The following is a 55712-nucleotide window of genomic DNA, read 5'->3' on the forward strand; positions in this document are numbered from 1 at the left end:
TCCGACAGGGCTTCCGCTACCCAGCGTCCCGGAACCCACTCCGGTCGTCCGCCGGTCTCGCGGAGGGATGGCCGGATCCGCACGCTCCGGATCTGCCGGCGGTCCCGTCAGGGGAGGCGGCCGCGGGTTATGGGGTGGGGCCGCGGGCGCGGCGGAAGACATCGGTGAAGGCGCTCGTGGAGGACCAGCCGCAGCGAAGGGCGACGGGGGTCGCTGGCGCGTCGCACCGCCGCTGCCCGCGCCCGTCCTGGCCGGTGCCGCGCCGGTGCGTCGCCGTGGCGCGAGGGCGGCGGAGGGACGCCCGGGCGCGGGGGCCGTCCACACGGTCAGGGGATCCGGCCGGGACGACGACTGGGCGTCGTTCGTGTTGCGGGTGCCCGGCGCGATCGTGTGCCGCCCGCTCGTCGTCGCCCGGCTGAGCGCGTTCATCGCGCGTATGCGGACGAGCGCGGTGGTGGCGGTATGCGGACGAGCGCGGTGGAGGCGCCGTGCCGGGCGCGCTCGCGACGTTCGTCCTCGCTGCCGGCCGCGGGGTCGGCACCGTGACGGGCGAGAAGCTCGCCGCCCGTTTCGGCCACCTCCCGGTGACGGGATGGTCCCACGCCCTGACGGTCCTCGCCGTGGCCGGCGTTGTGCCGGTCCCCGGCCCGCTCCTGGTGCTGTTCGCCGTCCTCGCGTCGGCGGGCCTGTACGTTCCGTTCTCCTGCACGTCACCCTGGGCCATGCCCCTCTGCCCCGGCGGGGCCGGACACGGCCGGGGGCACCCTGGGTCCGGCAGCATCGGCGGCATCGCCGTTCCGCCAGCGTGAGTTGCTCGAAAACGGGGCGCGACCACCTGCCGATAGGGCAGTGTGACAATGTGTCACCTCTTGCCCAACACCTGTGAGGGAGTCCCACGTGGCCCAGGAATCAGCCCCGATCGTTCTCGACCCCACCGGCGCCGACCGGCACGGCGAGCACCGGCTGCTGCGCGCCCGGGGCGCGGCGGCACGCGTTGACATACTCGGCGTGCAGGCCTGGTCGGTCACGGACCCCTTCCTGCTGAAGGAGTTGCTGACCAGCCCTGATGTGTCCAAGGACGCCCGGCGGCACTGGCCGGGGTTCGCAAGCGCCGTGGAGACGTGGCCGCTCGCGCTGTGGGTCGCGGTGACGAACATGTTCACCGCCTACGGCAGCGATCACCGCAGGCTGCGCCGGCTGGTCGCGCCCGCGTTCAGCGCCCGCCGTGTCGCCGCGCTGAAGACCACCGTCGAGGATCTGGTGGCCGGGCTGCTGGACGACCTGGAGGCGACACCCGCCGGCGAGCCCGCCGATGTGCGCGAGAAGCTCGCGACTCCGCTGCCCATCGCCGTCATCGGCCATCTGATGGGCCTTCCGGAGAGCCGTCGAGAGGGCTTCCGTACGCTCGTCGACAACGTCTTCGACACCACTTTGACGTCCGAGCAGGCGGCGGAGAACACCGAGCGGCTCTACGCCGTCCTGGACGGCCTCGTCGCTGAGAAGCGGGCGGAGCCGGGAGACGACATGACGTCCCTGCTCATCGCGGCGCGCGACGAGGACGGGGACGGCTCGGCGCTGACCGAGCCGGAGCTGCGCGACACCCTCCTGCTGATGATCAGCGCCGGGTACGAGACCACGGTGAACGTCATCGACCAGGCCATCACGGCGCTGCTCACCGACCGTGAGCAGCTCCACCACATCCGCGCCGGCCGCGCCGACTGGACCGCCGTGGTGGAGGAGACGCTGCGGCACGAACCGGCCGCCAAGCACTTGCCGCTGCGCTACGCCGTCGCGGACATCCCGCTGCCCGACGGGCAGCTCATCGCCAAGGGCGAGGCGATCCTCGCCTCGTACGCCGCCGCCAACCGCCACCCCGGCTGGCACGGAGCCGACGCCGACGTCTTCGACGTCACCCGTGTCTCGAAGGAGCATCTCGCCTTCGGTCACGGCGTCCACTTCTGTCTTGGAGCCCCCTTGGCGCGCCTGGAGGTCGCTGCCGCGCTGGAGGCCTTCTTCGACCGGTTCCCCGAGGCCGAACTGGCCGTCCCGGTCGACGAGCTGGAGCCGCTGCCCTCGCTGATCAGCAACGGCCACCGGGTACTGCCCGTACGGCTGCGCCCCGGCGTCTGACCGTGCGGTGCCCGTGAATGCCCGTGGGGCCGGCGTGCTGTCGCGCGCCGGCCCCACGGAACGGTGTCACCAGGTGTGCGCCACGTCCACGATCAGCTTGTCGCCGGACTGCGTCACCCGGAACGGCAGCTTGGCCCGGAGGCCCAGACCGACCTGGGTCTGGCCCTCGAAGCTGGCTCCGAACCGGGTGTCCTTGAACGTCTTGTACCCGGTGATGTTGACGCCCGGAAGCGGCTGGCCGGCCTTCCCCGCGTAGGTCGGCTTGCCGGTTGCCGGGTTGTAGCTGGGCGAGGACACGAAGATCTGCAGGATCGCGCCGCCCTTGACGGGGATCGGGTCGCCCGAACCGTCCTGGTGGAAGGCGTCGACGTAGCCGACGTGGTGGCCGAGCTTGCCCGTCACACCGCCGGTGTCGAACACCATGCGGTCGAAGCACCTGTCCTGCTTGGTCGTGATGTTGGTCAAGGGCTTGGCCTGCCCCTCGCCGCCCGACTTCGTGAGGCTGCCCCACGCGGTCGAGCAGGCCGCCTCGGCCCCGGCCGTCGAAACCTCCCGGGCCTCGGCCGTTCCGGCCGCACCCACCACCGCCGTGGCCGCGAGAACGAATGCCGCAGCGGTTCGTAGCCGTCGCACAATTCCTCCTGTAGAGCTGCTGATTGGGACGTGACCCATCCGACCAGGTGAGCGAGCCGCCCGCCAAAAGGAGGAGCGTCAATCGGCCATGGCGGTATCCGGCGTTCCGCAGAGGGGCGCATACCGAACGGGTCACCGGTGCGTGCTGGGCGGCCATCTGGGGCCGCAGCACGTCGTCGGCCGGCGGGCCGAGGGTCTCGCGGTGAGCGAGGAGATGGCCGAAGACGGGCCCTGGACCGCTCACCGCTTCACCGGCGCCGGGCCGCGGTCCGGCCGCCTCGAAGTGGTTCGTACGGTGCGGACGCGGCACAGCGCGTGGCCCGGTACCGGCCCCGCGGCCGTCCGCGGGGGCATGGGCGAGCGCGGGACGCGGCTGCCTCCTCAGGCGGCCTCCGCGGGCAGCCTTCCCGTGCCGACGGCGTCGACGAGGGCCTGGTGGTCCCGCTCGTTCTGGTCGGCGTAGCGCTCGGCGAACGTCACCAGCGCCCGGTCGAAGGCGTCGCCGCCGCCCAGGTAGGCGGCGATGGCGATACGGTCGCCGGACCTCGCGTGGGCGCGGGCCAGCGTCGCGCCGCACAGGGCACCGAACGTGCGCATGCCCCGCGGCACCATGTCCTCGGCCACGGCGACCCCCTTCCAGTCCCGCAACTGCCGTATGTAGAAGTCCCGCCGCCGGCCGTCGATCCCCTCGACCCGCTCCCAGCCCAGAAAGATGTCGCTGGTGGCCTGCATCAGCCGCTGCCCGGCGACGACCCGCTCGCCCTGCGTCGGGTACGCGGTTCCCCCGACATGGGGCGCCAGCACCGACTCGTCGGCCTCCTTGGCCTGGAGGAAGAGCGGATCCGTACCGTCCCGCCCCAACAGGAGGATGATCCAGCAGCGGGTGCCCACACTGCCGACGCCGACGACCTTGCGCGCCATGTCCGCCACCCTGTACTGCTCCAGCAGGAACCGCCGGTCCGACTGCAGGGTCTTGCCGTACCGCTCGATCAGCCGGCCGATCTGCCGCTCCAGCCGGCCGCGCCGGTCGTCCGGCAGCAGATCCTCGAGACGGGTGATGAGCGGCGGATCGGAGATGATGCGGCGCTCGCCGTCGACGACCTGGGTGAGTTTGTCGAAAGCCTGGAGGACGTCGTGCGACCGCGCCTTGGTGACGGCCTGCTCCCAGCGGTCGCGGCCCCGCGCGGACAGGTCCGCCCCGAAGCGCTCCCGTACCCAGTTCTCGTCGAACTGGGCGTACCAGACGGACAGGTTGCCGATACCGGCGAACGCGCGCATGTTCTCGCGGTAGGACCGCACGGTGGTCCGTACGATCGAGGCCCGCTCCTTGGTGCTGAAACCGTTCGACCGGCCGGCGATGACGAGGCTGGCGGCCAGGCGTTTGACGTCCCACTCCCAGGGCCCCGGCAGTGTCTCGTCGAAGTCGTTGATGTCGAACATCAGGCGGCGCTCGGGCGAGGCCAGCAGCCGGAAGTTCAGCATGTGGGCGTCCCCGCACAGTTGCGTCCTGAACCCCGTCCTCGGCGTCTCCGCGAGGTCCGACGCCATGATGGCGGCGGCCCCCCGGTAGAACCGGAAGGGCGACTCGGACATCCTTCCGTAGCGGATCGGCACGAGTTCCGGCAGCCGTGTCGCCGACTGCCGTTCGATGATCTCCAGCGGGTCCGGACGCTTGGGCCCCGGCGCGAAGTCGGCGTGGCTGGAGCGGGGTACGTCGGCCCGCGCCGCCTTGCCGAGCGCGGCTCGCTCCTGCGGGGTGCGGTGCCGCAACTCACGGCCGTCCAGGTGGTTCTCCGTCATGGCAGCGGCTCCAAGGTGGGTCGCCCGTGCGCAGGGCGACGGCGACGGGCCGTCGAGGGTGGACCACCGCTCCGGCGCGCGACAGAGTCGTCGGCCGTGTCCCGGCCGTCGCCGCGAGCGGGGCGTACCGAGCACTGTTCCCGGCGTATGCCCCGTCCCCGCCGGGTCTGCGGGGCTCGTGCCGACGGGACGGCGGGTCACGGGCTTTTCTCACTCAACGTATCCCCGCGGGGCGCTCCCGGCGAGCCGGGTCAGGGGGCGCCGGCGGCGGGGCCGGTGCCGGGGCCAGCGGCGGGGCCGGGGCCGGCGGACGGTGCCGAGCCGTCGTCGTCGAGGAATTCCCGGATGGCGAAGGCCGCCAGCGTGATCACCGCCGTCCACACCACGACCGCGGTGGTCGGGTAGCTCCATGTGAACAGGACGACCGCCGCGGCCACCAGGATGACCACCCCGATCCAGCGCTTGAAGCGGTGGACGAACCGCCCGACCGCGCCGAGACGAAGCCCCGCCGACGCCGCCACGTCGCGCAGACCGCCGATGCTCCTCCGGCAGCCGGTGCGCGTGAGAACGGCGATCCGGGACGGGCCGGCGAGGAAGGCGCCGGCGGCGGTGAAGAGGGCCACTGCGGCCAGCGCACGCACGCCGGCCCGCAGGAACTTCACCAGGGCGTCGTACACGGATCCGGCGGCCGCCTGGGACACCCCGGGGGGCAGACGGTCGAGGTAGACGTCACGGGCGACGGTGAGGCCGATCCCGAGAACCAGCATGGCGACGAACACGGCCAGTGCGGCCCCGATCAACGCGTGCCGGCGGTTGTAGGCCACGTACACTCCGGCGGCCGCGAACAGCAGTGCGATGACGGGCAGCCAGCCGCCGAGGATTTCCAGCACTCTCACATAGGTCTTGATCTCGCCGACGTCCTCCGACGCGAACACCACGAAGTTCGTGCGGACGGCCGGAATCCTCTTGGCGGGCCCGAAGCCGGCCTCGACCAACTGGTTCTTGACGTCGGCGACGATCGGCCCCAGGTCGACGACGACCTGGTTGTTCTCCAGCTTCACCGCGCTGTCGGACTGGCCCGTCAGGGCCTCGTCCAACGCCGTGTGCGCCCTGCGGTTGGCGTTCACCCACACCGTCTCGAAGGCGCTGCTGGTCACCACCCGCTCCACGGTGCCGCTGACCAGCTGCTTGAGACCGCTCTCGATCGGGCCGTCGAGCTCACCGAGCAGCTGGGTCACCCGCGGCGGGACACCCTGCTGCGCGGCCGCGTCCGTGAGCTGCTTGACCAGCGCGTCCACGTCGACCTGTGCCAGCACGGCGCCGGTGACCCGGTTGGTGACCGCCTTCTGCACATCGGGATCGCTCGCGAGCGGCCCGACCGTCTCGACGTAGCGGTCCGTGTCCTGCACGATGCTGTTCGCCCACACGGCGACGACGGACAGCAGTGACAGCAGTGCGGCGACAAGGATCAGCAGCACCGAGCCGAGTGTGCGAAACGGATGGTGCCGGGGGGCCCGCGACTCCTCGGTGCCCTCCAGGGCGATCACCCGCTGCCGCAGTTCGTCCAGCTCGCTGCGCTCTCTGCCGGAGAGCCGATCGTCACCGCTGTCGCTCATGCACACCAGAAGATCCGGGCGGTCCGGGGTCCGCGACCCGGGCGAGCCCAAGCGGGTGAGGAGGACTGCGGGCCGCGGGGAGGGAGCCGGTCAGGGGGTGGGACTGCGGGCGTCGTACCGGAGGAAGCGGCGGGAGCGCAGGGCGAGCAGTGTCACGGCGAGGACGCAGGCGACGCCCCCGCCGGTGATGGCGACGGCCGGGGAGGTGAGGCCGGCGACCGCCCCGGCGAGGAAGTCGCCGAGCCGCGGCCCGCCGGCCACCACGACGATGAAGACGCCCTGGAGCCGACCGCGCATCTCGTCGGGGGCGGCGGCCTGGAGCATGGTGTTGCGGAAGACCATGGAGACGGTGTCGGCGTACCCGGCGAGGGCGAGGAGCAGCACACCGAGCCAGAGGTTGCGGGTCAGCCCGAAGACGGCGATGGCGGTGCCCCACGACGCGACGGCGAGAACGATGGCGACGCCGTGCCGTCTGATCCGTCCCTGCCAGCCCGAGAGCACGCCGCCGAGCAGCGCGCCGGCCGCGGGGGCGGCGACGAGCAGTCCGGTGGTACGGGCGTCGCCGCCGTACCAGACGACGGCGACCACCGGGAACAGGGCGCGGGGGTGGGCCAGGATCATCGCGCAGAAGTCGGAGAAGAACGTCATGCGCAGATTGGGGCGGGTGGCCAGGAAGCGGAGCCCGTCGAGGACGGAGGCGCGTGTGGTGCCGGCGCGGTCCGGGAGCATGGCCGGCAGCCGCCACATGGCGTAGAGCCCGGCGCAGAACGCGACGGCGTCGACGAGGTACGCGGTCTGGTAGCCGCCGAAGCCGACGATCAGACCGCCGAGGGTCGGCCCCACGAGCGTCCCGAACGTCATCGTCATCGAGCCGAGCGCGTTGGCCGCGGGCAGCTGCTCGGGCGGCAACAGTCGGGGGATCATGGCGCTGCGCGCCGGTGCGTTGACCGCGGCGCACACCGACTGGAGGGCGACGATCGCGTAGAGGAAGCCCACCCGGTGGAATCCGGCGAACGCCGCCGCCGCGAGTACGACGGACAGTACGGCCGAGCCGCCTGCGCTGACGAGCCCGAGCTTGCGCCGGTCGACGGTGTCGGCGACGGCTCCGCCGTAGAGCCCGAAGACGACGAGTGGGACGAGCGAGAAGAGACCGACCAGCCCCACGGCGAACGGGGAGCGGGTGATGTCGTACACCTGCAGGGAGACGGCCAGGGCGGTCATGCCCTGACCGACCCAGGAGACCGTGTTGCCGAACCAGAGCCGCCGGTAGTGCGGTGACTCCTTCAGCGGGGTGAGATCGGCCAGCAGCCTGCGGCGGCGGGCCGGCGCGTCCGCGCCGTCGGCTGTGAGAGGCATGCGCAGGAGTCTAGGAGCGCATGCCTGACGCAGTCCTTACATTTTCTCTCCGGCGGATGTTCGGCCCGAGCGTGCCCAGGGACGTCAGTACGCGTTGCGGCGCCGCAGGCCGAACGGGCGGCCGTCCGGGTCCACCACGACCCGGTACAGCGGCATGGACAGGGTCCTGGCCGTACGGGACAGCGGCGGCGGACGGTACGCGCGCAGACGTCCGGGCGGCCTGTCACCGGAGCGGCCCCGGTCGTGCCAGGCGTCCAGGGCGGCGGCGCTCGCCGCGAAGGTCTCGAACGCCTGCTCGGGGACGCACAGGGGATCGGGCGCGCGCGGGTCGTCGGGAGGCGCGGTGTCGAGATGCTCGTGGGCGAGTCGCAGGCGCAGGTCCCGGGCATAGCGGCGGGCGCCCTCCCCCAGTCCCGCGGGGTCGGACGGCTCGCGCGGGTCGAGCGTGCGGTCCAGCACGACGCAGCTGAGCTCGGAGTCGTGGGTCCAGGAGCGGAGGTTGATGTTGTCGGAGCCGACCGAGGCCCACACGTCGTCGATCAGGCACACCTTGGCATGCACGTACACCGGGGTGGAGGCGTGGTTCTCCAGGCCGTACACCGCGACGCGGTCGCCGCCGGCCCTGCGCAGCCTGTCCAGGGCCGTGATCCGGCCGACGAGGTTCATCGGAAGGGTGATCCGGCCGGTCTGTTCCGGGAGGGAGGGCACGACCGCGATCAGGCGCAGCCGGGGGTTCGCGGCCAGGGCGCGGGCGAAGCACTCCACCACGTGCGGGGACCACAGGTACTGGTCCTCCAGGTAGATGAGGGATCTCGCGCGCCGCACGGCCTTGAGGTAACCGCGCGCGATGCTGCGCTCGCCGTCGGGGGCGAAGTCGTAGCCGCGCAGCAGCCGGTTCGGGTAGGTGCGCAGGACCTGGACGGTGTGGGTGCCGCAGGGCTCGGGGTCGGGCAGCTGGGGCGGCAGCGTGTCCGCCTGGATGTCCTCGTGGTGCAGCAGCTCCCGCAGGCGGGTGACCGGGCTGCGGCTGAGCGGGGCGGAGTCGTCCCAGCGTTCCCGGAAGGTTGCCTCGATGTCGCCGACGGCCGGTCCCCGGATGGCGAGCTGGACGTCGTGCCAGGGCGGGCGCGGTCCGTACGCGTCGGCGATGGGCAGGGCCTGCGGGTCGCCGCGGTGTTCGGCGTCGTCACGGCGGCTGTGGCACAGGTCGATCCCTCCGGCGTACGCGATGTCGAGCTCGGGTCGGCCGGGGTGGCGGAGCACGACGAGCTTCTGGTGGTGGGAGCCGCCGGGCCGGACCCGCATGTCGAGCAGGCACTCGCCGCCCGCCGCTTCGATCTCCGCGCCGAGGTGGCGGTTCTCGGTCTCGCTGAACTGGAACCGGTCCAGGTGGGAGCGCCAGACGAGGCCCTTGACGATGACGCCGCGCTCGGCGGCGCGGCTCAGGACGCGGCCCACTTCGCTGCCGGGGCCGTCGAGCCGTTCGTCCGGGTCGCCGCGCCAGTCGGTGAAGAGGACCAGGTCCCCCGACCGCAGGGCGCGGACGGCGGCGTAGAGCTCCTCGAAGTACGTCGCGCCGTGGACCAGAGGCCGGACGTGGTTGCCGTCCGACCAGGCCTTCCGGTCCGGTCGGCGGTCGTCCAGGCGGGTCGCGCGGTTGCCGCGTTCGCCGGGTGTCAGTAGCCAGTCGCCGATCTCCACAACTCCGGTCCTCCGGCAGTACGCGTACCCGGTTCACGCCCGCCGACTCACCGGGCGCCGGCCCACCCCGGGCGTTCCCGTCCACCGGGGCCCTCCGGCGGCCGGTGCACGCGGCGCCGGCCGCCGGAGGGCCCGGGCCCGAGCGGCTGGAAGAGGAGCTCGGGTCCGAGCCGTGTCCGGCCCCGTGGTCATACCGGCTTGATCCGGCCGCGCCAGCCTCCGGACTCGCCGCCCCGGGTCTCGATGTAGTCCTTGAACCGCCGCATGTCGCCCTTGACGCGCCGGTCGATGGTGCCGGTCATGGCTCCGGCCTTCTCGGCGGCTCCGGTCGTCTCGACGTCCATCACCAGCTCCACGCGGGTGTGCGTGTCGTCCAGGCGCTCGAACCTGACCATGCCCTTCTGGGCCGTGTCACCGCTGATCGTGCGCCAGGCGATCCGCTCGTCGGGGAACTGGTCGACGATCTCGGTGTCGAACTCACGGCGTATGCCACCGATCTTGGTGATCCAGTGGTTGTGCCGGTCGTCGATCTGCGTGACCCTCTCGACTCCCTCCATGAACTCCGGGAATTCCTCGAACTGCGTCCACTGGTTGTAGGCGGTGGAAACGGGGACCTCGACCTCTATGGTCTCCTTCACCGTGCTCATCCGTGACTCCTCGTGTCCGTCGGTTGCGGGTGCACGGCAGATCCTTGCCGTGCTGGGCACGCAGCGGCGGGTACCCGGTGGACGGCGACCTATCCCAGGAGCTCCGAGGTGATCGCCACGATTCGGTCGGGGTCGTCCAGCCAGGGGAAGTGTCCGGCTCCGGGCCGGACGACCAGCTCGGCGTCCGGGAAGCGCCCGGCGAGCGAGGCCGTCGCGGGCGGCGGCGCATTAAGATCGACCTCCCCGGCGAGCAACAGCACCGGCCCCCCGAACCGGGCGAGCGCCGCGCGCGTGGCCTCGGGGTCGAAGGCGCCCTCGGAGGCGTACACGGATGCGGCCCGCGCGTTCCGCTGCTCGTCCTCGGCAGCCCGGTGGGCCCGGGCCGTCGCGTCCCAGCGGCCGTAGAAGAACGGTGCGACGGCCCGTACGTCCTCGGCCGTCGCGCTGTCGGCGAAGAGGGCTTCGAGGGCCTCGGGGAACCACGGCTCGCCCCGCCGGAGCAGCGCGGTCTCGCGCCGGACGTCCGGGGTGACGGGTATCCCGGCGGCCAGCACACTGGGAGTGATCAGGGCCAGCCGGGCAACGCGGTCGGGGTGGCGGGCCGCGTACAGCAGCGCCAGATTAGTGCCCCCCGGAGTGTGCGAGCAGGTCCATGCGTTCCAGGCCGAGGTGTTCCCGGAGGGCCTCCACGTCGTCGACGAGGCGGTCACAACGGTAGGAGGCGGGGTCGTCCGGCGTCGCGGACCGGCCGGTGCCGCGCGGATCGAGCATGATCGACCGGCGGTGAGCGGAGAGGCCGCCGAGGTCGCCGAGGTACGCGGAGGCCTGCATCGGTCCGCCGGGGAGGCAGACCACGGGACGGCCCTCCCCGAACACGTGGTGGGCGAGCCGGGTTCCGTCGGGGGCGGGGATGTGCGCATGGCGCAGACCCTGTCAGCGGGGCCCACCGGCGGCAAGCGGGTTACCCCGGCGTACGGGAGGAGGCAGGTGATCCGGTCCCGTAGGCTCGGCGGATGGCAAAGTACTTCGACGTCCACCCCGACAACCCGCAGGCGCGCACGATCAGCGGCGTCGCGGAGCTCATCCGCGGCGGCGGGCTCGTCGCGTACCCGACGGACTCCTGTTTCGCGCTGGGCTGCCAGTTGGGGAACCGTGACGGGCTGGGCCGGATCCGGTCGATCCGGAACCTCGACGACCGTCACCACTTCACACTGGTGTGCCAGAACTTCGCGCAGCTGGGCCAGTTCGTGCACGTCGACAACGATGTGTTCCGGGCGGTCAAGGCGGCCACGCCCGGCAGCTACACCTTCATCCTCCCCGCCACCAGGGAAGTGCCGCGCCAGCTGCTGCACCCGAAGAAGAAGACGGTCGGGGTGCGGATCCCCGACCACACGGTCACTCAGGCGCTGCTCGCCGAGCTCGGTGAGCCGCTGCTCTCCAGCACACTGCTCCTGCCCGACGAGGACGAACCGCTGACGCAGGGCTGGGAGATCAAGGAACGGCTCGACCACGTGGTCGACGCCGTGGTCGACTCGGGCGACTGCGGAACCGAGCCGACGACCGTCATCGACTTCTCCGGCGGTGAGGCCGAGATCGTGCGCCGGGGCGCGGGCGATCCCGCCCGCTTCGAGTGACGGGCGCTGTGCCACCGCCGGGAGCCCGCTTGGGCGCGGCTTCCGGCGCGCCGGAACTGCGGGTGCGGCCCCGGAGCCTGGTGGTCGCAACACCAGGACCGGTTCACACTCGGTGCGGCCGCTCCCCGCTGCCAGGCTGAGGGCATGACACAGCGCACCACTTTGATCACCGGAGCCACCCAGGGCATGGGCCGAGGCCTGGCACTCGACCTCGCGGCGCGGGGCGGGAGGCTCCTGCTGCACGGCCGCGACCGGGAGCGCCTCGACCGCGTCGCCGCCGAGGTGCGGGCCGCCGCTCCGGGCACCACGGTCCGTACCTACCTCGCCGATCTGGGCGACCTCGACCAGGTACACGCGATGGCCGACCGGATCCGTGCGGCCGAGCCCCGGCTCGACGGGCTGATCAACAACGCCGTCGCCGGCGGCGGGGCAGAACCGCACAAACGGGAGGTCAGCGCCCAGGGCCACGAGTTGCGTTTCGCCGTGAACCACCTCGCCCCGTACGCCCTCACTCGCGGTCTGCTGCCGCTGCTCACCGCCTCGGTGCCGGCGCGGGTCGTCAACGTCGCCTCGATCGGCCAGGAGACCGTCGATTTCGACGACCTCATGCTGGAGCGGGACTACGAGGGGCTGCGCGCGTACTGCCGCAGCAAACTCGCCCTCATCATGGCGACGTTCCATCTGGCCGCCGAACTCGACGGCACCGGTGTCACGGTCAACACCCTCCACCCCGCCCACCTCATGGACACCGACGGGGTGCGCGAGTACGGCCTCGTTCCGGTGACGAGCGTCGAGGAGGGGGTGCGGCCGACCGTCAGGCTGCTGCTCGATCCGGGCCTCGCGTCCACCACGGGGCGCTACTTCGACCAGTTCACCGACACCCGGGCCCATGAGCAGGCGTACGACATCGCAGCCCGCGAGCGGCTGATGAGGCTGACCGACACCTTTGTGGGCCGTGTGCCGTCCCCGGCGTCCTCGGGCTGAACCGTACGGCCGGGCGCCACGTATGGGAGGAGGGCTGCTGTCGCACGGGGCCCCGTGACCAGGACGACGCACGAGACGGGTACGGGTGCGGGTACGGCATTGGGGGCCGGAGATGAGGCGGCATGGGCGGCGCGGCCTGCGGCGGATGGTTCAGCTGGGCGCTGTCGGAGGAGTGCTCTGCGGTGGGTTGATGGTCTCGAACGCCGTGGCGGGGCAGGCGCCGGCACGGCCCGCCGTGACGGCGGCCGAGTCCGCGCCCGACGGGCTCGGGACGCGGTTGGTCGCACAGCTGGGCCCGTCCCGTACCGCGGGAACCTGGATCGGTTCCGACGGGCGGCCGGTCGTCGCGGTGACCGACGAGGGCGCGGCCGACGAGGTACGGCGAGCCGGGGCCCGGGCCGAGGTCAAGCGGTACAGCATGCGGGACCTCCGATCGGCGACACGTGCCCTGGAGCAGGCTCCGCGTGTGCCGGGCACGGCGTGGGCGGTGGACTACTCCTCCAACCGCGTGCGGGTGTACGCGGACAGCACCGTCTCCGCCGGTGACTGGTCACGCATGTCACGCATGGCGGAACGGTCCGGGGGCGCCGTACACATGGAGCGGACGAAGGGCGCCTTCACCACCCGGGTGAACGGGGCCGCGCCCATCTTCAACGGTGGCGACCGCTGCTCCGCCGGCTTCAACGTGACCGACGGGAAGCAGAACTTCGTGCTGACCGCCGGTCACTGCGGTCCCGTCGGCACACCGTGGTTCGGGGACGTCGGGCGCGGCCGGCGGGTCGGCACCACGGTGGCGGGCAGCTTCCCGGGCGGCGACTTCTCCCTGGTGCGGTACGAGGGCGCCGACTCGTTCGACGGCACCAACGTCGTGGACATCGGGGAGGGCCGCGGGGTGCCGGTCATCGGTGCGGCCGATCCCGTGGTCGGCCAGCAGGTGTTCCGGAGCGGCAGCACCACGGGCCTGCGGTCCGGCAAGGTGACGGCGCTGAACGTGACGGTGAACTACCGCGAGGGGACGGTACGCGGCCTGATCGAGACCACGGTGTGCGCGGAGCCCGGTGACAGCGGCGGTCCGCTGCTCGCGCAGGGCCTGGCGCTCGGGGTGACCTCCGGCGGCAGCGGGGACTGCAACACCGGAGGAGTGACGTTCTTCCAGCCGGTCACGACGGCGATGGAGGCCCTCGGCGTACGCGTCATCGACGGCAACACCGCGATGAGGCGGCAGGGCGCCGCGCCGCCGCCTCCGCCGGCGCCCGCCGAGGCGGTGCCGGGCACCGCCACGGTGCCGGGGGCGGCACGGAGCGGCGTCACCGGGATCGTGGACTACCAGCTGTTCGTGCCAGGTGTCGGGGTCATCGCCGTCAGCGTCCTGGTGCTGCTGGGCGTGCGCCGGCTGTGGTCGGGGCGAGCGGACCGGGAGGACTTCCGGGCGCACTACGCCCAGAGCTGGGGCTGACCGGGGCGCGCCGCCCGGAGCCGGCCGCGGCGATACTGTCGGCATGCGTTTCGAGCAGGTGTTCATCTACGCGTGGCGGGACGACCCGGAGGCACGGGGCAGCTCGGCGCTGTCGGTGGCGTACGAGCCGTCGGAGACGGGCCGGCGGTGGCTACTGGTGGCCGCCCTGCCCGACTTCAGCGAGCTGCTGCCCTTCGACGACGCCTCACACGTGCGTGAGTTCGCCCAGGCGGTTCTGGAACTGCCGCCGAGGGCCGGGTTCTACGAGCGGGACCTCGAACTGTCGGAGACCACCACCCGGACCATGGTCTCGGGCCCCATGGAGGAGGTGCGTTTCGCCACCCTCTCCGTGGGGCGCGACCCGTCCGACGGGTTCCGGCCGTACCTGTCGTACCAGTCGTACTTCGCCTTCTCCGGCCGGCCCGACATGACCTCCCTCGGTCTGCAGGTCTACTGCGACGACGTCGACCTCGGCCGGTTGCGGGCCGAGGCCCTGCGGCTGCTCGGGGCGCTCGACGAGGCATGAGACGCGGCCCCGCCCGTCAGGCCCCCGGTCATGGGAGGGACGGGGAGTACAGGTCGATCCAGAGCGCGAGGTCGAGGGCGCGTTCCAGGCCGCGGCGCGACGCCTGTGTGGTGAGCGGGGCGTCGGACTCCGCGACGGCCCTGAGCCGGTCCCGGTCGACGAGGTCGAAGACCGGGTGCCCGGGGCGGGCGAGCAGCGCGCCGGCGTGGTCCCGCAGGGCGCTCGCGTACTTCGGGTCCTGCGTGGAGGGGTAGGGGCTCTTGACCCGGTCGTACACGGACCGGGGAATCACATCGGCGGTCGCCTCGCGGAGCAGGCTCTTCTCGCGGCCGTCGAAGGACTTCAGTGACCAGGGCGTGTTGTACACGTACTCGACGAGCCGGTGGTCGCAGAACGGGACCCGGACCTCCAGTCCCACGGCCATGCTGGCCCGGTCCTTGCGGTCGAGCAGGAGGCGTACGAAGCGGGTGAGGTGCAGATGGCTCATCCTGCGCATCCGGTACTCGAAGTCGCTCTCGCCGTCGGGACGCTGGACGCGGGCGACGGCGCCGCGGTGGTGGTCCCTGATGTAGGTGGGCAGGTCCAGTGCCGCGGCGATGTCGGGCCGCAGCAGCGAGGCGTCGTCGCCGAACTGCTCGGCGATCCTGACCAGCCAGGGGAAGGTGTCAGCGGTGCGGGCCTCTTCGTCGAAGAACTGCAGGTAGCCGCCGAAGAGCTCGTCGGCCGACTCCCCCGACAGCGCCACGGTGGAGTGTTCGCGGACCGCCCGGAACAGCAGGAGCAGGGAGGTGTCCATGTCGCCGAAGCCCATGGGGATGTCCCGGGCGCGGATCATTGCCGCGCGGACACCGGGTTCCGCGAGCGCCTGGGAGTCCAGGACGATGTCCTGGTGGTCGGTGGGGGTCAGCCGGGCCACGTCGTGGACGTAGGGCGTGTCGGCGGTGCCGCGCAGTTCGTCGGCGACGAAGTTCTCGGCCTGGCCGAGGAAGTCCACGGCGAAGCTGCGGACCCGATCGCCGTCCTCGGCGAGCCTGCGTGCCGCGAGCCCGGTCATGGCGGAGGAGTCGAGGCCGCCGGAGAGCAGGGTGCACAGGGGTACGTCCGAGACGAGCTGGCGGCGGACAGCGTCGTCGAGGAGTTCGCGCACCCGGGCGACGGTGGTGTCGCGGTCGTCCTCGTGCGGGCGTGTTTCGAGCTGCCAGTAGGTCCGGGAGCGCAGGCCGTCCCGGTCGACCGTGACGACGGTGCCGGGCTCGACCTCGTTCATCCCGTCCCACACGGCGTGTCCGGGCGTTTTGGCCAGGGCGAACATCTCCCGAAGGCCGTCGAGACCGACCGTGCGGCCCCCGCGGGGGTGGGCGAGGATCGCCTTCGGTTCGGAGCCGAACAGGACGCCGTCGGGGATGCGCCGGTAGTAGAGCGGCTTGATGCCCATGCGGTCGCGGATCAGGGTGAGCCGCCGGTCGCGCTCGTCCCAGACGGCGAAGGCGTACATGCCGTTGAGCCGTTCGGCGACGGAGGCTCCCCACCGGAGGTAGCCGCGCAGGACGACCTCGGTGTCGGAGTCCGTGGTGAAGTGGTGGCCGAGAGCGCGGAGTTCTGCGCGGAGTTCCGTGTAGTTGTACGTCTCGCCGGAGTAGACGAGGGCGACGGTGCCGCCGTCGGTGGACGCGGTCATCGGCTGCCGGCCGCCGGGGAGGTCGATCACGGCCAGCCTGCGGTGGCCGAGGGCGGCGGGACCGGCGGCCCAGACGCCGCGGTCGTCCGGTCCGCGGCAGGCCATCGTCTCGGTCATGGCGTCCAGGGTGTCCCGCTCGTGGCGCAGGTCTCGGTCGAAGGAAATCCAGCCGGTGATGCCACACATGGCTCCTCCTGTCCTCCGGCCGGGCAGGGGACGGTGCGCCGACCGGAACAAGTTGTATCCAGCACCTACCTTGTGATCGTCGGGTATACGGGAGGAGGCGGTCAATGCGGCGATCCGTCACCACCGCGGTGAACGGCGTTTCCCGGCCGTGCCGTTCAGCCGCCGATGAGGCCGATGTTGTGGAGGTAGACGGCCAACACGCCCGCGACGCAGGCCAGGGTCACCCATGAGGCGAGGCCGGTGTGCCGCCCGCGGCGCCGTGTCCGTGCGGCTCGCGCGGGACGGCCGGTGCGGAGCGCGCGCTTTGTGCGCGTGACGCGTTCACGCCGGGGGGCGGTGCGTCTCTTCTGTCCTGATCCCGCCTGGGGCGACACCGAGACGGGCTCGTCGGCCGCCTCGGCGAGCAGCCGGCGGCAGACGGTGGCGAGTTCGGCGGTGGTGAACGAGTGCGAGGCCAGCGCTTCGGAGCGGGCGGGCGCTGTCGTACCACCGTCGAGGAGGCGGCCGGCACGCAGGAGGATCTCGTCCCGGCCGCCCGCCGGCTGGAGGCTGATCCAGCGGCGGACGTGCTCGCCCCGGATGACGACGCCGCCGGAACGTTCGCGGTAGACCGTGTGCTCGCGCCACAGCAGGCGGGCCAACTCCGTTGCCGTGTCGCGCAGTTGGGCACTCATGCCGTTCCCCCTCATTCGTACGGCTGTTTGACCAGGCACGCACTTTAGCGCCAGGGCCACGACAAGGCCGCGCCGGGTGGGCGCATGCCACCCGGGTACATGCCCCAGGAGCCCTCGGCCCTGTCCGGGCGATCTTTGAGGACAAGCCCACGGCGTCGGATGCGGTGGATCGCAAGGCGCCGGATCGCTCTCGTACGGGGCGTACTCGGGCGAATCCGGCAACGCGGCGAGGTGCCGTGGCCGGCGTTGCGGGCCGAGAAAATCGCCCGCACAGGGCCTAGGAGGGAGCGGGGCTGGCGTGGAGGTGTTCCAGACGGCGCTGGAGCGCCCCCACTGCGCCGCGCTGCCGTCCGGGGACGCGCCGGCGCAGGGTGATCAGGGCGGGGGCCAGGGCACGGGCCGTCTGCGGGTGGCGCAGTTGCTCCCACTGGTGGTGGGCGCGGTCGACGGCGGCCTCGACATCGGGGTCGTCGTGGGTCTGCAGGCGTTCGAGACGCGCGTGTGCCGCGGCCATCCAGAGCTGGCAGCTCCGGGCGTGGTCCTGGGCGAGCCGGGCGAGGTCGGCGCGCACCTCCAGCCAGTGAATGGCCTGCGGCGAGCCGGGGCCGTGTGTGAGGACGGCCTGCCGCTCCCAGGCACCGGCGGCGGCTTCGGCCTGGTCATGACGGCCGGACCGGGCGGCGGCGAGGATCGCCGGGTGGGGATCGGCGGGCGCCGCCGCGGTGTCCGCGGACACGACGCCGGCCGGAGCCGTGGACCGGGAGGGACCGGGCGCGGCGGACGGGTTGGGCGCGGTGGGCGCGGTGGTGGGCGCCGTGGGGGCGAGGAGCAGCCGGCTCTCGCCCTCGGTCTGGGCGGCGGCCTGTTCGTGGAGAGCGGCCGGTGCGGGGCGTGCCCCGCTGCGCCAGATCGCCGCACACGCCTTGAGGTAGACGGGATGGGCGGTGGTGCGGCGTGGCGGGGGCGGCACGATTCGGCCGTACAGGGCCACTCCGGGGCCGGGGCTGAGCGCGGCGCCGCGAGAAGGCGAGACGGTCAGCCGCTCCCAGGCGGCGGCGTCGGCGACGAGGTCGAGGACGAGGGTGGTGCTGCCCGCGGGGCGCGGTTTGAGCTCGGCGGCGAGCCAGTGCCAGGGCAGGGCGGTGTAGCGCAGGGTGGTGGGCGTGCTGCGGGCGAGCGCGAGGTGGGGCTGGTGCTGCTTGTGGTCGAGGTGGAGCTGACCGGTGAGGTAGAGCGCCAGGGGCCCGGGGGCGGCGGCCGCGGCCCGGAGCCGGGTCAGAACCGCCTGCGGGTCGATCGGATCGGCCAGTTCCACCAGGGTGGCGGCTTCGGTCCCGGTCAGTGCCCCGGGCGGTACGGCGGCGAGTTGCGGCAGTACCGACACCGCGTCGATCAGTCGTCCCTTGCCGACCGGTGCGGCCGCCAGCACGAGTGCCGTGCCCGTCATGTTCTGCCCGTTGATCACCACCCGAGCACCGTAGCCGCTTCCCGGGCGGGTGGGGGCGGTGAGGGCGGAATCACGGCCGGGCACGGTCCCGGCCCGTCACCGGCGCGGTGGCAGCAGGTGGAGGTCGATTCCGGTCAGCGCTCCCCCGTCCACCTCGACGGTCATGTAGGTGCAGTGCGGCTGGCGTCTGCGGTCGGTGGGAGAGCCGGGGTTGAGCAGGCGCAGCCCGCCCGGCGCGGTGGAGTCCCACGGGATGTGGCTGTGGCCGAAGACCAGTACGTCGAGGTCGGGGTACCGTTCCGCGCAGCGGCGCTCGCGCCCCTGGGCCGGGCCGGTCTCGTGAACGACGCCGAAGCGCAGTCCGCCCAGCTCGGCCCGGGCCGACTCGGGCAGACGCGCCCGCAGTTCGGGGCCGTCGTTGTTGCCGTACACGGCGATCAGCCGTCCGGCGCGGGCCTCCAGCAGGTCGAGGGTGGCGGTGTCCACCCAGTCGCCGGCGTGCAGGACCACGTCCACCCGTTCGATCTCCCGCAGCAGCTCCGCCGGGAGTCGTTTCGCACGCTTGGGCACATGGGTGTCGGAGGTCAGCAGGAGGCGCACGACGGGGTGCTCGCATCTCGACGGGCCGCGGGGGCACGGCCCCTTGTCAGTGGCGGCGGAAGGGCACGTGGCCGAACCGCGCACGCCAGGAACCGGGCGGCGGGTGCGCCCGCCAGCCGCGGTCCCATTCGGCCCGGTCGGAGTCGGCGGAGGAACCCGGGCGGTCCGTCGCACCACGGCAGGCGAGCGCGGACAGAACGGCGGTGATCGCGGCGAGTTCGGCCGCGGTCGGCGATCCGTGGACTATGCGCAGATGGTGGGACATGACGTCAATGGTCATGCCCTGCGGAGGCGCCGGCATCCGCGGATCGCCCGTCCGGACCGGCACGCGCGTTCGACGGGCCGCGGGTCGTCAGCGCTCACGGCGGACTTGTCACGGACCGTACGGGTCGGGCGTGTTGCTCCGGACGGGTGACGGACCCCGGTGCGGGGCGCACGGGGCGTCCGCGCCGCCGCGCGCCGGGGCTCCGGTCCGACGCGCCGGGGGCGTCCGGCGCACGGGGGCCTCCGGCCCGGCGCCGGGGGCAGGCCGGCGCGCCTCCCCCGGCTGTCCGGCGGTCCTCGACGCGCGCCGTCAGCGGTGATCGGTGATCCTGCGTGGAGACGGGAGGGGAGAACCGACGCATCCGACCGCCTCTTCGCGGAGGGAACACCCATGCTGGACGAGTCGGCCGCCGCCGCGCCACCCCCGGTCCGCGAACGGCCCGCCCCCGACCCGCACGGGGCCGACGTCGACCCGGTTCTCGCGGAGCTGATGTGCGAGGGGCCCGTCACCCGGATCGAGCGGGCGGGCGGTGCGGGCCGGGCCTGGCTGGTGACGCGGTACGACGACGTCAGGACGGTCGCCGGCGATCCGCGCTTCGGCCGGGGACCCGCCGTCACGGACGGTGTGACGCGACGGTCCGCGCACCGCGTCCCCGTCGACGACGCGGTCGGTGCCGGGGACCGTCCCGACCACAGCGGGCCGTGGCGCGCGGTGGCGCCGGCGTTCACCACCGCGGGTGTGGAGCGGCTGCGCGACCGGGCGCGGGAGACGCTCGACGAGCTGGTCGACGTTGTGCTGCGCGACGGCCCGCCCGCCGACTTCGCGGAGGGTCTGTTCGGACCGTTCCCCATCGCCGTCGCCTGCGAGCTGATGGGTGTGCCGGAGGCCGACCGGCCGCGAATGCACGAGTGGACGCGGTTGTCGGCCCTTTCGTCCACGCGTGGCGCGGAGCGCGGTCGCCGGGCCAGGGAGGAGATGTGCGCCTACTTCGCCGCGCTGCTGGGGAAGCGGCGTGCCACGGGCGGGGAGGACGTCATCGGCCTGCTGGCCACCGCGCTCGCGACCGGGGAGCTCACCGAGTCGGAGGCGGTGGGTCTGTCCCTGCTGATCCAGACCGGCGGCGAGGCCGTGACCCACCACGTCGGCACCGTGCTTTTCGTCCTGCTCACCCACCCGCGGCACCTGGAGCGGCTGCGCCGGGAGCCGGCTGCCCGGCCCCGGGCCATCGAGGAGTTGCTGCGCTACATCCCGCACTTCGCCACGGGGGGCCTGCCACGGATCGCGCTGGAGGATGTGTCGGTCGCCGGTGTGCTCATCCCGGCGGGCGACACGGTCCACGTCTCCTGGGCGGCGGCCAACCGTGACCCGGAGGTGTTCGCCGCGCCCGGGGAACTCGACCTCGGCCGCAGTCCCAACCCCCATGTCGCGTTCGGGTACGGGCCGCACCTCTGCGTGGGCGCCATGCTCGCCCGGCTGCAGTCCGAGCTGCTGGTGGACGCCGTGGTCGACCGCTTCCCCGGCCTCCGGTTGGCCGTCCCCGCCTACGAGGTGCCGTTCCGGCGCGGCGCGCCCGTCCGCGGCCCCGAGTCGCTGCCGGTGACATGGTGACCGCAGACCGGACCGAGCGCGGCGGTGTTCGCGGGCGCGTCCCCGGCGCGGACCGGTAACCGGCCTCGGCACGCACCGGGTCCGTCATGGGCCGGGGCCGCCGCGGTCCGGGTCCGTCATGGTCCGGTTCGTCATGGTCCAGGTCCGCCGTTGTCCGGGCATTCCCCGAGGGGCGGGCCGGTGTCGTGCGACCCCGGCCCGCCCTCGTGACGTGGTGATGCGGACCGCCGGGCGCCGGTGGGCCCGGCGAGTCCGCGGCACTTGCCGACGCGTCAGGCGGAGGCGGGGAAGCGCTCCCACACGCGGTGTCGGCCGAGCATGTCGACGATCCGGCCCAGCACGGCCTCCCCGCTGTCGCCGGTCGCCACGCCCGGTGCCCCTGCCGGCACTCCGGCCGCCTCCAGCACGGACTCCGCCCCGTCCCAGCCGCCGACGGCCTTGGCGTGCCGGAACGCCTCGGAGAGCATGAGCAGCACACGGGGGTCGGTGGTCGCGCCGGCCTGTGCCGCGTCCCCGGCCTTGGCGTCCCGTGCGCCGTAGGCGTCGTCGCCGTGGCCGGGCACGCCGGCCAGGAGCAGGGCGTCGAACTCGACGGAGCGGGCGGTGGCGAAGGTCCGCTGGACGACGATGGGCCGGTCGCCGTCCCCGCCGAGGTCGCCCCCCGACGGTGCGATGACGAGGGGGACCATCCCGCCGTCGAGGACCGCCCGGCGGACGGCCCGCACCCCGTCCAGGTTGCTGTTCTCGTCGGCGACGATCCCGATGACCCGGCCGTCGGCGGGCCACGTCTCACCGATCTGGGAGAGTGCGGGGCTCGGTTCGACGGGCGCGAGGGGCTCGGAGGCCTTGGGGGCGGGAAGGCCGAGCCCGGCCGCGACCTGCTCGCACAGCTGTGGGTCGATGTTGGCGAGCACCTGCAGGGCCCGCTCCTTGATGGCCTTCTCGTAGCACTTGCCGAGCTCGAAGGTGTAGGCGCCGATGATGTGCTCCCGTTCCGGGGGCGTCATGCTGAGCCAGAACCGGCGCGGCTGGCTGAAGTGGTCCGAGAAGGAGGCGGGCGCCTCGCGGACCTTCTCGGTGGCCGGGATCTCCCGCGGCACCTCGACGTACGCCGCCGTGTCCGGGCCCGCCAGGAAGGGACAGCCCCCGTCCAGGGAGTTGGGACGGTAGGGCGCCACTCCGGTGTGGACGGCCGTCTGGTGCATGCCGTCGCGCAGCATGTCGTTGACGGGAGCGTGCGGGCGGTTGACCGGGATCTGGGCGAAGTTGGGCCCGCCCAGCCGGCTGATCTGGGTGTCGAGGTAACGGGGGCCAGTTCCTCGGGAACGATGTTGGTCGGGTCGAGCAGGTCGATGCCCTCGAAGGTCTGCTCAGGGGTGTCGGGGAACGTCTGGATGCCCAGTTCCCACTGCGGGTACGCACCGGCCTCGATGGCGTCCGCGAGGTCGCGGCGGTGGAAGTCGGGGTCCATGCCGTTGATCATCTGGGCTTCCTCCCAGACCAGGGAGTGCACGCCCAGCCTGGGCTTCCAGTGGAACTTCACCAGGGTCGTGGCGTCTTCCTCGTTGACCAGGCGGAAGGTGTGGACGCCGAAGCCCTCCATCATGCGGAAGGAGCGCGGGATACCACGGTCGGACATGTTCCACAGCGTGTGGTGGGTGGCCTCGGTGTGCAGGGTGACGAAGTCCCAGAAGGAGTCGTGGGCGCTCTGGGCCTGTGGGATCTCCCGGTCGGGGTGGGGTTTTCCGGCGTGGATGATGTCGGGGAACTTGATCGCGTCCTGGATGAAGAAGACCGGGATGTTGTTGCCGACCAGGTCGAAGGTGCCTTCGGTGGTGTAGAACTTCGTCGCGAACCCGCGTGTGTCCCGCACCGTGTCCGAGGAGCCGCGCGAGCCGAGGACGGTCGAGAAGCGGACGAACACCGGCGTGGTGACGTCCTTCCGCAGGAACGCCGCCCTGGTGACGGTGGCGGCGGTGCCGTAGCCCTGAAAGACACCGTGGGCGGCCGCACCGCGGGCGTGGACGACCCGTTCGGGGATCCGCTCGTGGTCGAAGTGCATGATCTTCTCGCGCAGGTGGTGGTCCTGCAGCAGTACCGGGCCGCGTGGACCGGCCTTGAGCGAGTGGTCGGTCTCGTGGAGCCGGACGCCCTGGGCGGTGGTGAGGTAGGCATCGCCCTGCGCCATCCGCGACGGCTCCGCGCCCGTCGCCAGGCCGGTGGGACCGACCGTCGCGGGCCCGCGCTGGTCCGGTTTGGGCGGGAGGGGCCCGCGCGGCTCGGTCGGCTCCTCGACCTGGGGCGGCTCGGGAGCGGGGGCGCCGGGGATGTCGGATTCGGGCATGGGGTCTCCTCCGTGCTCGGGACAGCAACTCCACAGCCATGACCGTCGCGGGACGGGGCGAAACGGAACCGCCGGGGACGTCCGTCCATCGGCACACCTGCGTGCGGTGCCTCGCGTCCGCTCCGCGCACGGTCACGGCGGCGCGGGTACCCGGCTTTGGCTGCAGGATGCATTGATATGTGGCCGGCTCAGCGCTCCAGTTCCTTGTGGGCGCTCTCCGGCAACCGCACGTAGACGACGGACGAGACCAGGCAGAGGGCGGATACGTACCAGGGGAAGAGTTCCGGCCGGCCCAGTTCCTTGAAGAGGGTGGCGACATAGGGTGCGGTGCCGCCGAAGAGCGCGACGGTGAGGGAGTAGGGGAAGCCGATTCCCGCGGCGCGTACCCGGGCGGGGAAGATCTCCGCGTTGACGGCCGCGGAGATGGAGGTGAAGCCGGTGAGGAGCACCATGCCGGCGCACTGGACGAGCAGCAGGGAGGTGAAGGAGCCGCCGATGGAGCGCAGCAGGGGGACGCTCAGCAGGGCGAAGCCGACGCCGAAGAACAGCAGGAGCGGCTTGCGGCCGTAACGGTCGGAGAGCAGTCCGCCGAGCGGCTGGAGCAGCGCGAAGAAGGCCAGCGCGAGCGTGCCGGCGAGCAGCGCTTCGGCCTTGCCGGTACCGGCGTTGAGTTCGGCGTAGAGGGGCAGGTAGGACGTCCAGGTGTAGTAGGCGATGGTGCCGCCGGCGGTGATGCCGCAGATCAGCAGGGACTGGCGGGGGTGGTGGCGCAGGGCGTCGAAGAGTCCGGGGCGCCGCCGCGGGCCGGTCGCTCCGGTGGTGTCGAGCGTTTCCCGTGCCCCGCGCCTGATCCAGAAGCCGACGAGGCTGAGGGCGGCCCCCAGGGCGAACGGCACGCGCCAGCCCCAGCTCTCCATGGCACCGTCGCCGAGAGTGGCGACGAGGGCCGCGGCCACGCCCGACGCGGCGAGCTGACCGACGGTGGTGGAGACGTACTGGAAGCTGGAGAAGAGTCCTCGCCGGCCGGGGCCCGCGGATTCGACGAGGAAGGTGGTGGAGGCGGCGAACTCACCTCCGACGGACAGGCCCTGGAGCAGTCGGGCGATGACCAGGACGACCGGCGCGAGTAAGCCCGCGGAGGCGTACGTCGGGGTGAGTCCGACCAGGAGGCTGCTGCCGCCCATCAGGAGGATGGTGACGGTGAGCGCGGCACGCCGGCCGTGCCGGTCGGCGACGGCGCCCATGAGCAGTCCGCCGACGGGGCGCATGAAGAAGCCGACGGCGAAGACGGCGAACGTGGACAGCAGGGGGACGAGGGAGTTACCCGAGCTCGTGGGGAAGATCTGGCCGGCGATGTAGGTGGCGAGGAAGGTGTAGGCGTACCAGTCGTACCACTCGACGGCGTTGCCCACCGAGGCGGCGAGCAGCTGTCGTGCGGGGCGCGGGGCCGGGACGGATGCCTGGGTCCGGGAGTGTGCCTCTGTCATGATCACGGCCTTCCCCAGGCCCGCAGTGCCGTACACGTGTGCTGTGTTACGGGTTCGTGAGGCCTGAGGCCGCCCTGAAGCCCTCGTCGCCGAGGGCGGTCCGCACGGCCGCTGTGATCCTCTCGACGTCGCCGCGCTCCTCCGTGGGGAGAGGCGCTCCCACCGAGGCGCGGGTGCGGGCGGCGTCGCCGAGCAGCCTCACCGGCCCGGCCGGCCAGACTCAGCGCGCCCGCCGTTCCTTCCAGGGCCAGGGCGACCGCGTGTGGGTCGCCGGTGCCGCGGGCCGCCGCCAGACCCTCGGTGTGCAGACGCAGGGCCGATTCGGCGTCGCCCCGCTGCTCGGCCGCGAAGCCGAGCTCGGCCAGGATCAGGGCGGTCCCGTTCGCGGCGCCGAAGCGGCGGTTCCAGGTGAGCCAGGGGCGCGGATACGCCTCGGCCTCGTCCAGCCGCCCCTGCCGCCGGGCCCCGAGGGCGAGGCCGATCTCGGCGAACTCCTGGGCGGGCCGGTCCCCGTGGGCGAGGCGAGCCGCCGGCCCCGTTCGTGGAGTTCAGCGGCCCGCTCGTGGTCGCCGGTCAGCAGGCGATCCTGCCGGGCTCCGAGCACCGGGTGGACGCCTCGGTCCACAACCCGAGGCCCTCGGCGATCCGTAGACCGTCCCGGTGCGGGTTCTCCGCCTCCTGGTGGTCGCCCTCGATCTCGGCGAGCCGGCCGAGGAAGGCGGTGGCCTGCAGCCGGCCCCAGTCGTCGCCGGCCTCGCGGAACAGTCGCAGGCTCGTTTCGGCGTCCTGCCGGGATGCGGCCGGCTCGCCGCGGGCATGGCGCTGCACACCGCGCACGCTCAGGGCCGCCGCGATGCCCCTCCGGCCAGTCGATCATCGCCCGGAGGGTCCGCTGCCGGCCAGGGCGTCCCGGCGGCCGCCCGTCAGGAGTCCGAACCGGTCGTCGAGGCGCTCGGCGAGTCCCGCCGCGCCCAGCACCCGGATCCGGGTGGAGGCGAGTTCGAGTGCGAGGGGGATGCCGTCCATGCGGCGGCGGATGGTGGCCACCGCCTCGGCGTTGCCGTCCGAGAGCGCGAAGCCGGGGGACGCGGCGGCGGCCCTCGCCACGCACAGCCGGGCCGCGCCGGCGCGGCCCACCTCACGCGGTACCGCGCCGGTTCGGGCAGGTCCAGCGGCGGTACGGGCCACAGCTGTTCGCCCGCTATGCCCAGCGGCTCACGGCCGGTGGCCAGGAGGTGTACGTGCGGCGCCGCGCGCGGGAGCAGTTGGGCCAGGTGCGCGACCGGTTCGACAACTCGCTCACCCCGACGGCCCCGGTGTCACGGACACCGGGGCCGTCGGGGTGAGCACCTCAGCTCATGGGATCCATGGTCGGTCCTCCGCGGCCGCGGGCACGACCAGGACGAAGGTCGGACATGCGACGGTCGGACACCGCGGCCATGGCCCCGCCGAGCAGCAGCGCCACGCATCCGACGATGACGTTGTTGACCACGCTGCGGGTGGTGTCGACGTTACCGGCCACGACCCACGGGGAGATGATCGTCCATGCCCCGATGGCGATGCAGCACCAGGCCATCGCGTGGGTGCGCTCGTATGCCGAGCCGAATCCGCCCATGCACAGCGCGTAGGCGATGCCGGTGATCAGGTTCGTCACGGCGAGTGTGGTCAGGCCGTTGAAGCCGACGATCCACGGCGAAGCCGCCAGGTACAGACCCGTGAGCAGGGCCAGTGTCTCTATCGCCTGGGCACGAGGGGTGCTGGTTGCCCGTTCGAACCGGGAGCGCATCTCGGCAAGATCGGGGTGTTGCTCGATGCTCGGATGGGTGGTCATCGTGGGCCCGCCTCCTGTGGAAGACTTTATCCGCCCTTTAACCCCATATAACTCCCTCCGTGCCATTTTGGTCAATATCGAAAATATCTCGGCTTTTCCGCACTCTCCCGGCCCCTCTCCCGGCCTCGCTCGTTGATCACAGGCGCGATCAGCGCTCGACGGGTTTCGAGAGGGGCACCATGAATCTCCGCCGCACCGCGACGACGGCGGCCGCAGCCGCCGGCGCTCTGCTGAGCGCCGGGGCCATGTCCGCCCAGGCCACGGCCGCCGAGGCCGCCGGGCCCGGGCAGGGGCAGAAAGAGTCCGTCGCACTCGTCAAGCACGACCGGCTGACCCCGTCGTCGATGGTCGGCTACCTGCTGCCCGAAGAGGAGTGAGCCGAGGAGGCCAGAACGGCCGACGCCGGGGGCAGCATGCGGACCGGCTCGGTGCCGGCGTCGTTGTGGCGCACGGCCCAGTTCTCCAGCGCCACGCGGCAGGCGTGGTCGAGATGGCGCAGCCCTGACAGGTCCAACTCGATGGGCCTGTCCTGCGGCAGGCCCTCCAGTTCCTCCAGGATGCGCGGCAGCCGCAGGAACGTGGCGTTGCCGGTGATGGTCGCCACCAGCCGTCCGCCGGTGAGCTCCCGCACCTCGACGTGGAGGTGGGAGGTCTCCCAGGCGGTCTTGCACACGGCCAGCAGCAGACCCAGCAACACGCCCTCGAAGAGGTTGGTGACCACGACAGCCACCGCGGTGACGGCGAGGATCACCGCCTCACCGCGGTGTTCCCGCCACAGCGGAGCCAGTTCCCTGACGGGAACGAGCTTGCAGCCGGCGTGCACCAGGACACCGGCGAGCGCCGCCAGCGGGATGACACCGATCGCAGCCGGCAGCAGCGCGGCGAACAGCAGCAGCCACAGGCCGTGCAGCACACGTGAGAGCGAGGTGCGCGCCCCGGCCTGCACGTTGGCGGCGCTGCGCACGATGACCGCGGTCATGGGGAGGGCCCCGAGTGCCCCGCAGAGCGTGTTGCCCACGCCCTGGGCCATCAGCTCCTTGTCGTAGTCGGTGCGCGGACCGTTGTGCATGCGGTCCACGGCGGCCGCGCTGAACAGGCTCTCGGCGGAGGCGATGAGGGTGAACGCGAGGACCGTGCCGATCATCGCGATTCCGGCGAGATCACCGAAGTCCCCGAGCCCGGGCGGCTGGACGGCTTCCAGCAGCCCTTGGACCTGGACCTTGGCGACGGGCAGCCCGAACAGCGCGGTCACGGCGGTGGCCAGCGCCACGGCGACCAGCGGGCCGGGGACGACGCGGAGCCGGGCGGGCACGCGCGGCCACAGCACGAGGACGGCCACGGTGCCGGCACCGACGAGGAACGCGGTCAGCGCCGTGCCGGCGGAGAAGACGCTCTGGACGAGACCCGGCAGTCCCGCGATCTTGCCGGGTCCGCCGGACGGCTGAGCGGTGTCGGCCATCGCGTAGACCTGTCCGAGCACGAGGACCAGGCCGATGCCCGCGAGCATGCCTTGGACCACCGCCACGGAGATGGCCCGGAACCAGCGACCGAAACGCAGTGCGCCGAGGGCGAGTTGCAGCAGCCCGGAAACGAGGACGATGACGCCGAGCGCACCGAGGCCGAATTCGCGCACGGCTTCGTACACCAGGACCGTCAGGCCGGCGGCCGGACCGCTGACCTGGAGGCTGCTGCCGGGCAGGGAGCCCACGACGAGACCGCCGACGATGCCGGTGATCAGGCCGAGTTCGGCGGGGACGCCGGAGGCGACCGCCACGCCCACGCACAGGGGCAGGGCGACGAGGAAGACGACGAGCGACGCGAGGAAGTCGCGGCGCAGCACGGAATGATCCTTCAGGAAGGTGAACATGGAGAGGGGTTCCCAGGTGGGTATGGTCCGCCGCGCTCGGCGGACGAGCGGAACGGGAGGTACGGGCGTGCGGTGGCCGCTCAGAGCGGCGTGAACTCGCCGCCCCGGTCCGGCCGGTGCGTGCTCACCGCTCCGGTGTCCACCTCGTAGTACCAGGCGTGGAGCCGGAGTCGACCCCTCGCGATCCGCTCCTGGACGGCTGGGTACCCGCGCAGGGCATCGAGCTGTGCGACGGCGTGGTCACGCACCGCCTGGGCGAGGTCCCGGCCCGCCGGGGGCTCGGGTACGGCTCGGTCCAGCCAGCCGCGCACGGCGGGGACGGCGGACAGGTCCTCACCCCGTACGAGGGCGCCGACGGCGCCGCAGTGCGAGTGTCCGCACACGACGATGTCACGGACCCCGAGCACGCGGACCGCGTACTCCACGGTGGCGGTCTCACCACTGGGGCGGTCGGTGTCGTAGGGCGGAACTATGTTGCCGGCGGTGCGGAGTTCGAAGAGCTCGCCGGGGCGGGCCCCGGTGATCAGCGAGGGGATCACCCGGGAGTCCGAGCAGGTGATGAAGAGGGCTTGGGGTGTCTGTCCTGCGGCGAGTTCGCGAAAATCCTGTGGCCGTCGGGCGACCCGTGCGGGGAACGTGCGAGCGTTGTCGATCAGCGACTTCATGGCGGCCTGCCTCCTGCGCTCCGGGTTGGGGCCGGGGCGCGGTGTGGTCGGTCATTGTCAGTGTCGGTGGGGGCTGCGGGGTCTCCGCAGACGCTGTGGGGGCGCACCGTGGCGCGGTGCCATTCGATCATGCACCACGGCCACCTCACCAACTTTGCCTGAACATTACCTTCTGGTGAAGAGCCCTGTGCGACGCGACGCCGCCCCCCGCTCACCCTTGTGTTGCCGTCATGTTTCAGCCGTGTTGACGACCGCCGACCCGCAACGTTCCACGCATCGTGCACATTTGAACCGGATCGGGCGAGCCCGCAGGGGCTGGTGGAACGGGTGGCGCACACGTAACGACCCCTCCGAAAAAGCGGTTTCACGTCAGCGCTTGAATGGCAGACAAAACCGAAAAGAGTCGCTGAATGTGCGTCATCAGCGGACGCGCGGCAGTGTGGCCTCCGCACCGAACCGAAATCGAGTGAGAGGTTCTCGCAATGCGTACACTGGTAAGGCGCGCCGTCGTTTGTGGTCTGGCTGCCGCGGCGACCCTGAGCCCCCTGACGGTGGCTCAGGCGGACACCCCGGAGCAGCGGCTCTACGCACCGTCGGCGCTCGTGCTGACGGTCGGTGAGGGCGAGACCGCCGCGACCGCGACGCCTTTGCGGGCAGTGACGCTCACCTGCACACCGACCCCTCAGGGGACGCACCCGGCACCGAAGGAAGCGTGTACCCAACTGCGTGCGGTCCAGGGTCAGTTCGACCGGCTCGGCGGTGACACCGGCCGACCGTGCATCAAGATTTACGCCCCCGTCGTGGTGACGGCACAGGGAACATGGGAAGGCAGGCGGGTTGACTTCGAGCGCACATATGCCAATTCCTGCGTGATGCACGCGGAGGGAATGAGCGTCTTCGCCTTCTAGAATCCCGGATTCCGTTCGGAACGCGAGGGGAATGAGTCCGGCCGGCCGCCGTCCGCCTCCCGCACCTCCCCCGCCCCCGGGTTCCACCGGCCCGCCCGGCCCTTTTCAAGGCCGGGCGGGCCGCCGTGTTTTGCGAACCGTGCCCGGCCGTTCATTTCAACGACCCGGTGTTTGTATACGATCGGACTGTGACGTCAGCAACGCCGCCCGGGGGACGGGGTTCGATTTCCTGACGTCGCCCTTCGTCGCCGGGTCGCCCCGCCCTCCCCGCGCTCCCTGCCGCACCGGTGGGTGGCGCGCGCTCCGCCGCCTCCCGACGGGTGACCGGTGTCCGAGGAGCGAAACACCCCGCCGACGGTGAAAATGGTCATGGACGAGGGAGCGCGACACGCGTACCGGCGGATCGTTTCGTACGGGAGAGCCGTGGACCTGGAGAGCGTCGCCGACGAACTGTACGGCCTGCGGCCCGATCGCTTCACCGCGGTCCGGAACCAGCGTGCCGCCGAAGCGCGCACGGCGGGTGACCGGGCTCTGGCAGAGGCCATCACGGCGCTGCGCCGGCCGACCCTGGCGGCCTACGCGAGCAATCTCCTCGTGCGGCACCAGCCCGACGAGGTCCGGTCCCTGGTGGGCCTGGGCGATGGCCTGCGCCGCGCGCACCACGAGCTGGACGGTGACCGGCTGCGGGAGCTCAGCCGGCGCCAGCACCTCGTCGTGCACGCGCTCGCCCGGCAGGCACGACAGCTGGCCGAGGAGGCCGGCCAGCCGGTGGGCGACCAGGTGCAGCAGGAGGTCGAGGCGACGCTGCACGCGGCGCTGGCGGACCCGGCGGCTGCCGAGGAGTGGGCGGCGGGCCGCTTGGCGAAGCCGTTGAGCGCGCCTGTCGGCTTCACCGCGGCCGCGGCCGGCACGGGCGCGGTGGCGGCACGGCCGGCCCGCCGCCCGGCGGACGCACGGCAGACCCCCGAGCGGCGCCCGGCACGAGAGCGGGCCGGGGAGCGGGCCCGCGGGCCGGAGCTCAGGGCGGAGGAACGGCGCGGGCGGGAGGCCCGCCGGGAAGAGCTGCGGTGGGAAGAGGCAAGGCAGGCGGAGGCAAGGGAGGCGGAGGCAAAGCGGGCGGAGCGCGTACGCGCCCGGGACGACGCCGAGCGGGAGGCGCGCGCACGCGACGAAGACCGGGCCCGGGCCCGGGCCGAGCTGGAGCGGGCGGAGGCGGAGCTGCGGGACGCCGGGGAGCGGGCCACGGCGCTCGCCCGCGAACTCGACCGGGCGAGGGAGGCACGGCGCACCGCGGAGACCGGTGTGCGGGAAGCACGGACCCGGGCCCGGGAGGCCGACCGGGTGGCCCGGCAGGCCCGCCGCCGCGCCGAGGACGCGGCGGCCCGTGCGGAGTGACTCACCCCACGGCTCCGGTGGTCCACGCCGCGACCGCGGGAATCCGCGGGGAGCGCGGCCGTCGGGCGAGCTGCTCAGGTCGTCGGCGCGGGTGAGAGGCGGCGGCTGGTTTCGTGGAGGTAGCGCACCTTGATGCGCAGGGACCACGGGTCGATCGGCTTGGCCAGCAGGTCGGCCGCGCCGAGCCGCATGGCGTCCCTGGACAGCGTGGAGTCGATGCCCATGCCGGTGACGAGGATGACGGGGATGATCCGGGTCTGTTCGAGGCGCTGCATGTAGAGCAGGACGTCCAGACCGCTCACCCCCGGCATGACCACATCGAGGACGGTCACCGCGATACCGCCGCGGAGCACGGCCTTCAGCGCCCCGTCCCCGCTGGTGGCCACCTCCAGGGGGTGACCGAGCGGCGAGAGCGCGCTCTGCAGAGCGAACAGGTTGTCCTCATGGTCGTCGACCAGCAGGATCTTGTCCGCGACGGCCATGGCTGCTCACCTCCGCTCGGTGGAGCCGGGCGGGCCGGGTGCTCGGCCACGCACACACCGCCCCCACGCCTCCAGCATGGGGCAGTTACGCCATCGGCGGCAGGTCGTCGGCCGGATGTCTCCCACGACTGGCCAGGATGCGCTGGCTCCGGACCAGGGTGCGGTGCACGGGCCGGGTGCTGCGCAGCGCCGCACGGGCGGCGTTGGCGCCGGGGGCGCCGTGCACGCCGCCGCCCGGGTGGGCGCCGGAGGAGGCCAGGTAGAGCCCCTGCACCGGGGTCTCGGGACGGCCGGTGCCGGGGACCGGGCGGAAGACGAGCTGCTGGTGGACGGCGGTGGTGCCGCCGTTGACCGCGCCGCCGTGGAGGTTGACGTCCATGGCCTCCAGGGTGGGCGGGGCGAGGATGCGGCGGGCGCGGACGAGCGAGCGGAATCCCGGCGCGAACCGTTCGACCTGGGCCTCGACCCGGTCCGCCATCGCCTCCTGGTCGTGCGGATGCCAGGCGCCCGTGATGCCGTCGTCGCCCGCGTCCCCGAGGACGTGGTGCGGGACATGGGTGTACGCCCAGGCCGACTCCGTGCCCTCCGGGGAACGGGACGGGTCCGAGGTGGTCATCTGGCCGAAGAGGAGGAACGGCCGGTCGGGCAGGTGGGCGGTGGAGAGCTGGGCGGCGAACCGGGTGAGTTCGTCCATGCCGTCGGCCAGGTGGACGGTGCCCGCGCCGACGGCGGCCGCGGCCGCCCAGGGCACGCGGCCCGACAGCGCCCAGTCGACCTTGAAGGTGGCCCAGTCCCACTGGAAGCGGCGCAGGTCGTCCAGGAGCCGGGCCGGCAGGTGCTGCGGTCCGACGAGGTGCCCGTACAGGGCGGGCACGGAGACGTCGGCCAGGACGGCGTGCCGTACCGGGACGGTCTCGCCCTCGGCCGTGCGGACCGCGACGGCCCGCCCGGAGCGTACGGTCACCTCGACGACCCGCTGTCCGCAGCGGAGCACCCCGCCGCGCCGCCGCAGGCGCTGGACGAGGGCCGCGGTGAGCGCTCCGGCACCGCCGACGGGCACGGGGAAGCCGACCGTCTGGCCGAGCATGGACATCAGCCAGCCGAAGCCGCCGCTGCCGGTGGCCTCGGGGACCAGATCGGCGTGCAGGGCGTTGCCGGCGAGCAGCAGCCTGCCCCCGTCGCCGCGGAACTCCTCCTCCCCCATGCGCCGCACCGGCAGCAGCATCGTGCGGGCCACCCTGAGACCGCCCGCGCCCCGCAGCCGGGCCAGTAGGCGGGCCGAGGCCCGCAGCGGCGGGAAGGGCGTGAAGAGGCCGTCGATGAGGTCCTTGCCCAGACGGTCCCACATGTCGCAGAGATGGTCCCAGGCGAGGCCGTCGCCGGGGGCGAACCCCTCCAGCGCGGCGCAGGTCTCGGCCCTGTTCCGGGCCAGCACGGCGCAGCGCCCGTCCGTCAGGGGGTGGGCCAGGACCTGTGGGGCATGGCTCCAGCGCAGCCCTTCCTCGTGCAGGTCCAGGCGGTCGAGGACGGGCGAGGCCGCGGCGAGGGGGTAGAAGGAGCTGAAGACGTCGTTGACGTAGTCGGGGTGCACCGCGCGGTCGCTGCGCACGGCGCCGCCCGGCTCGTCCTGGGCCTCCAGGACCTCGACGGACCAGCCCGCGTCGACCAGGATGTTCGCGGCGACGAGCCCGTTGGGGCCGGCGCCGATCACGATCGCGTCCGGGACCGTGTCCGGCTCGGGTTCCGAGACCCCCGCATGCGCCATCGCTCTGCCTCCCGATCACGGTCCCGGGGACGGGGACGGGGACGAGGCGGGGGACGCGTCCCGCTCGACCACCTCGGCGAGGCGCCGCAGCATGGTGTGGTGGCGCAGCTGCGCGAGTGCGTCGAACGCCGCGTTGTGCAGGGCGCCGCCCGGGCCGCGGAGCGGGTGTTCGTCGACGATGACGAGCGTCTCCTCGCCCCAGGGGCGGACCTCGACGGCGATCCGGGCCGTGCCGAGCGCGCCGCTGTTGGCCTCCAGTTCCAGACACCGGGGCGGGTCGTAGAGCCGTACGACGGTGTTGCCCTCGGCCGTGAGGGGCCCGAGGCGCACGGTGTACTCGATGGCGGATCCGACCGTCGGCCAGTCGTCGTCCTTGGGCCTGGACGAGGACGTCCCGACCACCCAGTCGCTGTAGCGCGTGCCGTCCTCGAGCACGGCCCACACCGCCTCGGGTGGCCTTCTGATCAGCTGGTGCCGCACGGCCATGGCTGCCTCCGTCGTCCGCCTGGCGGGAACGGACGGCGAGTACCCCGATTCCCCGGCCGGGAACGCGCGGCGCTCCGGCGTTCTCGCCCGCGCGGCGGCCCGGCGCGGCTAGGAGGTCTGCTCAGGGGTCTGCTCAGGGGTCTGCTCAGGGGTGGCTCAGTGGTGTGCGGAGGCCTCGTACAGCGCGTCCCAGAACATCAGCTCGTAGCTCTGCAGGAGCCGTCCGTACCGGTAGGCGTGCGACAGGGTGACACGCCGGTCGTCCAGCCCTTCCTGGACGGCGGCGAGCGCCTGCTCCCGCAGGGCGGGCGCGGGCAGGGCGAAGAAGTCGAGGAAGCCGCACGCCTCGTCGCCGAAGCCGTAGTGGTCACGCAGCGCACCGGCGATGGTGGCGCAGTAGCCGCTCCACGCGGCGAAGTTGGCGCAGACGGCGAGGACGACGTCGGCCGGTTCGCCGTTGAGGGCGAGCCAGGCCACGTACGCGGGGTAGGTCTGGCAGCCGGCCATCGGCTCGTAGGCCTCGGCCGTCACGTCGTCGAGGCCACAGCCCTCGAGCAGCGCGCCGAGGCGCTCGAGGGCGAGGGAGTCCCCCTCGGCGAGGGTGGTGAAGAACGCGGCGCCGTGCGGCCGGTCGGCGGTCCGGCTGGCCAGGTGGAGGAAGGAGCGGTGGTCGGAGACGACGATGTGGCGCTGCTCCATGGCGAGCGAGCCGAGGGCGATGCGGCTCGCGCTGCCCTCGGCGATGGCGGCCGCGAACCGGTTGGCCCCCTGGTGGGGGGCGAGTGCCTCGATCGTGGTCTCCAGGAGTTCCCGGGCCTGCTGGGTCATCGCCGTGCTCCTTAGGAGTGGTCCTGTGCAGCCAGCGTCGCACGCCCGGGTCCGGGCGGGGAGGCGAAGCCCCTGCCGGGCGGGCGCCTCCCGCCGGGGGACGGCCACGGGCCCCGGGCGCTCTCGTCACCCTGGGCGCTTTCGGTCGGGCGCCCGGGAGCGGGCGGCCGGGAGCGGGCAGCCGGGAGCGGCCGGGGGCACAGGCGCCTGCGGGTCAGGGGCGGTAGATCTCGCCGGGCTCGGCCTTGGCCGGAGCGAGCAGCTGCGGCACGGTGACGAAGGTGAAACCCCGCTTCTTCAGCTCGTCGATGATGCCGGGGACGGCCGGGACGGTGCCGTCGTAGATGTCGTGCAGCAGGATGATGCCGTCCTTCTCGGCGCCGTCGAGGGTGCGCTGCCGGATGAGGGCGGAGTCCGTGGTGGAGTAGTCCTTCGCGGTGACGCTCCACAGCACCTGGGCGAGCCCGAGCTCACGGCTGATCTCGGAGACGGTGTCGTCGGTGCGGCCCTGCGGCGGGCGCATCAGGGTGGGCCGGCGGCCCGTGAGATCGGCTATCGCGTCCTGGGTGCGGGAGAGCTCCTGGCGTATCTCGTCGGGCTCCAGGTCCGGCAGTATCCGGTGGCTCCAGGTGTGGTTGGCCACTTCGTGCCCTTCGGCGGCGATCCGGCGTACGACATCGGGGTAACGGTCGACGTGCTTCCTGCCCAGCAGGAAGAAGGTCGCCGGGACCTTCTTCTCTTTCAGGGTGTCCAGCAGCCGCGGCGTGTCCTTGCCGGGACCGGCGTCGAAGGTGAGGGCGATGCACTTCGCCCTCCGGCAGTCCACGGGCCCGGTTTCGCCCTTGGCGTCCTGGCGGGCGCTGCTGGGGGCGACGGTCTCCGCCGAACAGCCGCCGAGTGTCAGGACGAGCGAAACCGCCGCCAGAACAGCGGCGGCGGCGGTGGTGGTCCTGCGGCGGCGTCTCGCGGACTCGGAGCCGAACGGCATGGCGTGACTCTCCTTCGTTCAGGGGGTGGCGGGGCGGCCATGCCTCGCCCAGGACGTCGAGCGAAGGCGTGACCGGTCGATCCGACCCGCACTCTACACACGGTGTATACATGGAGTGCATAGTGGGGTGAGGAAAGCTCCGGGGAGGGGCCTCGGGGCGAGGTTTCCTGCCCTCGCATCAGGGAATTCGCGAACTTATGGTGCAAATCGGATACACGATGATGACCGAACAGGCAGGGCCCCGAGCCCTCGTCGACCACCTCGTCCAGGCCGAGGACGCCGGATTCGACTTCTCGGTCACCTCCGACCACTACTTCCCCTGGCTGCGCTCCCAGGGCCACTCGCCCTACGCCTGGGCCGTGCTCGGAGCGGCCGCGCAGGCGACCTCACGCATCCCGCTGATGACGTGCGTGACCTGTCCGACTCTGCGCTACCACCCGGCCCTGGTGGCCCAGAAGGCCGCGACGCTGCAACTGTTGTCGGGGGGCCGGTTCCGCCTCGGACTGGGGGCCGGCGAGAACCTGAACGAGCATGTCGTGGGCGGTGGCTGGCCGAGTGCCGACGTGCGGCACGAGATGCTGGAGGAGGCCGTGGAGATCATCCGCGCACTCCTCGGCGGCGGCCACGTCAACCACCGGGGCACCCACTTCGACGTCGACTCCGCCCGGCTCTGGGACCTGCCGGACGAGCCCCCGCCCATCGGTGTCGCCGTCTCCGGAGAGCAGTCCTGCGAGCTGGCCGGACGTCTCGCCGACCTGGTCATCGCCACTGAGCCGAAGGCCGAGCTGCTCACCTCCTTCGACCACCACGGCGGCCGGGGCAAACCGCGCGTGGGGCAGCTGCCCGTCTGCTACGACCCGGACAAGGACGCCGCGGTGCGCCGCGCCCACGACCAGTTCCGCTGGTTCGGCCTCGGCTGGAAGGTCAACGCGGAACTCCCGCACCCCGACTCGTTCGAATCTGCCACCCAGTTCGTGAAGCCCGAGGACGTGGCGGAATCCATCCCCTGCGGGGACGACCCGGACGACTTCGTGGCCGCGGTGAAACCGTACGCCGACGCGGGCTTCACCGAGATCGCCCTCGTGCAGATCGGCGGCGACTCCCAGCCGGACTATCTACGCTGGTCGGCGAAGACACTGCTGCCCGCACTGCGCGACGCGCTCGGCTAGGCGGGCCCACGCCCATGGGTACCGCGCGGACCGCCCGGGGGACGACGGCCCTCATCGTGATCGACATGATCAACACCTACGACCACGAGGACGCCGAGCTGCTGATCCCCTCGGTCCGCCAGACGCTGCCCGTCCTGGTGAACCTGCTGGGGCGAGCCCGGGACGCCGGCGTCCCCGTGGTGTACGTGAACGACAACTTCGGTGAGTGGCGTTCGCACCACGGCGAGATCGTGGGGACGGCGCTGGCCGGCCCGCACGCCGAACTGGTGGAGCCGATCCGGCCGGACGACTCCTCCCTGTTCGTGGTGAAGGCACGGCATTCGATCTTCTACGAGACCCCGCTGGCCTATCTGCTCGGGCAGCTCGACGTGGGCCATGTGGTGCTGTGCGGGCAGGTCACGGAGCAGTGCGTGCTCTATTCGGCGCTCGACGCGCACATCCGCCACCTCGACGTGACCGTGCCGACGGACGCGGTGGCCCACATCCACGAGTCACTGGCGCGGGCCGCCCTGGAGATGATGCGGCGCAACATGAACGCCCGGACGGTGGAGGCCGAGAAGATCGATTTCGGTCGACGGGACACCGGAGACCGCTGAGGACCACGGAGGACGTCAACGGGTCTCGAGCATCAGGCGCGCCTCCCTCTCGTGCTCTCCGGAGACGGACTGCGCCGAGCGCACCTCGAAGATCCTGCCCAGCGCCTTCTCGACCTCGTCCACGGCGTGGTGGTCGCCCGTCAGCAGCGCCGAGACCGGCATCTCCAGCCGCGGGGCGGCCGGCGACTCGCCCGACGGGGCCGAGCTGTCGAAGGTCGCCATCCACACGGTGGGCTCGCGGCCATGACCCGTCTTCGGACCGGGCGTTCCCACGTCGCAGGCCGCGAAGAGGTGGTCGAGCGTGTCGAAGACCGCCTGAGCGTCCGCCCGCCCGCACTCGCTGAGCTGCACGGTGACATCGCAGTCCGCGGGGTGATTCCTGGTTCCGTTGCTCTCCACGTCGCTCCACTCCTTCGTCGGTGGGTACCGGTACTCCTACGAATACCTCGCACGCACGAATACCTCGCCTCCAGCACTCCAATCAGGATCGCCGTTCGCGCGTTTGCGGTGGTGGTTGCCTGGTACGAGGGTGAGGGGAAGCGGGGGCCCGAGGGGGACCGTGAGGAGGAACGAATGCCCGCAGGATCCAGCCCGAAGCGTGAACGGCAGTACGAGCACATCAAGGAGAGCGCCAAGGACCGCGGCGCGAGCGAGAAGCGGTCCAAGGAGATCGCGGCACGGACGGTGAACAAGGAACGGGCGCGAGCCGGTGAGTCGAAGACCGCCAGCAAGAGTTCCACGCAGGACATGTCGTCGTCGAAGCGGGGCGGGCAGCGCTCGCACAGCGGCTCCAAGGGGCCGACGTACGACCAGCTGTACGCGGAGGCCCAGCGTCGCAACATCCACGGCAGGTCGTCGATGAACAAGGCGGAGCTGCAGCGCGAGCTCGGGAAGTAGGTGGCGGCGGCGCCGGAGCGCCACGAAGGGGCCGGGCCGGGACTGCGGCCCGGTCAGCGCCCGAAGCCGTCGTCCGCGCCGGTCTGTGCTCCGGTGTCGGACCCGAAGTCGGAGACGGCCTCGGAGACGGGGCGGGAACCCGCGCCGGGGCCGTGGGCGGCGAGCGGCCCACGGTCCAGGTGCTCCAGCAGGTCGGCGGGATCGTCGAAGATCACGGCAGCCCCCGCCGCAGTGAGATCGGCCCGCGGGATGCCCCCGCAGAGCAGCCCCACGCAGGTGACGCCCGCGCGGCTGCCGGCCTCCATGTCCCACACGGTGTCGCCCACGAACACGGAGGCGGCCGCCGGTGCCCCGGCGAGCTTCAGTGCCTGGAGCACCGGTTCGGGGGCCGGTTTCCCGGCTTCGACGTCGTCGGCGCTCGCCGTGGCGCTGATGGCGTCGTCGGCGTCGATGGCCCGGCGCAGCGCGGACAGCTCCGCACCCCCGGCCGAGGTGGCGAGGACCACCGTCCATCCGTTGGCCGCGAGCGTCCTCAGGAGGCGCCCGGCGTGCCGGAAGGGCGGCAGCCGGTCGAAGTACGTCCCGTAGAGAGTCTTGTGGGCGGCGCTGATCGCGCCGTCCTTCTCCTTGTCACGGTCGTCACCGAGGAGATGGGCGATCAGATCGTCGGCGCCGAGACCGACGGAGCGGTGGACGGCGTGCATGGGGACGTCGTGCCCCGCCTGCCGGAAGGCCTCCCACCAGGAGGTCACATGCAGATGATTGGTGTCGACGAGGGTGCCGTCGACATCGAAAACCGCCGCGCGTGTCATGCCGTGCTCCGTCCTGCCGTGCGTCGTGTCAGCCTTCGATTCCGGTGGAGGAGTGGGAGGCGCCCACCGGTTTGGACTCGGGTGAGCCCCGCTGGCGCAGATAGACCGCGAAGATGGCCATGGAACCGACCGCCAGCAGCTCGGACTGCCAGTTCTGCAGCGTACGGCTCCAGAAATCGGCCGTCAGGAGGTACTCCGTCCAGGGCACCGGGGCCTCGAGGCCGCTCAGGCGTTCCTCGCCGTAGGCGGCCGCTCCGGTGACGGACTGGGCGTACCAGGAGCCGAGGAACGCCAGGAGCATCACCGCGCCCAGGGACCGGGAGTACAGCGCCTGCCGGATCCCGCCGGCGGAGGCCCAGCGGGGCGAGTCGCGACGGGCGTGCTCGCCGACGCGCTGCTCCTTGTCCGACTCCACACCGACCTTGTGGAGCTCCTTGGACTCCGGTGAGCCGCGCTGGACGAGCCAGACCGTCGCGAAGAGGAACAGGAAGAACTGCAGGTACTCGGACTGCCAGTTCTCGGTGACGTCGACGGCGAAGTGGGACGTCGTCAGGTAGTCGGCGAAGCCGACGGGCCGGGCCCCGACGGAGCGCAGTTCGCCGTTGTACACGGCCTGACCCGCCGCGGCCTGGCCGAGGAGGGCGGCGAGGAATCCGATGCCGAAGGCGAGGGAGATGCCGTTGTCCTTCAGGAACCGGCCCACGCGCGTCATCGGTGCATCATTCCCACCAGGGAGAAGTAGAGCAGGCCGCAGAAGACGACGAGCAGGTAGAGCGTGAACATGGTGCGCACGGCGCGGCTCAGTCCCCCTTCACCACACAGTCGTAGGGCCTCTGCGGCCGTGGGGTGCAGCCCGCGGCGTTGACCTTCCAGCCGTCCGGGTAGGAGGTCAGGAAGTAGACGTCCCGTTCCATGACGACCCGCGCCTGATGGCCGTAGACATCGGTGGAACGGACTTTCCCGGGGTCGCGGAGCCCCGCGTCGGCCAGGCCGGCGGCGCAGGTGGGGCCCGGGTCGTCGGCGAGTTCCTCGCGGGTGCGGGGAGCGAGCAGATCACACGCCGCCCGGTCGGACGCCGTGTGGCGGGCGGCGAAATCGGTGGCCGCGCCGGAGACCGCGCGGATCTCCTCGTCCGGCACCGAGCAGCCGGCGAGCAGCACGGCGAGGACGCAGACGGCCGGAGGACCGGCGGCGAGCGCGACGGGTGGGGTGGGACGCACGGGGCACGGCTCCTTTCGGCGCCCGCCGACCCCGCCGGGAAGCCGGAGGTGTCCGTCGAGGCGTGGCGTTCGTACGAGCATGGGGGGCCGAGCGCCGGCGGTCACGTTCCGGCGGCGCGCCGCCCGGCGAGTTCCATCGGGTGCCGTACCGCCTGGTTGAGCCCGCCCCGACGGGTTACAAGGGGGTAGGGCCGCAACGGACCGTGGGAGGATCGCATGGCGGAGCGGGAACAGCGGGAAGCGTCGGGATCCGGTGCGGGAGCGGACCGGGGCCGCGACGAGACCGCGGAGGAGCGGGCGGACCGGCGCTGGGCCGAGTTGATCCAGGAGATCCGGGTCGCCCAGACGGGTGTGCAGATCCTTTTCGGTTTTCTGCTCACCGTGGTCTTCACCCCCCGGTACGTGGAGCTTCCGAGCGCCGACAAGGCCATCTACATCGCCACCGTGGCGCTGGGCGCCTCGGCGACCGGGGCGCTGATCGGGCCGGTGTCGTTCCACCGGATCGTGTCGGGCCGGCGGATGAAGCCGCAGGCCGTGGTGTGGGCGTCCCGGCTGACCTTCATCGGTCTGGTGCTGCTGCTGGCCACGCTGATCTCGGCGCTGTTCCTGGTGCTGAGGGTCGCCACGCACGACGCCTTCGTGCCGTATCTGGTGGCCGCCGTCGTGGGTTGGTACCTGCTGTGCTGGTTCGCGCTGCCGCTGTGGGCCAAGCACCGCTACACCACGCGGGAGTGAGGGCCGGAGAGTACCGCGTGGATGGTGTCCGCCTCGTGCGGCTGCTTGTCGGGCCGGTGGCGCAGTACGCGGGCGAAACGCAGGGCGACTCCGGCCGGATAGCGCGGGGAGCGCTGCAGACCGTCGTAGGCGATCTCGACGACGAGCTCGGGCCGGACGCGGACGGTGAAGCCGTCGTCCTCGACGGCCAGTTCACGCAGCCGCTCGGTCTGCCACTGCAGCATGGCGTCGGTCAGACCTTTGAAGGTCTTGCCGAGCATCACGAACGTGCCGTCCTCGGCACGGGCCCCGAGGTGCAGATTGGACAGCAGGCCCGTACGGCGGCCGTGGCCCCATTCGGCGGCGAGCACCACGAGGTCGAGGGTGTGGACCGGCTTGACCTTGAGCCATGAGCGCCCGCGACGGCCCGCGCTGTAAGCGGCGTCGAGAGCCTTGACCATGACCCCCTCGTGGCCGCGCCGCAGCGTGTCGGCGAAGAACGTCTCCGCCGCGGTCACCGCCTCGCTCCGCCCGGGCTCCTCGACCACGGTGCGGCGCACCCGCAGGGGCTCGGGGACGAGCCGGGTGAGCGCGGCGTGCCGCTCGTGGCCGGGCAGGTCGAGGAGAACGGCTCCGTCGGCGGCGAGCACGTCGAAGAAGACCGGTGACACGGGCAGCGTGGCGGCGGCGGTCGCCACGTCGAGCCGGGAGCCGACCCTGGAGGCGATGTTCTGGAACGGGACGGGACGGCCGTCCGCGTCCAGCGCGATCACCTCGCCGTCCAGCACGAACTGGTCTCCGGGCAGTGCCCGGGCCGCCACCGACACCTCCGGCAGACGATCGGTGATGTCGTCGAGCGAACGGGTGTAGACACGGACGTCGTCGCCGGAGCGGTGCACCTGGATACGGATGCCGTCCAGCTTCTCCTCGACGGCGCACGGGCCCAGCGCGGCGACCGCCTCAGTCACGCTCTTCGCGGTGTGGGCGAGCATGGGCTGGACCGGGCTGCCGACCCGCAGCCGGAAACGCTCTAGGACGGCGGGTCCCTCGGCGAGGACCGCCTCGGCGACCCGCGGCAGTGACCCGTCGAGCATCACGGCCCGCCGCACGTCCGCCGCGGGTGCCCCGGCGGCCCGGGCGACCGCTTCGAGCGCCACCGCGTCGAGTGCGCCCTGGCGGACCTCCCCCGTCAGGAGCCGCAGCAGGAACTGCTGCTCCGGGGCGGTGGCGGCACCCATCAGCTCCCGTACCCGCCGCTGCCGCTCGGCCTGCGAACCCGCACCCGTGATCTGCGCGAGCCCGGTCAGGGCGGCGTCCGTACCGAGGACGGTGAGCGTGGCGTCGGCCGCGGGGGGCACGGGCTCCTTCAACATGCTCCACCCGATACCGATCCGCCCCTGCGGGAGCCGCCCGGCGAGGTAGGCGATGACGAGCGGCACCTCCTCGGGCGGCGTCGCCGAGAACAGCCCGGCCAGCGCCGCGATCTTGCGCGATCGCGCCGAGGTGGCGGCGACCTGTTGGGATACCTCCGCAAGACGAGCCAGCAGCATGCGACCATGGTGCCCGCGCGTTCGCAACTCCGCACCCGGGCGCGGCACACGCAGGCATCATCCTCCCTGCGGGGGGCGTCCTCCGCCCGTCCCGTGCCCCTCTCCGCGAGTCAGGATGAGCGGTGGCGGCTGTTCGGCAAGCCGGTGGACACACACGCGGCGTCGGGATCCCCGGCGAAGTGGGCCGACGGGGGCGTCAGTGTCGATGCCCGGCACAGAGGACCGCTCCCGTCCCTCCGTCGCAGATGAGCGCGGAGGCACTGCCCCGCCTGTCTTTCCTCTAGAGTCGGCCCCATGACGGAGGCACCGGCCCAAGACCGTGGCGCGCGGTCTCGTGACGCGATACTGGACACCGCCGGCGCCCTGATGGCGCGTTACGGCTACGCCGCCACGTCCATCTCGATGATCTCCTCCGCATGCGGCCTGCCGGTCAGTTCGATCTACTGGCACTTCGGCAGCAAGGACGGGATCTACGTCGCGGTGCTGGAGCGGGCCAGGACCGCGCTGCTGGCAGCCCTGCCCCCGGCCGAGGTGCCGGGCGACGGCGTGGCGCAGCGTCTGGATGCCTTTCTCCTGGAGGTGGAGAACGCGTTCCAGCGCCACCCGCACGGTGTGAAGCTGCTCTTGGGGCTGGGCACGGTGCAGCAGGACGCCAGCGCGGCGGCCGTGGCGGAGGTGCGCCAGTATCGCGATGCGCTGGTGGCCTGGGCCCGGGCTTCGGTGAGCTGCGTCTTCTCCTTGCGTGACCGCCCCGAGGTGGCGGACGAGTTGGCACGTTTCACACTGAGGATGGCGAGCGGAACCGCCGTGGCCCGTTGGTTCGAGCCGGGCACCCTCCTGGAGACCGGTCCGCTGCGCGTGGCGTTGCTGGCGCTCGCGGCCCACCACGGCGTGGCGGTGCGGGGCGCCCCGGGTGAGGACGCCCCGCCACGCGCCATCACGACCAGGGAATGACGACCCGGTACTTGCCGCCCGGGGACTGCTCGGGCGGCTCGTGGGCGCGTTCGACACTCACCTGGCCCGCCCCGTGGGCGGTGAGCAGGGTGACCAGCTCCCTTCGCACCGCCGTCCACAGCCGGTCGGGATCGGCTCCGGCGGCGGACCGGATCCGCACGCGGACACGGGCGGGCGCCGTCTGGACGATCTGGAACAGGTCGATGCCCGGGATGCTCTCCAGCAGGGTCTCGAAGGCCATGGGCACGATACGGACGGTGTCGCCGCCGTCCCGGCACGGGAAGGACAGCAGGTCGGCCGCTCGGCCGCGGACCTTGATGGCGGGGAGAGTGTCTCCGCACGGGCACGCGTCCGGGCGCAGCAGGACGCTGTCGCCGAGGTCGTAGCGCAGGATCGGCTGCGCCCATCGGCACAGGCTGGTGAGGAGCACGGTGAAGGACTCCCGGCCCGGCGGGGTGGGGCGGTGGTCGGCGTCGACAGGCTCCAGGATCAGCCAGTCGCTGTGGACGTGGAGCCACCCGAACGGGCAGCCGTAGGCCAGCACAAGCGCCTCGTTGCAGCCGTAGGTGTTGACCGGATGGGGCCCGAAGGCGGCCCGGATCCTCCGGTGGTCGCGGTCGCTGACGCCCTCGGCGAGCAGCGACACCATGGCCGGCGCGATGCGCAGCCGACCGGCCAGCTGCTCGCCGGCGAGCAGCGCGATCACCGTGGCGTACCCGGTCAAAAGCACCGGGCGGTACTCGTTGAGCTGGTGCACCAGCTCGGGCAGGGGGCTGTGCGCCGACAGCACCCGGCTGCCCCGCGTGGACAGCCGGCCGGCCGCACGGGAGCGGGCGAGGACGGCATACGCGGCCAGATGGCCGCTGGTGGCCACGATGTGCGCCGACCGCGTGCGGCGGGCGAGCAACCGGGCCGTCACCGAGGGGGTGAGGGTACGCAGGGCGGCCCGCAGCGACAGGGCTTTGGCCACCGACGCCGCGCGGTCGTCCAGGAGGAAGAGGCCGCGGTGGCCGGTCGTTCCGGACGTGGTGGTGACCAGGTACCGGCCCAGGAGGGGTTCACCGACCCGTCGGGGGTCCGCGACGAAGGCCCGCACCCCTTCGATGGTCACCTCGGGGTCGGTGACCCAGTCGTCGAAGCGCGCCATCAGGGCCTGCTTGTGCGTCACCGGCAGCGCGGCGGCGTCCTCTACGCGGTCGGGCAGGGTCCGGTACAGCTCGCGGTAGTAAGGGGAGTGGGCGCGGGCGAAGTCGACCATCGCGGCCAGCCGCTCCCGCTGCCGGTGCGCCAGGACGTCCGGGCCCTGCCGCAGTGTCCGGCGCCCGTCCCGGGCCAGGGCGAATGTGGATCTCATCGCACGGCTCCGCGGTGAGCGGGGGAGGACTGCCAGAACGCGCAGTGGTGGTCGGCCGCGAACCCGGTGGTGGGACCGACCCGCTCCGGCGCCAGCGTCTGGACTCGGTCTCCGTCGGCCGTGTAGCGCGGCCAGCGGGGAGTCCCGGGCGCGTTGGGGTCGCCGGTGGCCGTGAAGCGGGCCCAGTAGGCGGTCATGGTGGCGGCGAGCCGTCGCTGGACGGGCGTCAGGGGCGGTAGCGCGTCTGTGGGAAAGAGATAGGCCAGCTCGGAGGCGTGGAACGCACCCTGTGGCGTGTGGGGTGCCGGGATGAACGGCGGTGCCTGCGGGTCGTGGAACTCGTAGGCGTAGACGTGCGCCCGGGTGCTGTACAAACGGCTGTCGGCTCGTGCCGGGCAGGCGAACCGATGGTCGGTGCCGACGGCGGAGTAAGCCAGGTTGGGGGACCCGTACGCCCGGGCGGGGTACGTGTCGAGGACCGCGGTCGCGCGGTTTCCGTGCTGCAGCCCGATCAGGGCGGGATACGAGGCCGGCGTCAGCGGGCCGCCGCCCAGCAGATCCACGTACAGAGCGGTGAAGTAGCGGTATTCGTCATGGGTGCTGCCGCTCAGCGTCGGGACGGCGTTCACGCGTCCCTCGGCCCATGCCGCGCGCGGGGGGCGCGGGAGCAGGCGTGGCCCGGTGTTCGGGCCCCACAGGGACGAGGGCCCGGTCCCGGTGGCGCGGATGAGCTCGGTGGTGGGAACGGCGCGTAGACAAGCCGCCGCGGTCGTCGGATCGGCGCAGCCGACCGAGGCCGCGAAGCCGCTTCCCTTCCGCTCGGCCGCGTCGAGCGTCAGGGGTGTCAGACCGCCGTCTGCGGCGCAGCTTCCGCTCTGCTGGATGGCCCGGTGGAACAGGCCTTTCGCGGTCGGCGAGGCGATGTGGAGGCATGTGTCCGCCGATCCGGCGGACTGGCCGCCCAGCGTCACCCGGTTCCGGTCGCCGCCGAAGGCACCGATGTTGCGGCGCACCCAGCGCAGCGCGGCCTGCTGGTCCATGAGGCCGTAGTCGCCCGACGCTTGGTCCCCGCTCTCGGCGGACAGGGCGGAGTGGGCGAGGAACCCCAGCGCTCCGAGGCGGTAGTTGACGGTCACCACGACCACGCCCCGCGCGGCCAGCGCGGCGCCGTCGTAGTCGCTGCCCGCGCCGTAGACGTTGCCTCCGCCGTGCAGCCACACCAGCACCGGGAGGGGGCGGCCGCCGGTGGTTGCGGGCGTCCACACATTGAGGTGCAGGCAGTCCTCCGTGGTGCTGCCGGTGCGGTTGGACTCGCCGGGCAGGACAGGGCCGCCGTCGGGGAGCAGCGTCAACGGTAACTGGGGGCAGGGCTGAGCCGGTGCGGTGGCGTCCCGTACGCCGGACCACCGCGCCGCGGGCCGCGGCGGACGCCACCGCAGCTCACCGGTCGGCGGGGCGGCGAACGGGATCCCCTGGAAGACCCGACCGCCGTCGCGGACGGCCGCGCCCCGCACCCGGCCGCGGTCGGTGTTCACGACCAGGGAGCCGCGGCCGGAGCCGGGGTCGGCGTGGGCGGCGGGCGGGGGAACGGTCCATGACAGGAGCAGGGCCGCGACGGCGGCTGTGGCGCGGGACAGGGCGTGGCGCGGGCTCGGGACTCTCATCCGTGGCTCCAGGTGCCGGTGCGCGGGTGGGGGGTCGTGATGTGCTCGTAGGCGCCCATGTCGCAGGCGGCGCCCTGGGGGCGGGCGACGCCTCGCTGGTCGGTGGCCGGGCAGCCGTGGGCCGCGTCCAGGGCGGGGCTGCCCGGCAGCAGCGCGGCCGTGTCCGTGGGGCCGCCGTGGTCCGCGAGCGGTCCCAGGAGCGGGTCCCGGCTGGGCAGATCCCCCACGGCGGTGAGCCGGCAGCTGCCGTCGCCGTCGATGTTGTGGCCCAGCGACGCGATGGTGGCGAAGGCCTTCTCGCAGTCGGCGGCCGTGCCGTCGACGGTGTTGCCCGCGACGACGGAGTTGCGCAGGGTCATACGCCCCAGCGGCAGGTCGGCGATGTCCGGGAGGGGCGCGGGCAGGCTGTCCAGGTAGGCCGGCGCGATGTTGATTCCGCCCCCGCCGTCGCTGGAACTGTTGCGTGTGATGGTCGAGTTGAGGATCTCCACGGTTCCCAGACCGCGGATGTCGATGCCTCCGCCGTAGCCGCCGAGGCTGCCCGGGCGGTCGCCAGGATCCGTCACCCGGTTGTCGGCGACCGTCGAGTTCGTCACGGTGCCGCTGTCGTCGAACCTGATGCCCCCGGCCTCTCCTGCGGTGTTCCTGCTGACGGTGCTGTCGATGAGATCCAGGTGGGAGTCGGGGACGTTGAAGATGCCGCCGCCGTAGCCGGCGGAATTCCCGGTGACGGCCACCCGACGCAGTGTCAGGTGCTGTCCGTTGGCGATGCCGCCGCCCCCGGTGTCGGTGAAGGGCAGCTCGCGCTGCACGGCCCTTCCCCCGGTGATCGTCACATCGGACATGTGGGTGTCCGCCCGCAGGCGGAAGACCCGGTCCAGGCCGTCGGCGTCGATGGCGGTGCTCCGGGCGCCGGAGCCGCGAATCGTGGTGGGTGCCTCGACGTTCAGGTCACCTGTGGTGGGGTCGGGATGGGACCCGACGATCAGCCGCGGGTCGGGCGGGATGGTCAGCCGGTAGTGGCCCGGAGGCAGCGTGATCGTACTGCCCGGCCGGGCGTTGGCGGCCATGACGGCGGCGCGCAGGCTGCACGCGCCCGACGCGGTACGGCACCGGTCGTCCGAAGGGTCGGCGTCCACCGCGTCAGCGGTGGTGTCCACCGTGAACTCCGCGGGGTCGGCCCCCCGGGCCTCGGCGGCGCCGGCAGTGGGGGCCTGACCCACGGCCAGGACGATGGTGGCGAGTGTCGCAAGGGTGACTCGGAACCTCATGCGGTGAGCTCCTCTCGGGGAGGAATCCGGGCATACGAGAATTCGGTTGCTGCGAGAGAATTTCGCGCTGGTGCGGGATGCACGGCTCGTGCGGGAGAACCTGACGGGGCTGCGCCGGGGCGCGACGCCGGCCGAGAAGCCGAAGGCGAACCGGCGGAGCGGACGTACGGGTCGCGTCTGTAGGGAGCGTTCCATTCAGAACGGATCGTGTCCACACACCCGCAGAGATTTGACCGAAGCGGAGCGGCCCCCGCGGGCCCGAAGAACTGTCCCCCCGGGTGGCCTTCGCCCGTGCGGACCTCCCTCGGCAGGACATCGGCGGGGACGACGACCCGGCGGACGCCGACGCCACGTCGATCCACCGTGGCGATCTCGCGAGGAGCACCGTCCCATCGGCGAGATCCAGCGGGTGCGGCAGGAGGTGTGGCGCTCGTCCATCGACCGGCACCGCGTCAATCGACTACAGCGACGCGAACCGGCCGGCACCGCGAAACTGCTCGACCGAGCAGCCTCAACCGCCCCCTTGCCGTCGGGTGAACCGCCCCGGAAGACCGCGCCATGGCCGGCGTTCCCGTGGTTGCGCCCGTCGTGCCACGCCGGCCGTTATGAAGTGGCGGCAGCGGAACGCGCCCCGGCGCCCGCACCGCCGAGCGGGGGCCGCGGCGAACGTCCGGACCCGGGTCTCCCTCCTTTCACCCAACCCCCTTACGCTTCGGTCGACTTGTAGTCGGACCAACACGAGGCAGGGGTTCATGAGGAAGTTCTCGCGCACCGCGGTGACGGCCGTCGCGGCCGGAGCGCTCACTCTCGGGGTCGCGCCGGCCGGGGCGCAGACCGCCGATCCGGGGCAGTCGGCGTACTCGGCCACGACCGGCGTCGGGGTGCACAACGCCTACGAGAAGGCCAAGTACCCGTACTTCGCGGACGCGCTGGACTCCGGTGCCGGGATGCTCGAGATCGATGTGTGGACCAATGTGTTCGGCAGGTCGTGGCGTGTTTCGCACAACAACCCCCTGGGTAACAACAACAATTGCGTCAACGCGGCCCATGCGGGCGAACTGCGCGCCAAGTCCCGGAACCAGGACCTGGGCGGCTGTCTCGCCGACATGCGGGCCTGGCACGACGCCCACCCGGGGCACCGGCCGATCCTGCTGAAGGTGGAGATGAAGGACGGATTCCAGGCCAGAAACGGCCGCGGACCCGCCGCGCTGGACGCACTGCTGACGGCGAAGCTGGGCGACGCCCTGTTCCGGCCGGCCGATCTGGCCGCCGGCAGCCCGGACCTCGACACCGCCGTGCGGGCCAACGGCTGGCCCGCCCGTTCCGCCATGGCCGGGAAGTTCATCGTGGAGCTGATACCCGGCACGGTGGAGGAGGGCAATCCCGCGGACTCGCTCTGGACCGACCGCGAGTACGCCCAGCATCTGCGGGACCTGGCCGCGGCGGGCCGGCTCCGTGAAGCCGCCGCGTTCCCCGCCGTGCACGGTGCCCGCACGGGTGACCCCCGGGCCAGGTACGCGGACGCGGGACTGCGGCCGTGGTTCGTCGTCTTCGACGGCGACGCCTCCGCGTACGCGGGCGGCTCGATCGACACCGCCTGGTACGACCGGCACCACTACCTGGTCGTGATGACGGACGCGCACAACGTGGCACCCGCCATCGACGGCACCAACCCCACCGAGGCTCAGGCCCGAGGCCGTCTGGATCTGCTGGCCGGCCGGCACGCGAGCATCGTGTCCGCCGACTGGTACCCGCTGCCCGGCGTGCTGTCGTCGGTCGTGGCACGCGGCTCCGAATAGCGGCCCGTCACTGCCGCCGGGGCGCCGCTCCGCGTCGGCGCCTCAGCCCGAGCCGAGTGAGCAGCCCGGCCCGGGCGGGGCGGGGCCGGGCCGGCGGCGGCCGGTGGTGGGAATGGTCGGGGCGCGGAGCGGGGCGGACCGCCCGCGCCTCGTCCAGGGCCAGCGCGAGGCTGAGCCGGTGCCAGAGGATCTCGTCCGGGTCGTCCGCCAGCAGGAGCCTGTCGGTGATGTCGCGGACGGCGGGGGACTCCGAGCGGCTCTCGTACGGCCGCTCCGGGCGGAGGCGGTCGAGGTGAGCGCGCTCGTACGGGTCGTCCACCACCTCGGCCAGCTGGAGCGGGTCGAGGAGGGACGCGATGGCCGCCGCCCCCGCCCAGGGGTCGTCGGTCTGGCGCAGCAGCAGTCCGAGCCGGCGGGCGCGCCAGTTGCGCGGGCGGGCGTCCTCGCCCGCCCGGAGTGCGGCGCGGGCCGCGCGGGGCAGTCTGCCGGTGAGGAGTTGCGGATGCCGCGCGGCGAACTCGCGCACGTCGCCCGCCAGATAGAGCCAGACGACCGCGCGGTAGCGGTTGAGGTAGAACCTCACCGGGCTGAAGTGGCCCGTCCTGGCCAGCTTGGTGAAGCGGTCGACGGTGATCGAGGCAAGGTCGGCCGCCTCCGCCTGACCGATGGCGCGGACCCGCTCGCGCAGGCCGTCCGGGAAGTCCGGCGCGGCGCGGAGCCGGTCGATCTCCTCCTGGGGGACGCGGCGTCGTGCCGCGCCGCCCACGCCGCCCGGTCCCGGCGTTCCGCTCGCCGCGTGAACGGTGCGCACATGGCCCAGCTGCACCGCCAGGTCGAATTCGCTTCGCTTCAGTGCCAGTTCTTCCGCCGCGCGCCCGAAGGCAACGGTGCGTGCGGCGCCTGCCTTGACCGTCATGCCGGCCCTCCCCCGTGAGTCGTTCTCACTCTCGGTGACGAAGGTAGCCCGGAGGACGCTCCTTCCGCCCGGCCTGTGGAAAACTCCGCGACCGGGCGGAAGCCGGCGGGTCGGAAGGGTGTCAGCGATCGGTGAAGGAGATGCCGCCCGGCTGCCGGGCGGCGACCTTGAGGTGCTCGCCCACCCGGTTCACCAGGAGTGTCATCTCGTAGGCCACCTGTCCGACGTCTGCCTCCGCCTCGCTCAGGACGCACAAGCAGCTGCCCTCGCCCGCGGCGGTGACGAAGAGCATCGCGTCGTCGAACTCGATCATCGTCTGACGTGCGTTGCCGACCCGGAAGTGCCGTCCGGAGCCCCTGGCGAGACTGTGCAGTCCCGAGGAGACGGCGGCGAGGTGCTCGGCGTCCTCACGGGCGAGTCCGGTGCTCGCGCCGGTCACCAGACCGTCATTGGACAGTACGAGTGCGTGCCGTATCGGCTCGACCCGCTTGGTCAGGTCGTCCAGCAGCCAGTCGAGTTCCTTGTCCAGCGCCATCGATCGGTCCTTCCCCGTTGCGTGCTTTCCCCGTTACCCCGTGTACCGCTGTCGCGTAAGCCTCGCGCACGGACGTGGACAGGGCAAGCACTCCTCAGGACGCGTGCGCCGTCACGCCGGCAGGGAACGCGGCTTCACCACCTGCACGTTGAACACGTGGGTGCCGAGGCCACCCGCGACGCCCATGAAGAGCAGCGCGAAGTGCTCCTGCCCGCGGGAGGTGGCGATACCGCCCAGGTCCAGCTGCGACGACTCCGGCCAGCCGAGGTCGGTGAGCAGCCGTCCGGCGGTCCGCTTGGCCTCCGGGTCGTCACCCGACAGGAAGACGGTGCTGGCCCCTTCCAGTCCGGCCGGGTCGATCATCACCGCGCAGTCCATGGTGCAGAGGGTCTTTACGACGGCCGTCTGCGGGAACGCCTCCTGGATCCGTTCCCCGAGGCTGCTGTTGGGGTGGGCGAGATCCCACTCCTCGGTCATGCCGACACCGACGTCGACGAGGACCTTCCCCGCCAGCGCCGGTGCGCCGATCGTGCTCAGCACGTCGACGGACACCGTGCCGGGAGTGGCGTTGACGAGCACCTCGGCGTGTCCGGCCGCCTCGCTCAGGCCGACGACACCGGCCGCTTCACCAATGCCCGGGTCCAGGGCCTTCCTCCGCTCGGGGTCGCGTGAGCCGAGGACGACATCGTGTCCCGCGGCGGTCCAGCCCTTGGCCAGGGCGCGGGCGACATTTCCGGTTCCGAGAATTCCTATACGCATGGGGTCGACGCTAAGGGCGCGCCCATGGACCGCGGATCGTCCCGGAGACCCGGGCGGGGTGCGACGCAGGGCGTAGTCCCGAGGTCGCAGCCCGTCCGGGTCTCCGGTCCTGTGGCCGGGTCAGGAGACCGAGTCGAGGAGCCGGGCGGTGTGCATGCGCCCCGCGTACTCGACGAGGCGGATGAGTACCTCCTTGCCGGAGTCGCGGTCGCGGGCGTCGCACAGGACCACGGGTGTGCCGCGGTCCAGGTCGAGGGCCCGGGACACGTCGTGCGCTCCGTACGCGCGGGCCCCGGCGAAGCAGTTGACCGCGACGACGAAGGGGATCCGCCGGTGCTCGAAGTAGTCGACGGCGGGGAAACAGTCCTCCAGGCGGCGGGTGTCGGCGAGGACGACGGCTCCCAGGGCTCCCTGGGACAACTCGTCCCACAGGAACCAGAAGCGGTCCTGTCCCGGTGTGCCGAAGAGGTAGAGGGACAGGCCCGACCGGATGGTGATGCGGCCGAAGTCCATGGCGACGGTCGTGGTGGTCTTCCGGTCCACTCCCCCGGTGTCGTCGACCGACTGTCCCGCCTCGCTGAGCTGTTCCTCCGTACGCAGGGGACGGATCTCACTGACCGCGCCCACCAGGGTCGTCTTGCCGACACCGAAGCCGCCGGCGACCAGGATCTTCAGGGCCAGTGCGGCGGTCTCCCCGCCACCGCTCTCGCCGGTCGTGTCAGAGCGCTCGGAAGCCATCGATCACTTCTCTCGGACGTAGGCGGCAAACGGGCAGAACGGTCGACCGGAGCACAACTGTTCTGCCGCGAAGCCAGCAGTATGGCAACGGCGGCCTCCGCCCGGGGGCCACGAACGCTCTTTGCCCGATGCGGCTGTTCTGCGACCGTTACGTGTCCATATGGATGCGCATTCAGTTGCTCGGAGGCGCGCAGTGGACCGGAGGACCATGCGCCGGACCGCTCGGCGCGCGGTTCGATCCGGCTTTCACTCCTCGCGCTCCCGCTCGTGCGTGGGCCGCCACTCCTCGATGTTCTCGCCCCGGGCGAGCCGGGCCACCGCCTGGGCGAGTTGGCCGCACGCATAGGTGATCTGTTCGTGGGTGCGGTTGCGTTCCGTGACGATCGCCGACAGCAGGAGGGCCGTCATGGCCGTCGCGCCGTTGAACGCTTGAAGCGTGAACATCTGGGCGAACAGTCCATGGCCCTGGAAGGGGCCCGAGTCGTTCGCCGCCGCGTGGATCGCGACGGTTGAAACGATCAGTGCGCAGGGAGCGGCGCAGGTGAGCTGGAAGCGGAACGCCGCCCAGATCAGGAAAGGGAAGACCAGGAACAGCAGGTTGACGCTGCTCGTGGTGACCACGATCGTGACCGCCGTCGTGCCGCCGAGCAGCAGCGCGGCCTCGACCCATCGATACATGCGCACACCGTGCGGCCGGTGGATCGTCCGCAGGACGAGCAGGACCGGTGTGACCACGAGGACGCCCATGGCGTCCCCGGTCCACCACACCGACCAGGTGGACCAGAAGTCGCCCACCGGGACCGCGTCGGCGAGCACGAGGGCACCCGTGCCCACCGTGGCACTGACGACCATGCCGACGAGGGCACCGAGGAAGACCAGCACCAGGGCGTCCCTCATACGGTCCATTTCGGTACGGAATCCGGTGCGCCGCAGCAGCAGCCAGGCGACGACGGGGGCGAGTGTGTTCCCGGCGGTGATGGCGACGACCGCGGGTGCCGTGGGTCCGATCGGCGCGTTGACCAGCAGAGCGCCGATGGCGATGCCCGGCCAGGCACGCGGGCCGAACCAGAGCAGACAGGCGAGCGCGATGCCGGTGGGCGGCCAGAGGGGGGTCACCTGCTCGCGGACGATTTCCTGGAGCAGCCCCAGTTCGGCCGACCCGTAGTAGGCGCCGGCGATGAGGGCCGCACGGGCGCCCTCGGGCGCGTAGCGCTTCAGACGCTCACGCAACGCCGGGCCGGCCCGCGCGGCGGGGCGTGTCACGCCGGTTCCGGTCTGCCGTCGTGCCGGAGCACGACCACGGCGGCGTCGTCGTTGTGGCCGGTCATGTCGGCGACCTTGATGACACTGGACGCCAGCAGCTCCGCGTCGGCGTCGAAGCCCATGCGCACCAGCTTGGCCACCGCCGCGAGGCCTTCCTCGATCGGGAAGTGCGGCCCTTCGACCACCCCGTCCGTGAGCAGGACGAAGGCGCCGGGAGCGGTCAGCACCCGGCGTGTGACCGGGTACTCCTGTCCCGGGAACATGCCGAGGGGCAGGCCGCCGGCGTCGAGCACGACGTCCGAGCGGCCGTCGGCCGTGGCCCAGACCGCCGGGATGTGGCCGGCGCGGGCGTCGGCGAGCTCGTGGGAGACCGGGTCGAAGCGGAGGAACGAGCAGGTCACGAAGAGGCCGCAGCTCATCGACACCAGCAGTTCATTGACCCGGGTCAGTACACCGCCGGGATCGGTAGTGATCCCGGCGATCGCGCGCAGACCACTGCGCACCTGTCCCACGAAGGCCGCCGCCTCCGCGTCGTGGCCCTGTACGTCGCCGATGGCCACGCCGACGGTGCCGTCGGACATCACGAACGCGTCGTACCAGTCGCCGCCGATCTCCAGGCCGCGCCGCGCGGGCACGTACCGGGCCGCCGTCCGCAGCCCCACCACCTCGGGCAGCTCCGCCGGAAGCACATGGCGCTGCAGCGCCATCGCCAGCTCCACGCGGGCTTCCTGCAGCTTGATGCCCTCGAGCACCTCACCCGTGAGCCGGACGAGGGTGTGCAGCAAATCCTCGGCGTCTGCCGGCGGTGGAACGTGGAGTCGGCTCATCGGGCACGCTCCAGGAAAACTGGCATGGCCCAGGGGGTCTGAGACAAACGTTACGCCCCCGGGCGCACGGCGTCCCGCCAGGGCGTGTTTCGAAAGTGGCGTCGTCCGCCCTGCGGGCGGGGCCGGCGGCGTCGGTGCGAGCGAGCGTGCCAGACGCCCCCGGCCGGACGGGACTTCCGAAACGCGCCCTAGAGCGCCCTGAGGCCGTCGATCACCTCCCGCAGGATCCGCTCGTCCGGCAGCTGGGCGGGCGGCACCGGTCTGCTCACCCGCACGTGGCCGGCCTCGAGGAGATCCCCGAGGAGGACGCGGACGACGCCGACGGGCAGGTCCGCGTCGGCCGCCAGCTCGGCGACCGACTGGATCTCCGCGCGACAGAGGGCCAGGATGGCCCGGTGCTCGGGTCCGAGGAACGTTTCATCGGCGGCTCCGGGCGAGTGGTCGTCGACGACCACGAGGGCGATGAGGTCGAACCGTACGTCGCTGGGGCCGGGTTTGGTGCGGCCCCCGGTCATGGCGTACGGGCGGACGAGGGGCCCGGCCTCCGCGTCGTACCAGTGGCTCCCCGGCACGTGCGGGCCGTTCCCGCTGTCCTCGGTCATGGTGTGGTCTCCGGTCAGCCGGCGGACGGCGGCGTGGTGGTGACGCGTGGCGGTGTCCGCAGGTGCTCGCCGACACGTTTGACCA

52 protein-coding genes and 4 pseudogenes (1 of these 56 running past the window's edge) are annotated in these 55712 nt (G+C 72.4%); 16 read left to right on the forward strand and 40 right to left on the reverse strand.

What is annotated here, in order from left to right; translation table 11 throughout:
- Positions 1 to 488 precede the first annotated feature (488 nt).
- Both ACY34K_RS16070 and ACY34K_RS16075 read left to right on the forward strand, forming a co-directional pair.
- A complete protein-coding gene (locus tag ACY34K_RS16070; protein WP_462747419.1) occupies positions 489 to 809 on the forward strand; it encodes a hypothetical protein in 321 nt (106 codons plus the stop codon).
- An 88-nt stretch (positions 810 to 897) separates the two neighbouring features.
- Positions 898 to 2130, forward strand: a complete 1233-nt coding sequence (locus ACY34K_RS16075) for a cytochrome P450 family protein (protein ID WP_462747420.1) — start codon at positions 898 to 900, stop codon at positions 2128 to 2130.
- Between the two features lie 66 nt (positions 2131 to 2196).
- Here ACY34K_RS16075 and ACY34K_RS16080 read toward each other — a convergent pair whose 3' ends face one another.
- From ACY34K_RS16080 to ACY34K_RS16110, 7 genes and pseudogenes are all read right to left on the reverse strand, one after another.
- Positions 2197 to 2763, reverse strand: a complete 567-nt coding sequence (locus ACY34K_RS16080) for an AMIN-like domain-containing (lipo)protein (RefSeq protein ID WP_462747422.1) — start codon at positions 2761 to 2763, stop codon at positions 2197 to 2199.
- Positions 2764 to 3144: 381 nt separating this feature from the next.
- Entirely contained in the window at positions 3145 to 4563 is a 1419-nt protein-coding gene (locus ACY34K_RS16085; protein WP_462747424.1) for a DUF2252 domain-containing protein, read from the reverse strand.
- Positions 4564 to 4814: 251 nt separating this feature from the next.
- Positions 4815 to 6179, reverse strand: coding sequence for a hypothetical protein (locus ACY34K_RS16090; protein WP_462747427.1), 1365 nt, complete (start codon positions 6177 to 6179; stop codon positions 4815 to 4817).
- Between the two features lie 90 nt (positions 6180 to 6269).
- Positions 6270 to 7535 carry an MFS transporter gene (locus tag ACY34K_RS16095; protein ID WP_462747430.1) on the reverse strand — a complete coding sequence of 422 codons (1266 nt, stop codon included), beginning with the start codon at positions 7533 to 7535 and terminating at the stop codon, positions 6270 to 6272.
- An 84-nt stretch (positions 7536 to 7619) separates the two neighbouring features.
- Positions 7620 to 9236, reverse strand: coding sequence for a phospholipase D family protein (locus ACY34K_RS16100; RefSeq protein WP_462747431.1), 1617 nt, complete (start codon positions 9234 to 9236; stop codon positions 7620 to 7622).
- Positions 9237 to 9424: 188 nt separating this feature from the next.
- Positions 9425 to 9883: an SRPBCC family protein gene (locus tag ACY34K_RS16105; RefSeq protein WP_462747433.1), complete on the reverse strand. Its 459-nt coding sequence runs from the start codon at positions 9881 to 9883 to the stop codon at positions 9425 to 9427.
- An 89-nt stretch (positions 9884 to 9972) separates the two neighbouring features.
- Positions 9973 to 10795, reverse strand: a pseudogene (locus tag ACY34K_RS16110) (alpha/beta fold hydrolase).
- Positions 10796 to 10896: 101 nt separating this feature from the next.
- On the opposite strand from ACY34K_RS16110, the gene ACY34K_RS16115 reads away from it, so the two are divergent.
- The 4 genes from ACY34K_RS16115 to ACY34K_RS16130 all read left to right on the forward strand — a co-directional run bounded on the left by ACY34K_RS16115 (position 10897) and on the right by ACY34K_RS16130 (position 14483).
- Complete coding sequence (locus ACY34K_RS16115) at positions 10897 to 11517, forward strand: L-threonylcarbamoyladenylate synthase (protein WP_462747435.1); 621 nt, start codon at positions 10897 to 10899, stop codon at positions 11515 to 11517.
- A gap of 144 nt (positions 11518 to 11661) precedes the next feature.
- Positions 11662 to 12501: an SDR family NAD(P)-dependent oxidoreductase gene (locus ACY34K_RS16120; protein ID WP_462747437.1), complete on the forward strand. Its 840-nt coding sequence runs from the start codon at positions 11662 to 11664 to the stop codon at positions 12499 to 12501.
- A 112-nt stretch (positions 12502 to 12613) separates the two neighbouring features.
- On the forward strand, positions 12614 to 13957 hold the full coding sequence (locus ACY34K_RS16125; RefSeq protein WP_462747438.1) for a S1 family peptidase: 1344 nt from the start codon (positions 12614 to 12616) through the stop codon (positions 13955 to 13957).
- 43 nt (positions 13958 to 14000) lie between these two features.
- The gene (locus ACY34K_RS16130; protein WP_462747440.1) at positions 14001 to 14483 is read left to right on the forward strand and encodes a hypothetical protein; all 483 of its coding nucleotides are present in this window, start codon (positions 14001 to 14003) and stop codon (positions 14481 to 14483) included.
- Positions 14484 to 14511: 28 nt separating this feature from the next.
- Here the strand turns inward: ACY34K_RS16130 and asnB are convergent, their stop codons facing one another.
- The 5 genes from asnB to ACY34K_RS16155 form a co-directional block, all read right to left on the reverse strand.
- Positions 14512 to 16347, reverse strand: coding sequence for an asparagine synthase (glutamine-hydrolyzing) (gene asnB, locus ACY34K_RS16135; protein WP_462747441.1), 1836 nt, complete (start codon positions 16345 to 16347; stop codon positions 14512 to 14514).
- A gap of 155 nt (positions 16348 to 16502) precedes the next feature.
- Entirely contained in the window at positions 16503 to 17021 is a 519-nt protein-coding gene (locus ACY34K_RS16140) for a hypothetical protein (RefSeq protein ID WP_462747443.1), read from the reverse strand.
- A gap of 277 nt (positions 17022 to 17298) precedes the next feature.
- On the reverse strand, positions 17299 to 18489 hold the full coding sequence (locus tag ACY34K_RS16145; RefSeq protein ID WP_462747444.1) for a hypothetical protein: 1191 nt from the start codon (positions 18487 to 18489) through the stop codon (positions 17299 to 17301).
- 75 nt (positions 18490 to 18564) lie between these two features.
- A complete protein-coding gene (locus ACY34K_RS16150) occupies positions 18565 to 19068 on the reverse strand; it encodes a metallophosphoesterase family protein (protein ID WP_462747446.1) in 504 nt (167 codons plus the stop codon).
- A 46-nt stretch (positions 19069 to 19114) separates the two neighbouring features.
- The gene (locus tag ACY34K_RS16155) at positions 19115 to 19333 is read right to left on the reverse strand and encodes an acyl-CoA carboxylase subunit epsilon (protein WP_462747448.1); all 219 of its coding nucleotides are present in this window, start codon (positions 19331 to 19333) and stop codon (positions 19115 to 19117) included.
- Positions 19334 to 19723: 390 nt separating this feature from the next.
- On the opposite strand from ACY34K_RS16155, the gene ACY34K_RS16160 reads away from it, so the two are divergent.
- Positions 19724 to 20941, forward strand: coding sequence for a cytochrome P450 (locus ACY34K_RS16160; protein ID WP_462747450.1), 1218 nt, complete (start codon positions 19724 to 19726; stop codon positions 20939 to 20941).
- Positions 20942 to 21213: 272 nt separating this feature from the next.
- Here the strand turns inward: ACY34K_RS16160 and ACY34K_RS16165 are convergent.
- The 5 genes and pseudogenes from ACY34K_RS16165 to ACY34K_RS16185 all read right to left on the reverse strand — a co-directional run bounded on the left by ACY34K_RS16165 (position 21214) and on the right by ACY34K_RS16185 (position 26603).
- Positions 21214 to 23285, reverse strand: a pseudogene (locus ACY34K_RS16165) (catalase).
- Between the two features lie 188 nt (positions 23286 to 23473).
- Positions 23474 to 24772 carry an MFS transporter gene (locus tag ACY34K_RS16170; RefSeq protein ID WP_462747452.1) on the reverse strand — a complete coding sequence of 433 codons (1299 nt, stop codon included), beginning with the start codon at positions 24770 to 24772 and terminating at the stop codon, positions 23474 to 23476.
- Between the two features lie 573 nt (positions 24773 to 25345).
- Positions 25346 to 25600 carry a hypothetical protein gene (locus tag ACY34K_RS16175; RefSeq protein ID WP_462747453.1) on the reverse strand — a complete coding sequence of 85 codons (255 nt, stop codon included), beginning with the start codon at positions 25598 to 25600 and terminating at the stop codon, positions 25346 to 25348.
- A 45-nt stretch (positions 25601 to 25645) separates the two neighbouring features.
- Positions 25646 to 25909 (reverse strand): hypothetical protein, encoded by a 264-nt coding sequence (locus ACY34K_RS16180; RefSeq protein WP_462747454.1) that lies wholly within the window; start codon positions 25907 to 25909, stop codon positions 25646 to 25648.
- A 214-nt stretch (positions 25910 to 26123) separates the two neighbouring features.
- Positions 26124 to 26603: an SPW repeat protein gene (locus tag ACY34K_RS16185; protein WP_462747455.1), complete on the reverse strand. Its 480-nt coding sequence runs from the start codon at positions 26601 to 26603 to the stop codon at positions 26124 to 26126.
- Between the two features lie 179 nt (positions 26604 to 26782).
- Between ACY34K_RS16185 and ACY34K_RS16190 the strand changes: the two genes are divergently transcribed.
- A complete protein-coding gene (locus ACY34K_RS16190) occupies positions 26783 to 26980 on the forward strand; it encodes a hypothetical protein (protein ID WP_462747456.1) in 198 nt (65 codons plus the stop codon).
- On the opposite strand, the gene ACY34K_RS16195 is transcribed toward ACY34K_RS16190, so the two are convergent.
- Together ACY34K_RS16195 and ACY34K_RS16200 are read right to left on the reverse strand one after the other, a co-directional pair.
- Entirely contained in the window at positions 26956 to 28470 is a 1515-nt protein-coding gene (locus ACY34K_RS16195; protein WP_462747457.1) for a SulP family inorganic anion transporter, read from the reverse strand. The two genes, ACY34K_RS16190 and ACY34K_RS16195, sit on opposite strands and share 25 nt — an antisense overlap.
- Before the next feature lie 80 nt (positions 28471 to 28550).
- Entirely contained in the window at positions 28551 to 29135 is a 585-nt protein-coding gene (locus ACY34K_RS16200; protein WP_462747459.1) for a carbonic anhydrase, read from the reverse strand.
- A gap of 482 nt (positions 29136 to 29617) precedes the next feature.
- Here ACY34K_RS16200 and ACY34K_RS16205 point away from each other — a divergent pair, with 482 nt between their 5' ends.
- Complete coding sequence (locus ACY34K_RS16205) at positions 29618 to 30043, forward strand: subtilase-type protease inhibitor (protein ID WP_462747460.1); 426 nt, start codon at positions 29618 to 29620, stop codon at positions 30041 to 30043.
- 369 nt (positions 30044 to 30412) lie between these two features.
- Positions 30413 to 31438 (forward strand): hypothetical protein, encoded by a 1026-nt coding sequence (locus tag ACY34K_RS16210; RefSeq protein WP_462747461.1) that lies wholly within the window; start codon positions 30413 to 30415, stop codon positions 31436 to 31438.
- Between the two features lie 98 nt (positions 31439 to 31536).
- Here ACY34K_RS16210 and ACY34K_RS16215 read toward each other — a convergent pair.
- From ACY34K_RS16215 to ACY34K_RS16235, 5 genes and pseudogenes are all read right to left on the reverse strand, one after another.
- Positions 31537 to 31920 (reverse strand): annotated as a pseudogene (locus ACY34K_RS16215) (response regulator); the annotation flags it as partial.
- A gap of 85 nt (positions 31921 to 32005) precedes the next feature.
- Complete coding sequence (locus ACY34K_RS16220) at positions 32006 to 33685, reverse strand: phytoene desaturase family protein (protein WP_462747462.1); 1680 nt, start codon at positions 33683 to 33685, stop codon at positions 32006 to 32008.
- A gap of 15 nt (positions 33686 to 33700) precedes the next feature.
- A complete protein-coding gene (locus ACY34K_RS16225; protein WP_462747463.1) occupies positions 33701 to 34171 on the reverse strand; it encodes an SRPBCC family protein in 471 nt (156 codons plus the stop codon).
- Positions 34172 to 34327: 156 nt separating this feature from the next.
- The gene (locus ACY34K_RS16230) at positions 34328 to 34999 is read right to left on the reverse strand and encodes a thiaminase II/PqqC family protein (protein ID WP_462747464.1); all 672 of its coding nucleotides are present in this window, start codon (positions 34997 to 34999) and stop codon (positions 34328 to 34330) included.
- A gap of 214 nt (positions 35000 to 35213) precedes the next feature.
- The gene (locus ACY34K_RS16235; protein WP_462747466.1) at positions 35214 to 35987 is read right to left on the reverse strand and encodes a polysaccharide deacetylase family protein; all 774 of its coding nucleotides are present in this window, start codon (positions 35985 to 35987) and stop codon (positions 35214 to 35216) included.
- Between the two features lie 197 nt (positions 35988 to 36184).
- Between ACY34K_RS16235 and ACY34K_RS16240 the strand changes: the two genes are divergently transcribed.
- Together ACY34K_RS16240 and ACY34K_RS16245 are read left to right on the forward strand one after the other, a co-directional pair.
- On the forward strand, positions 36185 to 37156 hold the full coding sequence (locus tag ACY34K_RS16240; RefSeq protein WP_462747467.1) for an LLM class F420-dependent oxidoreductase: 972 nt from the start codon (positions 36185 to 36187) through the stop codon (positions 37154 to 37156).
- A 14-nt stretch (positions 37157 to 37170) separates the two neighbouring features.
- Positions 37171 to 37752, forward strand: a complete 582-nt coding sequence (locus tag ACY34K_RS16245) for a cysteine hydrolase family protein (protein WP_462747469.1) — start codon at positions 37171 to 37173, stop codon at positions 37750 to 37752.
- Between the two features lie 15 nt (positions 37753 to 37767).
- Here ACY34K_RS16245 and ACY34K_RS16250 read toward each other — a convergent pair whose 3' ends face one another.
- The gene (locus tag ACY34K_RS16250) at positions 37768 to 38151 is read right to left on the reverse strand and encodes a hypothetical protein (RefSeq protein ID WP_462747471.1); all 384 of its coding nucleotides are present in this window, start codon (positions 38149 to 38151) and stop codon (positions 37768 to 37770) included.
- Between the two features lie 174 nt (positions 38152 to 38325).
- Between ACY34K_RS16250 and ACY34K_RS16255 the strand changes: the two genes are divergently transcribed.
- The gene (locus ACY34K_RS16255; RefSeq protein ID WP_462747473.1) at positions 38326 to 38649 is read left to right on the forward strand and encodes a plasmid stabilization protein; all 324 of its coding nucleotides are present in this window, start codon (positions 38326 to 38328) and stop codon (positions 38647 to 38649) included.
- A gap of 158 nt (positions 38650 to 38807) precedes the next feature.
- Here the strand turns inward: ACY34K_RS16255 and ACY34K_RS16260 are convergent.
- The 3 genes and pseudogenes from ACY34K_RS16260 to ACY34K_RS16270 all read right to left on the reverse strand — a co-directional run.
- Positions 38808 to 39461: pseudogene (locus tag ACY34K_RS16260) on the reverse strand (HAD family hydrolase); the annotation flags it as partial.
- Positions 39462 to 39489: 28 nt separating this feature from the next.
- Positions 39490 to 40173: a DUF6766 family protein gene (locus ACY34K_RS16265; protein ID WP_462747475.1), complete on the reverse strand. Its 684-nt coding sequence runs from the start codon at positions 40171 to 40173 to the stop codon at positions 39490 to 39492.
- Positions 40174 to 40261: 88 nt separating this feature from the next.
- A complete protein-coding gene (locus tag ACY34K_RS16270) occupies positions 40262 to 40681 on the reverse strand; it encodes a hypothetical protein (protein ID WP_462747476.1) in 420 nt (139 codons plus the stop codon).
- A 216-nt stretch (positions 40682 to 40897) separates the two neighbouring features.
- On the opposite strand from ACY34K_RS16270, the gene ACY34K_RS16275 reads away from it, so the two are divergent.
- Complete coding sequence (locus ACY34K_RS16275; protein ID WP_462747478.1) at positions 40898 to 41416, forward strand: DUF6328 family protein; 519 nt, start codon at positions 40898 to 40900, stop codon at positions 41414 to 41416.
- Here the strand turns inward: ACY34K_RS16275 and ACY34K_RS16280 are convergent.
- Positions 41398 to 42945 (reverse strand): ATP-dependent DNA ligase, encoded by a 1548-nt coding sequence (locus tag ACY34K_RS16280; protein ID WP_462747480.1) that lies wholly within the window; start codon positions 42943 to 42945, stop codon positions 41398 to 41400. The two genes, ACY34K_RS16275 and ACY34K_RS16280, sit on opposite strands and share 19 nt — an antisense overlap.
- Positions 42946 to 43239: 294 nt before the next feature.
- Here ACY34K_RS16280 and ACY34K_RS16285 point away from each other — a divergent pair, with 294 nt between their 5' ends.
- The gene (locus ACY34K_RS16285) at positions 43240 to 43899 is read left to right on the forward strand and encodes a TetR/AcrR family transcriptional regulator (protein ID WP_462747483.1); all 660 of its coding nucleotides are present in this window, start codon (positions 43240 to 43242) and stop codon (positions 43897 to 43899) included.
- On the opposite strand, the gene ACY34K_RS16290 is transcribed toward ACY34K_RS16285, so the two are convergent.
- The 3 genes from ACY34K_RS16290 to ACY34K_RS16300 are packed head-to-tail and all read right to left on the reverse strand — an operon-like array spanning position 43883 to position 48188.
- Positions 43883 to 45253 (reverse strand): phenylacetate--CoA ligase family protein, encoded by a 1371-nt coding sequence (locus tag ACY34K_RS16290; RefSeq protein WP_462747485.1) that lies wholly within the window; start codon positions 45251 to 45253, stop codon positions 43883 to 43885. The two genes, ACY34K_RS16285 and ACY34K_RS16290, sit on opposite strands and share 17 nt — an antisense overlap.
- Positions 45250 to 46917, reverse strand: coding sequence for a carboxylesterase/lipase family protein (locus ACY34K_RS16295; RefSeq protein ID WP_462747487.1), 1668 nt, complete (start codon positions 46915 to 46917; stop codon positions 45250 to 45252). Before ACY34K_RS16295 ends, ACY34K_RS16290 begins: the two co-directional genes overlap by 4 nt.
- A complete protein-coding gene (locus tag ACY34K_RS16300; protein WP_462747489.1) occupies positions 46914 to 48188 on the reverse strand; it encodes a choice-of-anchor Q domain-containing protein in 1275 nt (424 codons plus the stop codon). Before ACY34K_RS16300 ends, ACY34K_RS16295 begins: the two co-directional genes overlap by 4 nt.
- Positions 48189 to 48940: 752 nt before the next feature.
- Here ACY34K_RS16300 and ACY34K_RS16305 point away from each other — a divergent pair.
- Positions 48941 to 49987 carry a phosphatidylinositol-specific phospholipase C domain-containing protein gene (locus ACY34K_RS16305; protein ID WP_462747491.1) on the forward strand — a complete coding sequence of 349 codons (1047 nt, stop codon included), beginning with the start codon at positions 48941 to 48943 and terminating at the stop codon, positions 49985 to 49987.
- A 7-nt stretch (positions 49988 to 49994) separates the two neighbouring features.
- Here ACY34K_RS16305 and ACY34K_RS16310 read toward each other — a convergent pair whose 3' ends face one another.
- From ACY34K_RS16310 to ACY34K_RS16345, 8 genes are all read right to left on the reverse strand, one after another.
- The gene (locus tag ACY34K_RS16310; RefSeq protein ID WP_462747493.1) at positions 49995 to 50903 is read right to left on the reverse strand and encodes a DUF6397 family protein; all 909 of its coding nucleotides are present in this window, start codon (positions 50901 to 50903) and stop codon (positions 49995 to 49997) included.
- A gap of 121 nt (positions 50904 to 51024) precedes the next feature.
- A complete protein-coding gene (locus tag ACY34K_RS16315; protein ID WP_462747495.1) occupies positions 51025 to 51438 on the reverse strand; it encodes a roadblock/LC7 domain-containing protein in 414 nt (137 codons plus the stop codon).
- A gap of 111 nt (positions 51439 to 51549) precedes the next feature.
- Positions 51550 to 52197, reverse strand: coding sequence for an NADPH-dependent F420 reductase (locus ACY34K_RS16320; protein ID WP_462747497.1), 648 nt, complete (start codon positions 52195 to 52197; stop codon positions 51550 to 51552).
- 120 nt (positions 52198 to 52317) lie between these two features.
- Complete coding sequence (locus ACY34K_RS16325; RefSeq protein ID WP_462747499.1) at positions 52318 to 52935, reverse strand: GTP-binding protein; 618 nt, start codon at positions 52933 to 52935, stop codon at positions 52318 to 52320.
- Between the two features lie 246 nt (positions 52936 to 53181).
- The gene (locus ACY34K_RS16330) at positions 53182 to 54198 is read right to left on the reverse strand and encodes an MASE1 domain-containing protein (RefSeq protein WP_462747501.1); all 1017 of its coding nucleotides are present in this window, start codon (positions 54196 to 54198) and stop codon (positions 53182 to 53184) included.
- Positions 54195 to 55025: a PP2C family protein-serine/threonine phosphatase gene (locus ACY34K_RS16335; protein ID WP_462747504.1), complete on the reverse strand. Its 831-nt coding sequence runs from the start codon at positions 55023 to 55025 to the stop codon at positions 54195 to 54197. The genes ACY34K_RS16330 and ACY34K_RS16335 overlap by 4 nt, the downstream gene beginning before the upstream one ends.
- Positions 55026 to 55213: 188 nt before the next feature.
- Positions 55214 to 55627 carry a DUF742 domain-containing protein gene (locus ACY34K_RS16340; protein WP_462747506.1) on the reverse strand — a complete coding sequence of 138 codons (414 nt, stop codon included), beginning with the start codon at positions 55625 to 55627 and terminating at the stop codon, positions 55214 to 55216.
- A 14-nt stretch (positions 55628 to 55641) separates the two neighbouring features.
- Positions 55642 to 55712, reverse strand: the end of a protein-coding gene (locus ACY34K_RS16345; protein ID WP_462747508.1) for a roadblock/LC7 domain-containing protein. It continues 367 nt past the right edge of the window; only the last 71 of its 438 coding nucleotides appear in the window; its start codon lies off the right edge, out of view; its stop codon occupies positions 55642 to 55644.

This window comes from Streptomyces sp. STAM6, assembly GCF_054963715.1.

Bases quoted from the DNA above. Each gene is read 5' to 3' on its own strand.
- ACY34K_RS16115 (WP_462747435.1), top strand. From the start codon at position 10,897: ATGGCAAAGTACTTCGACGTCCACCCCGACAACCCGCAGGCGCGCACG.
- ACY34K_RS16265 (WP_462747475.1), bottom strand. From the start codon at position 40,173: ATGACGCGCGTGGGCCGGTTCCTGAAGGACAACGGCATCTCCCTCGCC.
- ACY34K_RS16095 (WP_462747430.1), bottom strand. From the start codon at position 7,535: ATGCCTCTCACAGCCGACGGCGCGGACGCGCCGGCCCGCCGCCGCAGG.
- ACY34K_RS16205 (WP_462747460.1), top strand. From the start codon at position 29,618: ATGCGTACACTGGTAAGGCGCGCCGTCGTTTGTGGTCTGGCTGCCGCG.
- ACY34K_RS16170 (WP_462747452.1), bottom strand. From the start codon at position 24,772: ATGACAGAGGCACACTCCCGGACCCAGGCATCCGTCCCGGCCCCGCGC.
- ACY34K_RS16335 (WP_462747504.1), bottom strand. From the start codon at position 55,025: ATGAGCCGACTCCACGTTCCACCGCCGGCAGACGCCGAGGATTTGCTG.
- ACY34K_RS16320 (WP_462747497.1), bottom strand. From the start codon at position 52,197: ATGCGTATAGGAATTCTCGGAACCGGAAATGTCGCCCGCGCCCTGGCC.
- ACY34K_RS16225 (WP_462747463.1), bottom strand. From the start codon at position 34,171: ATGGCCGTGCGGCACCAGCTGATCAGAAGGCCACCCGAGGCGGTGTGG.
- ACY34K_RS16240 (WP_462747467.1), top strand. From the start codon at position 36,185: ATGGTGCAAATCGGATACACGATGATGACCGAACAGGCAGGGCCCCGA.
- ACY34K_RS16210 (WP_462747461.1), top strand. From the start codon at position 30,413: ATGGACGAGGGAGCGCGACACGCGTACCGGCGGATCGTTTCGTACGGG.
- ACY34K_RS16310 (WP_462747493.1), bottom strand. From the start codon at position 50,903: ATGACGGTCAAGGCAGGCGCCGCACGCACCGTTGCCTTCGGGCGCGCG.
- ACY34K_RS16195 (WP_462747457.1), bottom strand. From the start codon at position 28,470: ATGTTCACCTTCCTGAAGGATCATTCCGTGCTGCGCCGCGACTTCCTC.
- ACY34K_RS16245 (WP_462747469.1), top strand. From the start codon at position 37,171: ATGGGTACCGCGCGGACCGCCCGGGGGACGACGGCCCTCATCGTGATC.
- ACY34K_RS16280 (WP_462747480.1), bottom strand. From the start codon at position 42,945: ATGCTGCTGGCTCGTCTTGCGGAGGTATCCCAACAGGTCGCCGCCACC.
- ACY34K_RS16090 (WP_462747427.1), bottom strand. From the start codon at position 6,179: ATGAGCGACAGCGGTGACGATCGGCTCTCCGGCAGAGAGCGCAGCGAG.
- ACY34K_RS16105 (WP_462747433.1), bottom strand. From the start codon at position 9,883: ATGAGCACGGTGAAGGAGACCATAGAGGTCGAGGTCCCCGTTTCCACC.
- ACY34K_RS16290 (WP_462747485.1), bottom strand. From the start codon at position 45,253: ATGAGATCCACATTCGCCCTGGCCCGGGACGGGCGCCGGACACTGCGG.
- ACY34K_RS16275 (WP_462747478.1), top strand. From the start codon at position 40,898: ATGGCGGAGCGGGAACAGCGGGAAGCGTCGGGATCCGGTGCGGGAGCG.
- ACY34K_RS16230 (WP_462747464.1), bottom strand. From the start codon at position 34,999: ATGACCCAGCAGGCCCGGGAACTCCTGGAGACCACGATCGAGGCACTC.
- ACY34K_RS16220 (WP_462747462.1), bottom strand. From the start codon at position 33,685: ATGGCGCATGCGGGGGTCTCGGAACCCGAGCCGGACACGGTCCCGGAC.
- ACY34K_RS16130 (WP_462747440.1), top strand. From the start codon at position 14,001: ATGCGTTTCGAGCAGGTGTTCATCTACGCGTGGCGGGACGACCCGGAG.
- ACY34K_RS16160 (WP_462747450.1), top strand. From the start codon at position 19,724: ATGCTGGACGAGTCGGCCGCCGCCGCGCCACCCCCGGTCCGCGAACGG.
- ACY34K_RS16300 (WP_462747489.1), bottom strand. From the start codon at position 48,188: ATGAGGTTCCGAGTCACCCTTGCGACACTCGCCACCATCGTCCTGGCC.
- asnB (WP_462747441.1), bottom strand. From the start codon at position 16,347: ATGTGTGGCATCACCGGCTGGATTTCCTTCGACCGAGACCTGCGCCAC.
- ACY34K_RS16190 (WP_462747456.1), top strand. From the start codon at position 26,783: ATGAATCTCCGCCGCACCGCGACGACGGCGGCCGCAGCCGCCGGCGCT.
- ACY34K_RS16295 (WP_462747487.1), bottom strand. From the start codon at position 46,917: ATGAGAGTCCCGAGCCCGCGCCACGCCCTGTCCCGCGCCACAGCCGCC.
- ACY34K_RS16140 (WP_462747443.1), bottom strand. From the start codon at position 17,021: ATGAGTGCCCAACTGCGCGACACGGCAACGGAGTTGGCCCGCCTGCTG.
- ACY34K_RS16315 (WP_462747495.1), bottom strand. From the start codon at position 51,438: ATGGCGCTGGACAAGGAACTCGACTGGCTGCTGGACGACCTGACCAAG.
- ACY34K_RS16285 (WP_462747483.1), top strand. From the start codon at position 43,240: ATGACGGAGGCACCGGCCCAAGACCGTGGCGCGCGGTCTCGTGACGCG.
- ACY34K_RS16125 (WP_462747438.1), top strand. From the start codon at position 12,614: ATGAGGCGGCATGGGCGGCGCGGCCTGCGGCGGATGGTTCAGCTGGGC.
- ACY34K_RS16255 (WP_462747473.1), top strand. From the start codon at position 38,326: ATGCCCGCAGGATCCAGCCCGAAGCGTGAACGGCAGTACGAGCACATC.
- ACY34K_RS16200 (WP_462747459.1), bottom strand. From the start codon at position 29,135: ATGAAGTCGCTGATCGACAACGCTCGCACGTTCCCCGCACGGGTCGCC.
- ACY34K_RS16325 (WP_462747499.1), bottom strand. From the start codon at position 52,935: ATGGCTTCCGAGCGCTCTGACACGACCGGCGAGAGCGGTGGCGGGGAG.
- ACY34K_RS16305 (WP_462747491.1), top strand. From the start codon at position 48,941: ATGAGGAAGTTCTCGCGCACCGCGGTGACGGCCGTCGCGGCCGGAGCG.
- ACY34K_RS16085 (WP_462747424.1), bottom strand. From the start codon at position 4,563: ATGACGGAGAACCACCTGGACGGCCGTGAGTTGCGGCACCGCACCCCG.
- ACY34K_RS16185 (WP_462747455.1), bottom strand. From the start codon at position 26,603: ATGACCACCCATCCGAGCATCGAGCAACACCCCGATCTTGCCGAGATG.
- ACY34K_RS16340 (WP_462747506.1), bottom strand. From the start codon at position 55,627: ATGACCGAGGACAGCGGGAACGGCCCGCACGTGCCGGGGAGCCACTGG.
- ACY34K_RS16120 (WP_462747437.1), top strand. From the start codon at position 11,662: ATGACACAGCGCACCACTTTGATCACCGGAGCCACCCAGGGCATGGGC.
- ACY34K_RS16155 (WP_462747448.1), bottom strand. From the start codon at position 19,333: ATGTCCCACCATCTGCGCATAGTCCACGGATCGCCGACCGCGGCCGAA.
- ACY34K_RS16235 (WP_462747466.1), bottom strand. From the start codon at position 35,987: ATGCCGTTCGGCTCCGAGTCCGCGAGACGCCGCCGCAGGACCACCACC.